This window comes from Lelliottia jeotgali, assembly GCF_977070485.1.
This window is the reverse complement of sequence record NZ_CDRVFO010000021.1, coordinates 56,035-103,575: the sequence shown is the minus strand read 5'-3', so window position 1 is coordinate 103,575 and position 47,541 is coordinate 56,035. Positions and strand designations below refer to the sequence as shown.

The following is a 47,541-nucleotide window of genomic DNA, read 5'->3' as shown; positions in this document are numbered from 1 at the left end:
GCGAATCATACAGCGTTTAGAAGCGCTGTCAACCACCATTTTAACCGCTATCGATCAGTCGATCGAAGCACCTCCAGCACTACCTGGATTAAGCAACTCGTTGAATTTCAAAGAGTTTCTCGTTCCGACTACGCTGGAAGTGGGGCGCATTATAAGGGGATTCGAACGCCCGTCAAGGCTTTAATTCAAGAAATTGAAATATAGGTGGAAATAGCCCTAAGCGTACCTGGTGTGGGCCGCTATCCTTCAAGCGCCTACGAAGCCACCCTTCCCCGCCGCCCCATAATGCGAGGCACTCGCCGCGCCACCGCCGGCACTCGCAGCACCATCAAGAAACCACCAATGACCGCGTAGATCGCCCACTCGCGCAGATCGGAGCGCACAATCCAAAGAAAATGCAGCAGGCCCAAACCGAGAATCACATATACAAGCTTGTGCAGTTTCTTCCAGCGCCCGCCCAAGCGGCGCTGACTGTAACGATTGGAAGTCACCGCCAACGCCAGCAAACCAATGAAGCCGAGCGCACCCACAATAATGTACGGCCGCTTGCGCAGCTCGACGGCAAACTGCCCCCAATCCAGCCCCAGGATAAAGAACAGGTAGCAGAGCAGGTGCAACACGATATAGGCAAAACACCACAACCCCAGTTGCCGGCGCACAACGATCCACCCCGACCACCCTGTCAGCTTTTGCAGCGGCGTCATACTCAGCGTGATCAAAAGGAAGATCAACGCCCCCAGCCCAAGCCGATCCATAAGAATCTTCCCCGGGTCCGGTCCAAGCAGGTTCATGGCCGCCTCATACAACCACCACAGCGGAAACAGACAACCGACTATAAAGATAGCCAGGCGCAGCCAGGGATAACGCATCAATAGTTCTTCCGCAGGTCGAGGCCAGCGTACAGCGACGCCACTTCATCGGCGTAGCCATTGAACATCTGTGTCTGTCGCACGTTGGGACTGAACAGGCCACTGGGTAGCCGCCGCTCGCGCGCCTGGCTCCAGCGCGGGTGATCGACCTCGGGGTTCACGTTGGCATAGAAACCATATTCATCAGGCGCAAGACTCTCCCAGGTCGTGCGCGGCCGTTCGGCCACCAGGCTGATCCGCACGATCGACTTGATGCTCTTGAACCCGTACTTCCACGGCACCACCAGGCGCAGAGGCGCACCGTTCTGGTTGGGCAACTCACGCCCATACATGCCGACCGCCAGGATGGCCAGCGGGTTCATCGCCTCATCCAGGCGCAAGCCCTCCTCGTACGGCCAATCGATCAACGCGAACCCCGAACGCTGCCCGGGCATATGTTGCGGATCCTGCAGGGTCTCGAACCGTACATAGCGCGCCTTCGAGGTCGGCTCAACCTGCTTGAGAACTTGGGCCAGGGGAAAGCCCAGCCAGGGGATGACCATTGACCAAGCCTCCACGCAGCGTAACCGATAGATACGCTCCTCAAGCGCGTAGGGTTTGACAAAGTCTTCCAACGCATAGCGCCCGGGCTTGCCAACCTCGCCATCGACCACCACCGACCAGGGTTCGGTCTTCAGGCTCCCGCCATTGGCGGCCGGGTCGCCTTTATCAGGCCCGAACTCATAGAAGTTGTTGTAATGGGTGGCATCCTTGAAGGGCGTGATCGCCTCGTCCTTTACAGTCACCGCTTGCCAGCGCGTGTCAGGCAGCTTGCTGGTGAACCATGCCGGTGCGTTGCCTGCCTCGACATCTGCGTAACGCGATGCTTGGGCCGCGCGCGCAGCGAAAGGCATCGCACCCAGCGCAACGCCGGCCATGGAGCCACCCAACAGGGTACGACGGGAAAGGTAGATGCTTTCGGGAGTGATCTCCGACGCGTTGCAATCGGAAGACCTGGGAAGCTTTATAAGCATGACGGCTCCACAGCACTGGTTAACGGATGTACCAGTAAGACTGTGAAGCCGCAGGGTTATTCCATCATTAAATCATTCAGGATTTACGATGACGCCCTTTGAGCAGGAACTGGATCGGGCCGGAAGCGGCGTAGGCAAGGAAAATCAGCAGCAAGATGCGCGGCGGGTCGCTGAATACCACGGCAAACACCAGCACCACCGCGAGGATCGCCACGAACGGCACGCGGCCCTTGAGGTCGAGCTCCTTGAAGCTGTTGTACTTGATGTTGCTGACCATCAACATACCGGCTGCGGCAACCAGCAGTGCCACCAGGAACGACAACTTGGACCCCTGGATACCATAGTCGCTGAAGGCCCATACGGTACCGGCGACCACACCAGCGGCAGCCGGGCTGGCCAGGCCGATGAAGTAGCGCTTGTCGGCAGTACCGACCTGGGTATTGAAACGCGCCAGGCGCAGCGCGGCACCGGCCACATAGATGAAGGCGACCATCCAGCCGACCTTGCCCATGTCGCCCAGCGCCCAGCCAAAGGCCAGAAGGGCCGGAGCCACGCCGAAGGCGACCATGTCCGACAACGAGTCGTACTCGGCTCCAAAGGCGCTCTGGGTGTTGGTCATACGGGCGACACGGCCATCGAGGCCGTCGAGCACCATGGCCACGAAAATGGCAATGGCGGCAAAGGCAAAGTACTTGCTCGCCTCGCGCGGGTCACCAGCACTGAGGGCGCTCTGCGCGCTCATCGAGTTGATGATGGAATAGAAACCGGCAAACAGGTTGGCGGTGGTGAACAGATTGGGCAACAGATAGATACCGCGATGGCGCACTTTGCGCCCTTCGGCATCATGCCCTTCTTCAACGTGCTCATCGACAGGTAGCAGGCTTTCGGCGTCGGAGGGCTTGTTCGGCTCTTCGGGACGTTCGCTCATGGAGGGTACCTTGCAACAGGATGGAAAATGTTCGACACGGGCCCGCGAAACAGGTTCTGACGGCAGGCCACTGGTCTGCTTTATACCAGAAGCTGAATGCCAGAACGAAAAAACGCGGCCGAAGCCGCGTTTTTCATCATTCGATAAGACTCAGTTCTTGGTCTTGTCGACGATTTTGTTAGCCGAGATCCACGGCATCATCGAACGCAGTTGCTCGCCGATGACTTCGATACCGTGAGCGGCGTTGTTGCGACGCTTGGCGGTCATCGATGGGTAGTTGGTGGCGCCTTCGGAGATGAACATCTTCGCGTACTCGCCGTCCTGGATGCGCTTCAGAGCGTTGCGCATGGCCTTGCGGGATTCTTCGTTGATGACTTCCGGACCGGTGACGTACTCACCGTATTCGGCGTTGTTGGAGATCGAGTAGTTCATGTTGGCGATACCGCCTTCGTACATGAGGTCGACGATCAACTTCAGCTCGTGCAAGCACTCGAAGTAGGCCATTTCCGGCGCGTAGCCAGCTTCAACCAGGGTTTCGAAACCGGCTTTGACCAGCTCGACGGTACCGCCGCACAGAACAGCCTGCTCACCGAACAGGTCGGTTTCAGTCTCGTCCTTGAAGGTGGTTTCGATGATGCCGGTACGGCCGCCACCAACGCCCGAAGCGTAGGACAGGGCGACGTTCTTGGCGTTGCCGGAAGCGTCCTGGTAGATAGCGATCAGGTCAGGGATACCGCCGCCTTTGACGAACTCGGAACGCACGGTGTGGCCCGGGGCCTTCGGCGCGATCATGATTACGTCGAGGTCGGCACGTGGAACGACCTGGTTGTAATGGATCGAGAAACCGTGGGAGAAGGCCAGGGTGGCGCCCTTCTTGATGTTCGGCTCGATTTCGTTCTTGTACAGAGCGCCCTGGAACTCGTCCGGGGTCAGGATCATGACCAGGTCGGCAGCAGCGACGGCGGTGGCAACGTCGGCCACTTTCAGGCCGTGGGCTTCAGCCTTGGCAACGGTAGCCGAACCTTTACGCAGACCGACGGTAACGTCTACACCGGAGTCCTTCAGGTTGCACGCTTGGGCGTGGCCCTGGGAACCGTAACCGATGATGGCGACTTTCTTGCCCTGGATGATGGAAAGGTCGCAGTCTTTATCGTAGAAAACTTTCATGAAATACCCCTGGTTATATCTCGGCCCCTGCGGAGCCATCGCTAATTTTTGAATTTAGATGCTGAGCACTTTGTCGCCACGGGCAATGCCGGTGACGCCGCTGCGCACGGTTTCGAGAATCGATGCAGTGCCGATGGCCTGGATGAAGCTGTCCAGTTTGTCGCTGGTACCACTGAGCTGCACGGTGTACACGCTGGCGGTTACGTCGACGATCTGGCCACGGAAGATATCCGTGGTGCGCTTGATCTCGGCACGCTGGGCACCGGTGGCCTTGACCTTGACCAGCATCAGTTCACGCTCGATGTGAGCGCTTTCCGACAGGTCGACAAGCTTGACCACTTCGACCAGCTTGTTGAGGTTTTTGGTGATCTGCTCGATCACTTCGTCATGGCCAACGGTGGTCAGCGTCAGACGCGACAGGGTCGGGTCTTCGGTGGGCGCCACGGTCAGGCTTTCAATGTTGTAGTTGCGCTGGGAGAACAGGCCGACCACGCGGGACAAAGCACCGGGTTCGTTTTCCAGCAGCAGGGAAATGATGTGCCGCATATCAGGTACGCTCCGTCTTGCTCAGCCACATGTCACGCATCGAGCCATCCTTGATCTGCATCGGATAGACGTGCTCGGTACGGTCGACCGCGATGTCGATGAACACCAGGCGGTCCTTCATCGCGAAGGCTTCTTCGAGCTTCGGCTTGAGGTCCTTCAGGCTGGTGATGCGGATACCCACATGGCCATAGGCCTCGGCCAGCTTGATGAAGTCAGGCAGCGACTCGACATAGGAGTGCGAGTGACGGCCGTTGTAGGCCATGTCCTGCCACTGACGGACCATGCCCAGCACGCCGTTGTTCAGGTTGACGATCTTCACCGGCAGGCCGTACTGCATGCAGGTGGACAGTTCCTGGATGTTCATCTGGATGCTGCCTTCGCCAGTCACGCAGGCCACGTCCTGATCCGGGAAGTTGAGCTTGATGCCCATAGCCGCAGGGAAACCGAAGCCCATGGTGCCCAAGCCACCGGAGTTGATCCAGCGGTTCGGCTTGTTGAAGCGGTAGTACTGCGCCGCGAACATCTGGTGCTGACCGACGTCGGAGGTGACGAAAGCATCGCCGTTGGTCACTTCGCACAGGGTCTCGATGACGGTCTGTGGCTTGATGACGCTGCCGTCGCCCTTGTTGTAGGGGAACAGTTCGCCATTACCGCGCCACTCGTCGATCTGCTTCCACCAGGCTTCGGCCGCGGTCTTGTCTGGCTGCTCGCCGATTTCCTTGAGGATGCCGAGCATCTCGCTCAGCACGCTGTCGACCGGGCCCACGATCGGCACGTCGGCCTTGATCATCTTGGAGATCGACGCCGGGTCGATGTCGATGTGAATGATCTTGGCATTCGGGCAGAACTTGGCCGGACCATTGACCACGCGGTCATCGAAGCGCGCGCCGACCGCGAAAATCACATCGGCATTGTGCATGGCCATGTTGGCGGTGTAGCTGCCGTGCATACCGAGCATGCCGAGGAACTGGCGGTCGGTACCCGGGAAGCCGCCAAGGCCCATCAGGGTATTGGTGACTGGCAGGTTCAGCGACTTGGCAATTTCGGTCAGCGCTTCGGAGCCACCACCTAGAATCACACCCCCACCGGCATAGACGATCGGACGTTTGGCAGCCAGCAGCATCTCGGCAGCCTTGCGGATCTGGCCGGAGTGGCCACGCACTGCCGGGCTGTAGGAGCGCAGCTTGACCTTCTTCGGATAGACGTATTCGAACTTCTCGGCCGGGTTGGTCATATCTTTTGGGATGTCGACCACGACCGGGCCAGGACGGCCGGATTGCGCCAGATAGAAGGCTTTTTTCAGAACTTCAGGGATCTCGGTAGCGTGTTTGATCATGAAGCTGTGCTTCACGATCGGCCGCGAGATACCGATCATGTCGGTTTCCTGGAAGGCATCGGTACCCACCATGGTGCTAGGCACCTGGCCGGACAGGATGACCATCGGAATCGAGTCCATGTAAGCGGTGGCAATACCGGTGATGGCATTGGTCGCGCCCGGGCCGGAGGTTACCAGCACCACACCGGCCTTGCCGGTGGCGCGGGCGTAGCCGTCCGCCATATGGGTAGCAGCCTGCTCGTGACGAACCAGGATGTGCTCGACTTCCGGTTCTTTGAACAGGGCGTCGTAAACATGCAGGAGAGCACCACCAGGGTACCCGTAGATGTGCTTAACGCCTTCGTCACGCAAGAAGCGGACGACCATCTCAGCGCCAGATAAAAGCTCCACGTTGTTCACCTCTAAAACGCCAGAATACCGTCCCTAGTGGACGGGTCTTAATAGGTTTACTGCCAAGCAGAGCATGAGCGAACGTCAGCACTGACTGAGCAAGTATTGGGAGCGCCCCAGAGTGTTGCGGGGTTATCCCACCCAGCGCGAGGTAACGCGTTGCGGGGTGTAACAGGTCGGCGCGGGTGTGCGCCTCATGATCTGCTTAGCGGGTCTGCTTCTGGCAGTCCCTCTAAAGCGGAATCTGGATTCTTGTGATTTGGCGGCTACAAGTCAAGAAAAATTATTGCCAATTTTTCCTCAAGATGAATTCTTGCCACCACTAAAAACCAACACAGCAGCAGCAAAAATAACTTTTCTAAAAAAAAGAGCCACAATCTGCGGCCCTTGAAGGAAAAATAGAAGAAATCAGGCTCAAGCAGCGATCAATTGATCGAACTCTGCCAGCAGGCGCCGCAACTCACGACTCTGCTCCGGCCGATCGACGAACACCGTCTCGGCCATCACCAGAATGCTTGAGGCGTTGGGCAGCGGTTGACCAAGCTCGATGATGATCTTCATGCGCGGCAGAAATATCCACTGCAGCCACTGCTCGAAGCTCATGCTATCGACCGCAAAAGGCACCGTGCTGGCCAGAGCCTCATCGCTTGGCGGCTCGTCAGCCCACCAACCCTGCACGATCAACTCGCGCTCAATGAGCAGCAGGTGGTCGGCGATATCCAGAATACGCTGCTCGATCATCAGGAGTTGACCCGCGCTTTTTGCCGGGCCAGCGCTGCGCCGGCGCTGTCACCCTGTTTCTCACGGGCCTGGGCGATGGTATTCCACAGCTCGGCCTGAAGGTCAGGGCGACCATTGGCATAGGTCAGGGCACGGCGCGCCAACTGCTCGGCCTGCGCCGCATCGCCTTGGGACAGGCGCACCTGCGCCAGACGGAACAGTACCTGCGGCTCACGCGGGGCGATGCGCTGGGCACGCTCCAGGCTCGAGGCTGCACCGTTGAAGTCGCCACTGCCCTGTTGCGACTGGGCAGTGGTCAACAGTGCCAGCACCGGGCCATCGAGCTGCTCGTCAGCCGAGAGCCCCCCGGATGCAGCACTGCTGCGCGGAATGCCGGTCGGCGCGCTGGCAGCGGCCGGGGCACTGTTCATCGACGCGATGTCGAACGGTTCGTCGGCGATCGGGTTAGGGTTGGTCGCCATCGGTGCAGATGTGCCAGGGCCAGTGGTAATCGGCGTGGTGCTGATCGGGGCCACGCCATTGCCTGCGGGGAACGTCTGAATGCCCGTGGCACCGGCGCCTTGCGGAATCATCACGGTTACGCCGGAGTCCTCGGGCAGGGTCTGCGCTTGCGATGTGCCGTTACTGATGCCGGCCGCCGAGCGGTTGGCCGTCACGCGTTCGCTGTTGGACACCCGTGTGCTCGAGTCCACAACCGGGATGTTGCCACGCTGAACGCTTGAACAGCCCTGCAGCACCACCAGTGCCGTCACGGCAGGAAACCACCACTTTTTCACTTCACACCTCATCAATGCTGCCAGGGCTTAATTCATCCAGCCTTTGACCCAGTCCATGACCGATTCTGCCGGATTCTGCTCGCCGCCACAGATCGCGCCGGCGGGCGGTTCGCTCCCGCGAATATACGGCATCTGCACCGCTCCCGGACAGCTTGCGTCGGAACCCTGCCCACTGTAGGGGTCGATCCAGGCCTGTACAACGTTGTCCGGTTGCGGCATGTCCAGCGGCAGCGGGTCAGCCTTCTTCATGAAGCTGGTCCACACCTGCAGTGCGCCAGTGGCACCGGTGAACGGTGTCTTGCCGTTATCGTCTCGGCCCATCCACACCACCGCCAGCAGGTCCTGGCTGAAGCCTGAGAACCAGCTGTCACGCGAGTCGTTACTGGTACCGGTCTTGCCCGCCAGGGTCAGCGACCTGGGCAGCACGTTGTACACGGAGCGGCCGGTACCTTCGCGCATCACCCGCTGCATCGCGTTCTGTACCAGGTAGATGGAGCCCGGATCGAAGGTCTGCTGGATCTGGAACGGGTAACGCTTGAGCGGCTCACCTTCGGCGGTGAGCACACTGCGGATACCGCGCATCGGCGTATTGAAACCGCCATTGGCGATGGTCTGGTACATGGTCGCCACTTGCATCGGCGACATGCCACCAGCCCCCAGCAGCATTGCCGGGAACGCTGGCCAGTCGACATTGACCCCGAGCCGGCCGATGGTCTTGATGACGTTGGGCACACCCACTTCCAGGCCGATCTTGGCGGTCGACAGGTTGTAGGAGTTGGCCAGCCCCTGGTACAGGTAAATGGTGCCATGCGGGCGGCGGTCATAGTTTTGCGGGCGCCACACTTGGCCATTGGCGCCCTTGACCGAAAACGCCTCGTCCTGCACCCAACTGGTAAGGGTGTACTTGCTCGGCTGCTCCAGCGCGGTCAGATACACCGCCGGTTTGACCAGCGAGCCAATCGGCCGCACGGCATCGATGGCACGGTTGAAGCCGGCGAATCCGGCCTGACGACTGCCGATAAGCGCCTGCACCTCACCTGTTTCCGGGTTGGTCACGACCATCGCCGACTCGACCTCGTCAGCGCCTTTGCGCCCTGACAGACGCTTGAAGGTCTCATTCATCGAGGTTTCGGCCTTCATCTGCAGGATCGGGTCGAAACTGGTGAAGATGCGCAGGCCCTCTTCAGTCAAGTCTTCATCGCGATAGTCCTGGCGCAGCTGACGCTTGACCAGGTCGAGGAAGGCCGGGAACGAACTGTCGGCCAGGCTGCCTCGCTTGGTCACGCCCAGCGGCATCTTCTTCGCCGCATCGACCGCTTCCTGGCTCGCAACGCCCTGCTCGGCCACAAGGTCCAGGACCAGGTTACGCCGCGCCAGAGCCCGTTCGGGGTGGCGACGCGGGTTGTAGTAGGAAGGCCCTTTGACCATACCCACCAACAGGGCGATCTGGTGCAATTTGAGTTCCGACAGCGGTTGGCTGAAGAAGAACTGGCTGGCCAGGCCAAACCCATGCACGGCGCGCTGCCCATCTTGGCCGACGAATACCTCGTTGAGGTAGGCCTCGAGAATTTCACGCTTGTCGTAGTGCATCTCCAGCAGTACGGCCATCATCGCTTCGGTCAGCTTGCGGCTGAGTGTGCGCTCGCTGGTCAGGTAGAAGTTCTTCACCAACTGCTGGGTCAGGGTACTGCCACCCTGGCGCATGGTACCGGCGGAAGTATTGACCCAGATTGCGCGAGCGATGGACTTGGGCGACACGCCGAAGTGGCTATAGAAGTCTCGGTCTTCCGTTGCCACCAGGGTTTCGAGCAAGTACGGCGGCACCTGATCGATCTTGATCAGGATGCGGTCCTCAAGGTTCTTCGGGTAGATGCCCCCGATCATCAACGGCTCGAGGCGCACCACATCCAGCTTGCCATTGTTGGCGCCGGACAGCCCGGCAACGTAGTCGCCGGAGAAGCGCACACGCACGAACTGCGCGGGTTCCATACCCTCGTAAAACTGGAAGCCGCGGGTGTTGAGGTCGACGGTGTTACCGTTGACAGCCGCAGCGCCCGGGCCATTGGCCGCGCTTTCACGCCGGTAGCCGAGGGCATCGAGTTCGGTGAGGAAGTCGTTCTTGCTCAGCTTCTGGCCGACGAACAGCTCCAGCGGCCGGGCGTACACCTTGGCAGGGATGGTCCAACGCTTGCCGGAGAACTTCTCCTGGACGACAGCATCGAGGTAAACCGCGAAGCCGGCAATGATCACCAGGCCGACCAGGCTGAGCTTCAACGCCCAGCCCAGCCAGGCGCGCGAGCGGCCGGTCGGGCGTTTCTTAGGAGTACGGGAATTTCGGGTTCGAGTCATGGCGGCGGATTATACGCACTTTGTAAAGGCTGGGCAGGCGCCCTCTGGCGGTATGCAGGGACGGCACCATTGACCATAATGGCGCCTTCGAATTCCCTGCCCCCGGAAGGATTTCCCGTGAGCCAAGCCTTGATCAAAGCGTTGCAGAACCCTGCCCTCTACCCTCACCCCGTGGACGGGTTCCAACTCATCGAGACGCACATCTCCTGGGTCCTGCTCACTGGCGAATACGCCTACAAGATCAAGAAGCCGATGAATTTCGGCTTCCTCGACTTCACCGGGCTTGATCAGCGCCAGCATTTCTGTAACGAAGAGTTGCGCCTGAACCAGCGCCTGACGGACGGTCTGTACCTGGAAGTGCTGCCGATCACTGGCAGCGCCGAAGCACCTCAGCTTGGCGGTGAAGGTGCGGCGATCGAGTACGCGCTGAAAATGCGTCAGTTCCCGCAGGGGCAGATGCTCAACACCCTGCAGGCTAACGGTGAACTGAATGCCGGCCACATTGACCAGATGGCCCGGCAGATCGCCGAATTCCACCTGCAGACTCCGAAAGTGCCCGCCGAGCAGCCATATGGCTCTCCTGAAAGTGTCATGGCCCCGGTCGAGCAGAACTTCGAGCAGATCCGCCCGTTCCTCAGTGACAAGGCCGACCTGCAGCAGCTAGACAATCTTCAGGCCTGGGCGCGCAGCAGTTTCGAGCGTCTTGAAGGCCTGTTCGCGGCGCGCAAGGCCAATGGTTTCACACGCGAATGCCATGGCGACATTCATTTGGGTAACGCTACGGTGATCGATGGCAAGGTCGTGATCTTCGACTGCATCGAGTTCAACGAACCGTTCCGCATGACCGACGTCTGGGCCGACACCGGTTTCCTCGCCATGGACCTGGAAGACCGTGGTCTCAAATGCCTGGCTCGGCGCTTTGTCAGCCAGTACCTGGAACTGACCGGCGACTATGAAGGCCTGGAAGTGCTGAACTTCTACAAAGCCTACCGCGCTCTGGTCCGGGCAAAGATCGCCCTGTTCAGCATGCCGGCCGATGCCGATGGCGTACAGCGCGCCACCAGCCTGCGCACCTACCGCAACTACGCCAACCTGGCAGAAAGCTACAGTGCCATCCCTTCGCGCCTGCTAGCCATCACCCATGGCGTCTCGGCCGTGGGCAAGAGCCACGTCGCCATGCGCCTGGTCGAAGCCTTGGGCGCCGTGCGCGTGCGTTCGGATGTGGAGCGCAAGCGCCTGTTCGGTGAACAGCAAAAAGCCGAAGCAGGCCAACTGCAAGCCGGCATCTACGACAACGATGCCAGCACCGCCACTTACCAGCGCCTGCACCAGCTTGCCGCGACAATCCTGCGCGCAGGCTTCCCGGTAGTGCTCGATGCCACTTACCTCAAGCACGAACACCGCAAGGCCGCAGCCGAGGTTGCGAGCGGTACCGGCGTGCCATTGCTGATCCTCGATTGCCAGGCACCGGAGGCGGTCATCGCCAGTTGGCTGGAGCAGCGCCAGGCCCAGGCTAGCGACCCGTCGGACGCCACCCTGGAAGTGGTCAAGGCACAACAGGCCAGCCGTGAGCCGTTGGATGATGTGGAACTGCAGCAGAGCACGCGCGTTGATACTCAGGATGCCAGCAGCATGGACCAGGTGATCGATCAGATCCGTCAGCGTTTGCCAGGTCTTTAAACTCAACGCAATTCGGGCCGGCGATTGGCCGGCCCGAACACCTCCCTCCGGCGCAGACAGGGCATCTCGTCGCCCCCGATGGCAAAAGGCCGCGCATTTTCCAACCCCCGCTACACTCCTCTCTGACCTGCTCGCGATTTATCCCTAAGACCCGTTCAGCCATCGCAAGGAGGCTCGATGAACGATGAATTGCAGCATCTGAAGAATCTTGGAAAGACCTCCGCGCAGTGGTTGCATGCGGCCGGTATCCACAGTGCATCGGATTTGCGTCGACTCGGCGCGGTAGGTGCGTACCAGGCCGTGAAAACCCGAGGATTCCGGGCGTCGAAGGTGTTGCTGTACGCCATTGAAGGCGCGCTGCTGGACATGCACTGGAACGATTTGCCAGCCGAGCGCAAGCAAGCGCTCAATCAACAACTCGATGCGAAATGCCCTGCGCAAAAAAATGCGAAATAAACATCAGATGGGGATTGACGCAGTAATGAGAATCGTTATGATTATCACAACTGGTCGCGAGACTGGTTGGGTAACCTGAAAGCCCCTGGTTCGGACTCTCAGATTATCTCCTCATCAGGCTAATCACGGTTATTGACCCGGCATTTTTTGCCGGGTCTTTTTTTGCCTGTCACTGCCTCTTCAGCGCCCGCGCTTCCCCGCCTAATTACGCAACGCTGCGCAATAATCCTGCTCCGGCGTCGCGGCTGTATACCAAACAAAATCTGCCATCCCCGCACTGACCTGCTGACCAACCTCGGCCAACAGCAGCACCTTGCTCTGCCCCTCTGCACCCAGGTCGGCAAGGTGTAATGGCACGCCCAAGTCCTTGCGTGCGTGGAATGCACCGGCAAACACCAAGGCCGGCTGCGGCGCCGAGAGCAGCCGCTCGGCAATGCGCCGGTCACGTTGTTGCTGAACGGCCAGCATGGCCGGCAACTGGCTCTCGGGGAGCAAATTACAGTGCCCGGCCCTCACCTGCTCGAGCAATGCCGCCTTTACTGACGGGGCATTGGACTGCGCCCCCGGCACCGCCGCCGCCTGCCGATAGGCTTGGCGAATTTCGCCAGGCGACAGGTTGGCGGCCAGAAGGGGAATATGGTTACCCAGTGCTTCCCGTACGATCGGCCCGTACAGCTGCCAGTCCCAGCCCTCCTGCCACGCCAGGGCCTTGGGCAGGTCCTGCGGCAACCGGGCCTGGCCTTCAACCGCATCGACCCGTGACTGTTGCTCCGGTTGCAGCATTTCCAGAAGCAGGCTGCCCTGCGCTCGCCGGGCCTGCATCGCGCGCATCAACCAAAGTTGCAAGGCGTGATGGTCGGCATTGTCATGCTTTTCGCCTACCAGCACTCGCGGTACGCCAACCAGTTGCTCGACCAGCTGTTCCGGGCTGATGACCTTGCCGCTGGCCAGATCGTGGATTTGCCCCAGCTCTGCGCTGTCACGCCCCTCGCTACTCTGCCAGGCGGGTAACGGCGGAAAGCTGGCCTGGCAGCCCCCCAACGCCAGCAACAAGCCCAGCAACGCGCCGGACAGTACTGAATGATGCATGGGCAACGCCTCCTAGCGGGTAATGATCAGCGGATGCCCACGTTCCGGATGGGCCTGTACCAATACGTCAATGCCGAACACGGCCTTGAGCGCCATAGGCGTCAATACCTCCTGCGGCGACGCCAGAGCATGGGCACGGCCGCCTTCGAGCAACAGGACACGATCACAGTAGCGCGCCGCCAGGTTCAGGTCATGCAGGATCACCAATACCGCTGCGCCGCGATCGGCAAAACTGCGCACGGCTTGCAAGGTGGTGTGCTGGTGCAAGGGGTCGAGCATCGAGGTCGGCTCGTCAAGCAACAGCGTACTCCCCTCCTCACCCGGCCACAGCTGAGCCAGTACGCGGGCCAGATGCACCCGTTGCCGCTCCCCGCCCGACAACGCCAGGTAACTGCGCCCCAGCAGGTGCCAGGCATCCGCTGCGCGCAAAGCCGCCTCAACGATCTCGGCGTCACGTAGCTGGCCGCTGTCATGCGGCATTCGCCCCATGCCCACCACTTCCTCGACCCTGAACGCAAAGCCCAGGCTGGACACCTGCGGCAACACCGCCAGGCGCCTGGCCCGAGCCTGCCCGGGCCAATCGGCCAACGGCCGGCCCTGCAGCGTCACGCTTCCTTGGCCGGGCGACAGCTCGCCACACAGCACGCCCAGCAGGCTGCTCTTGCCGGCACCATTCGGGCCGAGCACGCCCATGACCTGGCCCGGGTGCAATTGCAAGTGGATGTCATGCAGTACTTCATTCCCACCACGACGCAGGTACAGGCCCTCGACTTGCAACATCAACTGCGCCCTCTGATCAGCAGAACCAGGAAAAACGGCGCACCGATAAATGCCGTGACGATACCGATCGGCAACTCGGCCGGCGCCAGCGCCAACCGTGCCACCAAGTCGGCGAGCAGCATCAGCACGCCGCCGGCCAAAAGCGAGGCGGGCAACACCACGCGGTGATCAGGCCCGGCCAGCAAGCGCACCAGGTGCGGTACCACCAGGCCGATGAAGCCGATAAGCCCAGCCGCCGCCACGGCCGCTCCCACACCCAAGGCCGTGCAGAACACCAACTCGCGCTTGAGCCGCTCCACCTCGATCCCCAGGTGCCGCGCCTCGGACTCGCCCAGCAGCAAGGCATTGAGCGCCCGCGCCCGGCGCGGCAACCACAGCGCGACGCTTGCGGCAACGATCAGTAACGGCCAAAGCCGGTCGTAGCTGGCACCATTGAGACTGCCCAGGTTCCAGAAGGTCAGCGTGCGCAGGGTGGCGTCGTCGGCCAGATAGGAAAACAGGCCAACCGCCGCGCCCCCCAGCGCGGTCATGGCTACACCGGCCAGCAACATTGTGGCCACATTGGTCTGCCCGTCGCGCCGCCCAAGGCGATACACCAGCGCGGTGACCCCGAGGCCTCCGACGAAGGCGCACAGTGACAATAAGTAAGGTGCGAAAGCCTCAGGCATGCCGCCAAACCAACTACCGCCAACGATAGCCACTGCGGCGCCCATTGCTGCACCGGCGGATACGCCCACAAGCCCAGGGTCGGCCAGCGGATTGCGGAACAACCCCTGCATGGCCACACCGCACAGCGCCAGCACCGCCCCCACTGCCAAACCCAGCAGTGTGCGTGGCAGGCGAATCTGGCCCAGGATCATTTCGGCCTGCTGCAGGCCTTCGCCATCAATGCGCAGCCCCGATAACCGCAGGCCCGCGCGCAAGGTATCGAACAGCGGCAAGCTCACAGGGCCCAACGCGAGGGAAAGCCATACCGCCAACAGACACAGCAGGCTCAGGCAGATAATCAGTGTACGTGGCTGCACGCGCTGCTTCATTGCGTGAAGCTGACCTTTACCGCCGGGTAGAACGCAGCCGCCAGGTCTTGCAGGGCCACCGGCAAGCGCGGGCCAAGGCCGCCGACCAGCAAGGTCGGGTCAAGTGGCACCAGGCGCTTGTCGCGTACCGCGCGGGAGGTGGCCAGCGCCGGGTTTTCCTTGAGCAGTGCCTGCAGGGCCTGTTCGCCGACCAAGGCGCGGTCGGAGAACACCACGACATCCGGGTCCAGCGCCGCCAACGCCTCATTGGAGAAATTCTTGTATCCCTGATGCTCCGCCAGGTTTCGCCCACCTGCCTGACGCAGCACCCAGTCACCTGCGGTGCCCTGCCCGGCAATCAGCGGTTTGGCACCGGCATGGCCGACCAGCAACAGCACACCCGGCACCTTGTGGTTGGCCTGAGCCTCCTTGACCTGCACCTGCAATACCTCGAGCTGCTGATGATAATCGGCAGCGAGTTGCGCGGCCTTCTGCTCGGCGCCGAGCAACATACCCAACTGCTTGAGGTTTGCGTCCACGGCGGCGAGGTCAGCCTTGCTGGAGAGCAGCTCCACTCGAACACCGGCTTTGCGGATTTGCGCAAGCACAGGTGGCGGCCCCATCTCTTCTGTGCCCACCAGCACATCCGGGCGCAAGCTGAGAATGCCCTCGGCCGACAACTGGCGCTGGTAACCGACACTTGGCAGGCCCTTGAGTGACTCAGGATGCTGGCTGGTGGTATCCACACCGACCAGGCGCGGCTCGCCGCCCAGTGCGCTGACCCACTCGCTCAATGCACCGCCGGCACTGACCCAGCGCTGTGGCAGTTCGGCGGCCAGGGCCTGGGTGGAAGCAACCAAGGCTGCGCACAAGGCAAGCAAGGCAGCGGGACGACGCATCATCGGATTCCTTCTGAAGGCGAGCCAAACGCCTTGTGGCGAACGGCGGAACTGCGCACCATAGACAACCGGGCGCAGCGAATGCGGGCAATTTGATAATTATTCGCATTGGCGCGTCAAGCCATCACTTGTTTCACGAGTCGTTCCTGCAAATGCACTTCCTTTGTACTTCCGCAGCGCTGGCCGAGGGCCACAGCCGCGCCTTCAGCGTAGACGGCAGCGAACTGTTCGGCGTGCGCCGCCAGGGCCGGGTGCACCTGTATCGCAACCGCTGCCCGCACCGGGGTATCCCCTTGAACTGGCAGGCGGACGCATTTCTCGATGACAGTGCCAGCCTGATCCACTGCGCCCATCACGGCGCTCTGTTCCTGATAGAAAATGGCGAATGCGTGTCAGGCCCCTGCGAAGGTGAAGCGCTGCAGGCCCTGGACTGCCTGGAAGACAGCCAGGGCATCTGGCTCAGGGGTTAAGCAGCACCGGTAGCGGACGGTCGATGACGATGAGTTCGGCATCCAGGCGCGCACCATAGGCCAGCACCTCTACCCCATCCGCCACAGCAGCGCGCAGTGCCCGGGCATAGGCCGCATCGATCTCGTCGGCCGGACGCACAGCTTCGATGCCTGTCAGGTTCACACAGTACAACTGCACCGCACGTATACCTTGCCGGGCCAGCGTCGCCAGTTCGCGCAGGTGCTTGGCACCGCGCTGGGTGACAGCATCCGGGAACGCGGCCACTGCCGTATCCGGGTACCCCAGTGTCACGCTCTTGACCTCGACGTAGGCCGGGCCGTGGTCGAACTCCAGGCGAAAGTCCACGCGGCTGCCTTCTTCACCGTAGGCCACCTCACGCTTGAGTGCAGTGAAGCCCGCCAGCTCTCGGATCACGCCGGCGCGAAGCGCTTCCTCGACCAGCGCGTTGGCCCGCCCCGTGTTGACGCAGGCCAGCCGCCCCTGGGGCGTCTCACTGATTTCCCAGGTGCCCGGCAGCTTGCGCTTGGGGTCGTTGGAGCGACTGAACCAGACCTGCCCGCCCTCGCGCATGCAATTGAGCATGGAGCCGGTGTTGGGGCAGTGGATGGTCAGTTGCTCCCCATTGGCCAGTTCGATGTCCGCCAGGAACCGCTTGTAGCGGCGCAACAGCCGCCCCTGTTCGAGTGGAGGAAAGAACACCATCAGCCTTGCCAGCTCCGCAAGCCACGGGCGATGCGCTGGACCGCCTCCTCCAGCCGCGGCAGGCTCTGGGTGTAGGCGAAGCGCACATGATGGCCGGCCAGGTGGCGACCAAAGTCCAGGCCCGGGGTGAACGCCAGGTGCTCGGTTTCCAGAAAGTGCCGGCAGAAGGCAAAGGCATCGCCACCAAAGGCACTGATGTCTGCATATAAATAGAACGCGCCCTGCGGCTCCACGGCAATGCGGAAGCCCAGTTCGCGCAGGGCGGGCAACAAGTAGTCGCGACGACGGGCAAACTCGGCGCGGCGCGCTTCGAAAATTGCCAGGGTTTCAGGCTGGAAGCAGGCCAGTGCGGCGTGCTGGGCCATGCTTGGCGCGCTGATGTACAGATTTTGCGCCAGCTTTTCCAGATCGGCCACGGCGTCAGGCGGGGCAACCAGCCAGCCAAGCCGCCACCCGGTCATGCCGAAATACTTGGAAAAACTATTCAGGACGAATGCCGAATCATCCACTTCCAGGACGCTCGGAGCGTCCATGCCGTACGTCAGCCCGTGGTAGATCTCGTCCACCACCAGGTGGCCATTTCGTTCGCGGGTGGCCTTGGACAGGCTGGCCAGCTCATCACGCTCCAGCACTGTACCGGTAGGGTTGGCTGGCGAGGCGACCAGGGCACCGACAGTGTCCTGGTTCCAGTGACGGGCCACCAGGTCGGCGGTCAGCTGATAGTTCACCTCAGGGCCGACAGGTACCAGTTGCGCACCACCTTCGACCAGTCGTAGGAAGTGGCGGTTGCATGGGTAGCCGGGGTCTGCCAACAGCCAGTGCTTGCCCGGGTCGACCAGCAGGCTGCTGGCCAACAGCAGCGCACCGGAGCCCCCCGGGGTGATCAGGATGCGTTCAGGGTCTACCGCAACGCCATAACGCTGGTCGTAAAAATCCGCAATCGCCTCGCGCAGTGCCGGCAGGCCACGCGCGGCGGTGTAGCGGGTATGCCCGGCAGCCAGCGCTGCCTGGCCTGCCTCGACGATAGGCGCGGCAGTGGTGAAGTCCGGCTCGCCGATTTCCAGGTGGATCACATCATGACCGGCCGCTTGCAGCTCGTTGGCCCGCGCCAGCAACGCCATGACGTGGAAGGGTTCGATGGCGCGGCTGCGCGCACTGTAGGGGTGAGCCATGACCTTCTCTCAATTGGGTCTAAACTGGTGATTCTACCTCTGCGCGGCACCGAACGTGCGCTTCACGGCGCTGTCAACAGCTAGGACCGGGCGGGCTAGCGCACCCCCGATCTATCTGGTAAGTTCGGCGGCTCGCAGTCGCAGGGCCGGCGGGTGCCGGAGATGGAGCATCCTGCGCATTGGATCAGATGAGTGAGAGGCGGTCTATTCATGTCCACCGTAGAAAAGCAAAAAGTCCAGACCATGTACGGTGTCGAGCCCTACGTCGAAAGCAAGGGTGAGGCGTACATGGGCGAGCCCATGAAAAAGCACTTCACCAAGCTTCTCGGTGCCTGGAAACAGGAACTGATGACCAGTGTGGATCGCACCGTGGATCACATGAAGGACGAAGCTGCCAACTTCCCCGACCCGGCTGACCGCGCCAGCCAGGAAGAGGAATTCGCCCTGGAGCTGCGCAACCGCGATCGCGAGCGCAAGCTGATCAAGAAGATCGACAAGACCCTGCAGAAAATTCAGGACGACGAGTACGGCTGGTGCGATTCCTGCGGTATCGAGATCGGCCTGCGCCGCCTGGAAGCCCGTCCGACTGCCGACCTGTGCTTCGACTGCAAGGAAATCGCGGAGAAAAAGGAAAAAACAGTCGGCAAAGGCTGATCCTTCTCCTACCCGAACGGGGCGCATAATGCGCCCCGTTTCATTTCATACGCACGACCACCCATGAACGACTCCCGCTATATCGGACGCTTCGCCCCCACGCCCAGCGGTTTTCTGCACTTCGGCTCGCTGGTCGCCGCCCTCGCCTCCTGGCTTGACGCCCGCGCGGTCAATGGCCGCTGGCTGCTACGCGTGGAAGACACCGACCCGCCACGAGAAATGCCGGGCGCCCGTGATGCAATCCTGCAGACCTTGGAGCGCTATGGGCTGGAATGGGACGGCGAGGTTGTCTTTCAGAGCCAGCGCCACCCGGCTTATGCACAAGTGGTCGACCGCATGTTCAATATGGGCCTGGCCTATGCCTGCACCTGTTCGCGCAAGCAGCTCGAAGGCTACAACGGCATCTATCCAGGGTTTTGCCGCAACGCCGGGCATGCCCGTGAAGGCGCGGCCATCCGCCTGCGGGTACCAGAACTGATCTACCGCTTTACCGATCGGGTGCAAGGGACGTTCCAACAACATCTTGGGCGCGAGGTGGGCGATTTCGTGATTCAACGCCGCGACGGGCTGTATGCGTACCAGCTGGCAGTTGTGCTGGATGATGCCTGGCAAGGTGTTACCGACATCGTGCGCGGGGCCGACCTGCTCGACAACACTCCGCGCCAGCTGTACCTGCAGGAATTGCTGGGCTTCTCCCAGCCGCGTTACCTGCACATTCCGCTGATCGTGCAACCTGATGGGCACAAGCTGGGCAAGTCGTACCGTTCGCCGCCGCTTGAGGCTAGCCAAGCAACGCCGTTGCTGTTGCGGGCATTGCGGGCGTTGGGCCAGGAAGCCGACCCTCAGTTGTTGACGGCGACGCCGGCTGAAGTTTTGGCCGTGGCGCGCCAGCGCTGGCAGCCAGAGGCCATTGCACAGCGAACTACGGTGCCGGAGGCTGATTTGTACTGAAGCATTGCCGGCCCTGTCGCCGGCCTGCCGGTGATAGGGCCACTACAGGCAACTAACGTCTCAAAACAAAAGCCCAATAATTTCAAACCCTTGGCGAACACCACCGATTCCCGCTAGCATCGCTCCAGCCATTTGCGCCAATAATAAGTCCAAGCCCGCAGCGCCCAACCATCGAGGCCAGCATGTACATCTATCGTTTGGTCCTGCTTCTGGTCGTGGGGATCTACCTGTTCTCCCCGGCCATCATGGACTGGTGGATCGAACCGACCGGTGCCTGGTACCGCCCTTACCTGCTCTGGCTGATCCTGATCGTCGTCACCTTCATCCTGCAGAGCCAACGAGATGCCGATGAGCTTTAGCCTGACCCAGATGATCCTGATCAGCGCCGCGTACCTGATGGTGCTGTTCGGCGTGGCCTGGATCAGCGAGCGTGGGTTGATACCCCGCTCGATCATTCGCCACCCGCTGACCTACACCCTGTCGCTGGGCGTCTACGCCAGTGCATGGGCGTTCTACGGCTCGGTGGGCCTGGCCTATCAATATGGCTACGGCTTCCTCGCCTGTTACCTTGGGGTGTCCGGCGCCTTCCTGCTGGCGCCGGTGCTGCTTTACCCGATCCTCAAGATCACACGCACCTACCAGTTGTCGTCACTGGCCGACCTACTGGCCTTTCGCTTTCGCAGCACCTGGGCCGGTGCGCTGACGACCATTTTCATGCTGATCGGGGTGCTTCCACTGCTGGCGCTGCAAATTCAGGCAGTGGCCGACTCGATCAGCATTCTCACCGGTGAACCGGTCAAGGCCAGGGTGGCCTTTGCCTTCTGCGCACTGATCATCCTGTTCACCATCTTCTTCGGCTCACGCCACATCGCCACGCGCGAAAAGCATGAGGGGCTGGTGTTCGCCATCGCCTTCGAGTCGGTGATCAAGCTGCTGGCCTTGGGCGGGATTGGCCTGTACGCCCTGTACGGTGTGTTCGGGGGCCCGCACGGACTGGAAGTGTGGCTGCTGCAGAACCAGACCGCTCTGGCAGCGCTGCACACCCCCCTGCAGGAGGGCCCATGGCGCACCCTGCTGCTGGTGTTCTTCGCCTCGGCCATCGTCATGCCGCACATGTACCACATGGCCTTCACCGAAAACCTCAACCCGCGTTCACTGGTCAGCGCCAGCTGGGGCCTGCCGCTGTTCCTGCTGTTGATGAGCCTGGCCGTGCCGCTGGTGCTGTGGGCAGGCCTGCGCCTGGGCGCCAGTACCAACCCCGAGTACTTCACACTGGGCCTTGGCATCGCCGCCAACAACAAGGCGCTGGCACTGCTCGCCTATGTCGGTGGCTTGTCTGCCGCCAGCGGCCTGATCATCGTCACCACCCTGGCGCTGTCGGGCATGGCGCTCAACCACCTGGTGCTGCCGTTGTACCAGCCACCGGCCGAAGGCAACATCTACCGCTGGCTGAAATGGACCCGCCGCGCACTGATCGTCGCCATCATCACCGCCGGTTTCATGTTCTACCTGAACCAGAACACCCACCAAAGCCTCGCCAACCTGGGCATCGTCGCCTTCGTCGCCACCTTGCAGTTCCTGCCTGGGGTGCTGTCGGTGCTGTACTGGCCGACCGCCAACCGCCGTGGCTTCATCGCCGGCCTGCTGGCCGGCACCCTGGTATGGATGGTGACCATGCTGCTGCCCCTGCTGGGTAATCTGCAGGGCTTCTACATCCCGCTGCTGGACATGATCTATGTGCTCGACGACACCAGCTGGCACATGGCAGCGATTGCCTCGCTGGCAGCCAACGTGTTGTTGTTCACGCTGATTTCACTGTTCACCAACGCCAGCAGCGAGGAAGTCAGCGCCGCCGAAGCATGCGCGGTGGACAACGTGCGACGGCCCCAGCGCCGCGAGCTGCATGCTGCCTCACCGCAGGAATTCGCCACCCAACTGGCCAAGCCACTGGGTGCCAAGGCTGCACAGAAGGAAGTCGAACAAGCGCTGCGTGACCTCTACCTGCCGTTCGACGAGCGCCGCCCCTATGCCCTGCGCCGCCTGCGCGACCGCATCGAAGCCAACCTGTCGGGCCTGATGGGGCCGAGCGTGGCCCAGGACATGGTCGAAACCTTCCTGCCTTACAAGTCAGGCAACGAGAATTACGTCACCGAAGACATCCACTTCATCGAAAGCCGCCTGGAAGATTACCACTCGCGCCTGACGGGCCTGGCTGCTGAACTCGATGCCTTGCGCCGCTACCACCGCCAGACCCTGCAGGAGCTGCCCATGGGCGTCTGCTCGCTGGCCAAGGACCAGGAAATCCTGATGTGGAACAAGGCCATGGAGGAGCTGACCGGCATCGCCGCCAAACACGTGGTCGGGTCGCGTCTGGTAACCATCGATGAACCCTGGCGCGGCCTCCTGCAAGGTTTCATCAACGTGCCTGATGAGCACTTGCACAAGCAGCGCCTGGCACTGGACGGTCAGCCGCGCTGGCTGAACCTGCACAAAGCAGCCATCGATGAGCCACTGGCACCCGGCAACAGCGGCCTGGTACTGCTGGTCGAAGACCTCACCGAGACCCAGGCCCTGGAAGACAAGCTGGTGCACTCTGAACGCCTGGCCAGCATCGGCCGCCTGGCTGCGGGCGTGGCCCACGAGATCGGCAATCCGATCACGGGCATCGCGTGCCTGGCGCAAAACCTGCGTGAGGAGCGCGAAGGCGACGGCGAGATCATCGAATTGTCGAGCCAGATCCTCGAACAGACCAAACGGGTATCGCGCATCGTGCAGTCGCTGATGAGCTTTGCCCATGCCGGCGGTAGCCACCAGAACAGCGAAGAGCCTGTGTGCCTGGCCGAAGTCGCCCAGGATGCCATCGGTCTGCTGGCGTTGAACCGGCGCAATTTCGAAGTACAGTTCTTCAACCTCTGCGACCCCGACCACTGGGCCGAGGGGGACCCTCAGCGCCTGGCCCAGGTACTGATCAACCTGCTCTCCAACGCGCGCGACGCTTCGCCGCCCGGCAGCGCCGTGCGGGTACGCACTGAGGTCAGCGAGCACACCGTCGACCTGATCGTCGAGGACGAAGGCAGTGGGATTCCGAAGAACATCATGGACCGCCTGTTCGAACCTTTCTTCACCACCAAGGACCCGGGCGAGGGAACCGGACTAGGGCTCGCTCTGGTCTATTCCATCGTGGAAGAGCATTATGGGCAAATCACCATCGACAGCCCGGCCGACATCGAACGGCAACGTGGCACACGGATCCGCGTGACCCTGCCCCGGCATGTCGTAGCGACGTCCCCTGAAATTCGAGACCGTCGAGAGAATTGAATCAATGCCGCATATTCTGATCGTCGAAGACGAAACCATCATCCGCTCGGCCTTGCGTCGCCTGCTTGAGCGGAACCAGTACCAGGTCAGCGAAGCCGGCTCGGTGCAGGAAGCCCAGGAACGCTTCAGCATTGCCACCTTCGACCTGATCGTCAGCGACCTGCGCCTGCCCGGCGCGCCGGGAACCGAGTTGATCAAGCTCGGCCAAGGCACACCGGTGCTGATCATGACCAGTTACGCCAGCCTGCGCTCGGCGGTGGACTCGATGAAGATGGGCGCGGTGGACTACATCGCCAAGCCTTTCGACCACGACGAAATGCTCCAGGCCGTGGCGCGCATTCTGCGCGACCGGCAGAGCGCGCCGGCACCCGCCCCAGCCGCCGAGCCACGCAGCAACGGCAAGGCCGCGCCTGCCGACAAAGGCGCCCCGGCATCTGCCAATGGCGAGATCGGCATCATTGGCTCGTGCCCCCCCATGCAGGATATGTACAGCAAGATCCGCAAGGTGGCGCCCACCGATTCCAACGTACTAATCCAAGGTGAGTCCGGTACCGGCAAGGAACTGGTAGCCCGTGCCCTGCACAACCTGTCACGGCGCGCCAAAGCGCCGATGATCTCGGTGAACTGCGCGGCCATTCCCGAAACCTTGATCGAGTCGGAACTGTTCGGCCACGAAAAAGGTGCGTTCACCGGTGCCAGCGCCGGGCGTGCCGGCCTGGTAGAAGCGGCAGACGGCGGCACCCTGTTCCTCGATGAGATCGGTGAACTGCCACTGGAAGCCCAGGCCCGGCTGCTGCGCGTATTGCAGGAGGGCGAAATCCGCCGCGTAGGTTCGGTACAGTCGCAAAAAGTCGATGTGCGCCTGATTGCCGCGACCCACCGCGACCTGAAAAACCTGGCCAAGGCTGGGCAATTCCGTGAAGACCTTTACTATCGTCTGCATGTGATTGCCCTGAAATTGCCAGCCCTGCGCGAGCGCGGCAGTGACGTCAACGAGATCGCCAGCGCCTTCCTCGCCAGGCAGAGCGCCCGCATCGGTCGTGACGACCTGCACTTCTCGTCTGAAGCCGAGCAAGCCATTCGTCATTACAGCTGGCCGGGCAACGTGCGCGAACTGGAGAACGCCGTAGAGCGTGCGGTGATTCTGAGCGAGAGCGCGGAAATATCGGCCGAACTGCTGGGTATCGATATCGAGCTGAGCGATATGGACGATGACGACATTCTCGACAGCGCGATGGCCGCGGGCGCTGCCAGCAACGCTAGCCATGAGCCGACCGAGGATCTGTCGCTGGAAGACTACTTCCAGCATTTCGTGCTTGAGCACCAGGACCATATGACCGAAACCGAGCTGGCCCGCAAGCTCGGGGTCAGCCGCAAGTGCCTGTGGGAACGCCGCCAACGCCTGGGCATACCGCGCCGCAAGAGCAACGCTACCAGCGAATGAGCGACTCCGATGGTGCACGCCGCAGCCAAGGTGGCACCAGTCAGATCGAGCGCCGCCCGCGCGGCGCTCGATCGCATGGACGCTGAACAGGTCGTAGCAATCCGTGGTAACACATCAGTCCCCGCAAAAATCTGTTACCCAATCTTTGCGCCGTAACAGTTCCCGAGGCGTACGGTAACGAAATTCCGACATTTACCACCCGCCAGCCTTCTCAAAAACCTGCCAAACCATTGATTTCATTGGATTTGTAAAAGTTGGCACGCCACCTGCTATATGTTCAGTACAAGAACAATAACAAGCACTGCAACTCAGAATAAGAACAAGACGAAACGGCTCACGCACAATAAAAACAAGACGGCGGAGGCGCAGCTAACTGATTCTTTTGGAGAGGATGCGTGTTTGGGGCTTGCCCCACGACCAGGCAGAGAACAACAAAAACTGCACTAAAAAGCAGCGCCTGAACTGGTTGGATCGAATGATCAGCGTGACATCAGCGGCCAAAGCAATCCGTTTGCTCTTAACCCCCGGATTGGGGGTCGTCCACAAGCTTTGAGATTTGTGGGCAGGGCACTCAACAAAAACAAGAAGCCCGGCATAAAAACAATAAGAGCACGCAACGACTTCTTGGGGAGCTTAGGCTCCCCTTGTCGTTTCTCCCTTCTGGCAGTCCATCCTGCTACCGCCTACACCATTCCCCGAGTAAATGCTAGAATCCCCGCCCATCATGCGGCCATTCTCCTATTCTTGGCCGAACATTCCTTCACACAGTGCATCCCATGCTGAAGAAGCTGTTCCAGTCTTTCCGCCCTCCCGTACCGGGCCAGCACCACAAGCGCACCACGCCTGAGGTGATCAACAAGAGCCAACACTCGCTGCAGCGCCACCAGTTCAGCCGCCATGCGGTGAATATCGTCGAGCGCCTGCAAGGCGCGGGCTACCAGGCCTACCTGGTCGGTGGTTGCGTGCGCGACCTGATGCTGGGCATCACGCCCAAGGACTTCGACGTCGCCACCAGTGCAACACCTGAGCAGGTACGTGCCGAGTTCCGCAATGCGCGCATCATCGGCCGTCGCTTCAAGCTGGTTCACGTGCATTTCGGCCGTGAAATCATCGAAGTCGCGACCTTCCGTGCCCATCATTCAGAAGACGACCAAGGTGACAGTCACCGTTCGTCGCACAATGCCAGTGGTCGCATTCTGCGTGACAACGTATATGGCAGCCTGGAAGAAGACGCGCAACGCCGCGACTTCACCATCAACGCCCTGTACTACGACCCGGTCAGCGAGCGCGTCCTCGATTACGCCAACGGCGTGCACGACGTACGCAACCGCTTGTTGCGCCTGATCGGTGACCCGACGCATCGCTACCAGGAAGACCCGGTGCGCATGCTGCGTGCGGTGCGTTTCGCCGCCAAACTCGACTTCGGCATCGAAAAGCACACTTTCCAGCCGATCCGTGGCCTGGCACCCCTGCTGCGCGAGATCCCGCCTGCGCGGCTGTTCGAGGAATGCCTAAAGCTGTTCCTGTCCGGCCAAGGCGCGATCGTCTTCGAGATGCTGGTCGACCTGGCGTTGTTCGAGCCGCTGTTCCCGGCCAGTGCGCATGCACTGGAAGAGCGCCCGACCTACACCCATACCCTGATCAGCCAGGCGCTGAGCAACACTGATCTGCGTATCAAGCAAGGCAAACCGGTGACCCCGGCCTTCCTGTTCGCCGCCCTGCTCTGGCCAGCCCTGCCAAGCCGCGTACTGCACCTGCAAAACCAGGGCGTACCGCCGATCCCGGCCATGAATGGCGCAGCCCACGACCTGATTGCCGAGCAGTGTGCGCGCATTGCCATTCCGAAGCGTTTCACCCTGCCCATCCGCGAGATCTGGGACATGCAGGAACGCCTGCCACGACGCAGCGGCAAACGCGCCGACGTGCTGCTCGACAACCCCCGCTTCCGCGCCGGCTACGATTTCCTGCTGCTGCGCGAAAGCGCAGGCGAAGAAACCGACGACCTTGGCCAGTGGTGGACCGATTACCAGGATGCAAACGACTCAGAGCGTCGCGAGATGATCCGCGAGCTGGGCAGCCGTGATGAAGGCACCGGGGCCGGCCCACGCAAGCGCAAGCGCAGCACCAGCAAGCGCAAACGTGGTGGCGATGAGGCGTTCGAGTGACCACTCGCGCCTACATCGGCCTTGGCAGCAACCTGGATGCGCCTGCCGAGCAACTGGGCAACGCCTTGCAGGCGCTGGATCGGGTCGCGAGCACCCGCCTGGTGGCGGCCTCTGCCCTGTACACCAGCGACTCCCTGCTGCCTGGCCAGCCGCGTTACACCAACGCCGTCGCCGCCCTGGATACCTCACTCGCCCCCCTGGACCTGCTGGACGCCCTGCAAGCCATCGAGAATGAACAGGGCCGTGTACGCAAGGAACGCTGGGGCCCACGCACGCTCGACCTGGACATCTTGCTGTTCGGCGATCACGTCATCGATGTGCCACGACTGCAGGTGCCGCACTACCACATGCATGCCCGCCCCTTCGTGCTTTACCCACTGGCCGAACTGGTGGCAGACGACTTTCACCTGGCCGACGGCCGCCCGCTTGCCCAGTTGCTCCAAGCCTGCCCGTTTGTCGGCCTGGAGCGCCTGTAGCCCAGGCGCTTGAGGCCTTTCCTCAAGGGCGGTAACGCCAGTAACACCCTGTTAGTAACAATGCGGTAACAGGGTGATTGACTTCCCCCACCTCGCTCACGACTATAGGCGTCCCGTGTGGCACCAAAGTGCCGCATACCCGTATTTAGGCCCGGACGGACCTGTGCCCCGAACATCACACGCGATGATGTGCCGCTCCGGAAGATGACTACACGCGTTGTTGGCGGTCGTTTTTCACAGCGCCTGAACGAGGATTTTCCTACATGCCTGAAGTAACCCTGACCACCCTGCACGGCCTCAAGGCCAAGGGTGAAAAGATCACCATGCTGACCTGCTACGACGCTACCTTTGCCAAGGCTGCCAGCCAGGCCGGCGTCGAAGTGTTGCTGGTGGGCGACTCCTTGGGGATGGTCCTGCAGGGCCATGACAGCACGCTGCCCGTCACCACAGCGGAAATGGCCTACCACACCGCCTGCGTCAAACGCGGCAACGAGGGAGCGCTGATTCTTGCCGACCTGCCGTTCATGGCCCACGCCACCCCCGAGCAGGCCTTCGCCAACTGCGCCATGCTGATGCAGGCTGGCGCCCACATGATCAAGCTTGAAGGCGCTGCCTGGCTGGCCGAGACCATTCGCCTGCTGGCCGAGCGCGGCGTGCCGGTGTGCGCCCACATGGGCCTGACCCCGCAAACCGTCAACGTTCTGGGCGGTTATAAAGTGCAGGGACGCCAGGAAGCCCAGGCACGGCAGATGCGCGCCGATGCCATCGCGCTGGAACAGGCCGGCGCCGCCATGCTGCTGCTCGAATGCGTACCTAGCGAATTGGCCGCAGAGATTACCCAGGCCGTCAGTATCCCAGTGATCGGCATCGGTGCAGGCAATGCGACCGACGGCCAGGTGCTGGTCCTGCACGACATGCTGGGCTTGTCCCTGAGCGGCCGGGTGCCGAAGTTCGTGAAGAACTTCATGGTCGGCCAACCGGACATCGGGAGCGCACTTGCCGCCTACGTCAAGGCCGTCAAAGACGTCAGTTTCCCAGCGAGTGAGCACGGGTTCAGCGCATGAACACAGTCAAGACCGTCCGTGAACTGCGCGCCGCCATCGCGCGCGCCCGTGGCGAGGGCAAGCGTATCGGCTTCGTGCCAACCATGGGCAACCTGCACAGCGGCCATGCTGCGCTGGTGACCAAAGCGGCCCAACGTGCCGACTTCGTCGTTGCCAGCATCTTCGTCAACCCGCTGCAGTTCGGCGCCAACGAAGACCTCGACAAATACCCGCGCACCCTCGCCGCCGACCAGGAGCGCCTGCTCCAGGCTGGTTGCAATCTGCTGTTCGCTCCCACTGTCGAAGAGATGTACCCCGACGGTATGGCCGTGCAGACCCGCGTCAGCGTGCCGAACCTTTCCGAAGGCCTGTGTGGCGCAAGCCGCCCGGGGCATTTCGAGGGTGTAGCCACCGTGGTCAGCAAGCTGTTCAACATGGTGCAGCCGGATCTCGCAGTGTTCGGCGAAAAGGACTACCAGCAACTGGCGGTGATTCGCGCCATGGTGCGCGACCTGAACATGCCGATCCAGATCATCGGCGAGCCGACCGTGCGCGCCGAGGATGGCCTGGCGCTGTCGTCGCGTAATGGTTACCTGACGGCAGAACAGCGTGCTACCGCCCCGGTTGTGTACCGCACGCTGCAGCAGATCGGCGACGCCATCAGCCGTGGCCAGCGCGACTTTGCAGCGCTGGTTGCCGATGGGCAGGCTCAGCTGGCAGCGGCCGGCCTGCGCCCGGACTATCTACAGGTACGCCATGCGCTGACCCTTCGCCCGGCGATGGTCGATGACCGGGACCTGGTGATTCTGGTTGCGGCCTACCTGGGTAACACGCGGCTTATCGACAACCTTTATGTGCATCTGGACGAAAAAACTGCGTGATGCCGGGGAGCTGCCCTGCAGCCCCAAATTCCCCTCCCCGCCCCATTCCCTGCGCGCAACCAATGCCTATAATGATGGCCTGCCTGAACCTGGCCATGACGCCCCTGTCCAAGGCCACACTACGCAACAAGGAATTCTGCGCAATGGCGTATTACCGGACACCCCATGATGTTACGGCCCTGCCAGCCTGGCAGGCCCTCCAGCAGCACCGCGACGCCATGCAGGATTTCAGCATGCGCGAAGCCTTCGCCGCCGACTCCAAGCGCTTCGACGAATTTTCCCTGAGCTGCTGCGGCCTGTTCCTCGACTACTCGAAAAACCTGATCAACGAACAAAGCCGTGACCTGCTGGTGCAACTGGCTGAACAAGTCGGCCTGCAGGATGCGATCAAGTCGATGTTCAGCGGCGAAATCATCAACGCCTCCGAAGGCCGCCCGGTGCTGCACACTGCCCTGCGCCGCCCGGTGGGTGACAAGCTCAGCGTCAACGGCGTCAACGTGATGCCCGAGGTACACAAGGTACTCAACCAGATCACGGAATTGGTGGGGCGCATCCACGACGGGCTGTGGCGTGGCTACAGTGAAAAGCCGATCACCGATGTGGTCAATATCGGCATCGGCGGTTCTTTCCTGGGCCCTGAACTGGTTTCCGAGGCGCTGCTGCCCTACGCCCAGCGCGGCGTGCGCTGCCACTACCTGGCCAACATCGATGGCAGTGAGTTCCATGAGCTGTCGGCCAACCTGCGCGCCGAAACCACCTTGTTCATCGTCTCGTCCAAGTCGTTCAACACCCTCGAGACCCTGAAAAACGCCATGGCCGCACGTACCTGGTACCTGGCCCAGGGCGGTTCGGAAGCCGAGCTGTATCGCCACTTCATCGCCGTATCCAGCAACAAGGCTGCCGCCGTAGCCTTCGGCATCCGCGAAGAGAACATCTTCCCCATGTGGGACTGGGTCGGCGGCCGCTATTCGCTGTGGTCGGCCATCGGGCTGCCGATCGCCCTGGCCATCGGTACCGCCAACTTCAAGGAACTGCTGTCAGGTGCCTACACCATGGACCAGCACTTCCAGACCGCGCCGTTCGAGAAAAACATGCCGGTGCTGCTGGCCCTGCTGGGCGTCTGGTACGGTAATTTCTGGGGTGCCCGCAGCCACGCGATCCTCCCTTACGATCATTATCTGCGCAACATCACCAAACACCTGCAGCAGCTGGACATGGAGTCCAACGGTAAGAGCGTGCTGACCGACGGTACGCCGGTGAAGACCGATACCGGCCCGGTGATCTGGGGCGGCGTCGGCTGCAACGGCCAGCACGCCTACCACCAGTTGCTGCACCAAGGCACCCAGCTGATCCCGGCCGACTTCATTGTCCCGGTGGTGAGCTTCAACCCGGTTGCCGACCACCATCAGTGGCTGTACGCCAACTGCCTGTCGCAAAGCCAGGCGCTGATGCTGGGCAAAACGCGTGAGGAGGCCGAGGCCGAACTGCGCCAAAAGGGCCTGAATGAAGCCGACATCGAAAAGCTCGCACCACACAAGGTGATCCCGGGCAATCGCCCGAGCAACACCCTTGTGGTCGAACGCATCAGCCCGCGTCGCCTTGGCGCGCTGGTGGCGATGTATGAGCACAAGGTGTTCGTGCAGAGCGTGATCTGGGGCATCAACGCCTTCGACCAGTGGGGTGTGGAACTGGGCAAGGAGCTGGGCAAGGGTGTCTACCAGCGTATCGTCGGCAGCCTGGAAGACAGCGCCGAAGATGGTTCCACCCAGGGCCTGATCAACTACTTCCGCGGCCGTCACCGCGGCTGACCGATGCCGGCGTCTTCGTGGCCAGCCCGCGAAGACGCCGGCACAGGTTGAACACCTCTTCCAGCTACACTGTCCAATCGAATAGCCGTTGCAGTCCACCGCCCCGACAAGAGCAAAGGACCACCTGCCATGTTCGATATCCGCGACTACCCCCAGGCCCTGGCCGTCAGCCAGTCCGCCAGCCTTTCTACCGACGACTACAGCCGCCTCTACCGCCAGTCGGTCGAAGACCCCGACACCTTCTGGGCCGAACAGGCCAAACGCCTGGACTGGATCAAACCGTGGTCCAGCGTACAGCAATGCGACCTTAAGACCGGCGAAGCCCGCTGGTTCGCAGGTGCCCAGCTGAACGTCAGCTACAACTGCATCGATCGCCATCTGGCCCAGCGCGGCGAGCAGACCGCACTGCTGTGGGAAGGCGACGACCCTGCGGACTCCAAGGCCATCACCTACCAAGAGTTGCACCGCCAGGTCTGTCGCTTGGCCAATGCACTCAAGGCACGTGGCGTGAAGAAAGGCGACCGGGTATGCATCTATATGCCGATGATTCCCGAAGCTGCCTACGCCATGCTTGCCTGCACGCGGATCGGCGCGATCCACTCGGTGGTGTTCGGCGGTTTTTCCCCGGATGCGTTGCGCGACCGCATTCTCGATGCTGACTGCCGCACCGTGATCACCGCCGATGAGGGTGTACGGGGCGGCAAACGCATCCCGCTCAAGCAGAATGTCGACAAGGCAATGGCCAGTTGCCCGGACGTCAGCAGCGTATTGGTGGTGCGCCGTACCGGTACCGATGTGGCCTGGAGGGAGGGCCGCGACCTCTGGTATGACCAGGCAACGGAAAACGCCGGCGACGACTGCCCACCTGAACCCATGGAGGCCGAAGACCCGCTGTTCATCCTCTATACCTCCGGCAGCACCGGCAAGCCCAAGGGCGTGCTGCACACCACTGCCGGTTACCTGCTGCAGGCCACCATGACCTTCAAGGTAGTGTTCGACTACCGTGACGGCGAGGTGTTTTGGTGCACCGCCGACGTGGGCTGGGTCACCGGCCACAGTTACATCGTCTATGGTCCGCTGGCCAACGGCGCGGTTTCACTGATGTTCGAGGGCGTTCCCAACTACCCGGACACCTCGCGGTTCTGGCAGGTGGTAGACAAGCACAAGGTCAATATCTTCTACACCGCGCCCACCGCACTGCGGGCACTGATGCGTGAAGGCTCCGGCCCGTTGCAGGGGACGTCACGCAAGAGCCTGCGCCTGCTGGGCAGCGTCGGCGAGCCAATCAACCCAGAGGCGTGGGAATGGTACTTCGAGGAAGTCGGCCAAAAACGCTGCCCCATCGTTGACACCTGGTGGCAGACCGAAACCGGCGGCATCATGCTCACCCCGCTGCCCGGCACGCAGAGGCTCAAGCCAGGTTGTGCGACACAACCCATGTTCGGCGTGCAACCGGTGCTGCTGGATGACAAAGGCAAGCTGATCGAAGGGCCCGGCGCCGGCTTGCTGGCGATAAAGGCCAGTTGGCCGGGGCAGATCCGCAGCGTCTACGGCGACCACCAACGCATGATCGACACCTACTTCAAACCTATGCCCGGCTATTATTTCACCGGCGACGGTGCCCGCCGCGATGCCGATGGCGACTACTGGATCACCGGCCGCATCGATGATGTGATCAACGTTTCCGGCCACCGCATCGGCACCGCTGAAGTGGAAAGCGCACTGGTATTGCACGAAAGCGTCGCCGAGGCCGCAGTGGTCGGTTACCCCCATGACCTCAAGGGCCAGGGTGTGTATGCATTCGTGACGACCATGAATGGCGTAACAGCGGACGATGCCCTGAAAGCCGAACTGTTGGCACTGGTCAGCAAGGAAATCGGCAGCTTCGCCAAACCCGAGCTGATCCAGTGGGCGCCGGCCTTGCCCAAGACCCGCTCGGGCAAGATCATGCGGCGTATACTGCGCAAGATCGCCTGCAACGAACTCGACACCCTGGGCGATACCTCGACCCTGGCTGACCCAAGCGTGGTGCAGGGGTTGATCGACAAACGCCTCAACCAATAGCCGGCGGCAACTGTTCATGGCCGCCCTGAACGACAGGTCACCATGGAAGCCCTACGCCGCCGTATCGAAACCCAGGTCATGAGCCTCACCGGGCTGGCCCTCGGCCAGCTCGACCTGGAATCCCCAAAAGGTGACCCCGGCCTGTTCGGCCCGCACAGCATGAGCTGGCGGGTGCATGGTGATTTCCCCAGCATGCTGGTTGGCGGTATCAGCGCCCTGATGCTGCAACTGCTGCACCCGCTGGCACTGGCGGGCGTTTGGGATCACTCCAACTTTCGCCAGGACCTGCTCGGCCGCTTGCGTCGCACCAGCCAATTCATTTCGGGTACGACATTCGGCTCGACCCGTGACGCCGAGTGGCTGATCGACAAGGTGCGCACCATTCACCTGCAAGTGACCGGGACTGCGCCCGATGGCCGTCCATACGCCGCCAGCGACCCCGATCTGCTGACCTGGGTACATGTGGCCGAAGTCAGCAGCTTCCTCGCAGCCCACCTGCGCTATCGCGACCCGCAGCTGTCACGCGCCGAGCAGGATGCCTATTACGATGAGATCGCCCTGATCGCCGAACGCCTTGGTGCCCGCAACGTACCCCGCTCATGCCAGCAGGTCGACGAGTACCTGCAGCGTATGCGTCCTCAATTGCACTGCGACGCGCGCAGCCTGGAAGTGATCGAGATCTTGCTTCAGGCCCCTGCACCGAGCCGTCTTGCCGAGCCGGTTGGCAGGTTGATGCTGCAAGCGGGTATCGACCTGTTGCCGGCCTGGGCCCAGGCCACGCTTGGCCTGCATCAGGGCCCGCTGCAGCAGCGCATGATCCGTTTGGGGCTAAGCCGCACCGCCCCCGTGCTGCGTTGGGCCATGCGGGACGGTTCGGCGCATCGCGCCAAAAGGCGCATGGGGATCGAGTGAGCGCAAATGCCGCGCCCCCTGCGGAACCGTTTTAACCTGCCATACTCCAAGCTCTCCTGCCTGGACAGACGAAGCGACACATGTACAAAGGATTGACTCGCGCCCTCGGCGCCCTGTTGGCTCTCGTGGCCCTCTACAGCCTGCTTGGCTTCCTCATCGTTCCTGGCGTTGCCCTGCGCATCGCCAACCAGCAGTTGGCGCAACACGCCACACTGCCGGCGAACCTTCAGCGTATCGAGCTCAACCCGTTCAGCCTCGAGCTGACGCTGTGGGGCCTGCAGATCGGCGAACCGGGCAAGGAACAGGTAGGTTTTGAGCGGCTCTATGCGAACCTTGCGCTCGACAGCCTGTGGAGCGGCGCCCTGCACCTGCAGGCGATCGAACTCGACAAACCCCGAAACGAAGTGCTGTTCGCCAAGGACGGCACGCTCAACCTCACCCAACTGTTCAAGCTGCCAGCCAGCGAACCCAAGCCTGAAGAGCCTGCATCCGACCCGTTCCCCTTGCGCATCGGCAGCATCAAGCTCAGCGCAGGCTACCTGCACTTTGCCGACCAGCGCCCAAGCGAGCCGATCGAGTTCATCTACGACGACATGAACCTCGAGCTTAAGAACCTCAGCACATTACCGGACGACAACGCTGACATGACGTTGGTGGCATTGGGCCCTAACGGTGGGCGCATCGACTGGAACGGCACCTTGAGTCTTGCGCCAATCGCTTCAAAGGGCACTCTGAAAATCACCGACGGCAAGATGAAGCTGTTCTGGCCCTACGTTCGCGATGCCGTGCCGCTGGTGCTGGAGGACGGCGTGGTCAACCTCGACACGCACTACACGCTCAACCTGTCCAAGGAAACCGAGCTGCTGCTGGACAACACCTCGGTACGTGTCGCGCCATTCGCCATAAAGGCGCCAGATGGCCGCCCACTGGTGCGCCTGGCAAGCCTCGATGTCAGCGAAACCAGCATCGACCTGGCCAAACAGCTGGTTACCGTGGGCAAGATCCGCAGTGAAAAACTGGAAACCTGGGCCGCCCTGGAGCAGGACGGCCAACTCGACTGGCAGAAACTCTTCGCCAGCGAACCGGCCAAGCCCACGCCGACGGAAAAGGCAGAGCCGGCCGCCGCCGAACCGGCTCCCGACGACAAGGCAGCCAAGGAACCGGGCAAGCCATGGCAAGTGCTACTCAAGGACGTTCAGCTGCGCAATTATCAGGTGCACCTGGCCGACCGTAGCCAGAAAGAACCGGTTGCGCTGGACGTTGGGCCTTTGAACGTCGACCTCCAGGGCTTCGACAGCCTCAACCAGTCGCCCTTCACCCTCAAGCTCGACACCGGCATTGGCAAGCAGGGCAAGCTGCAGGCCAGTGGCGAGGTCAACCTGGCGCCGGTCAGCGCCAGGCTCGATGTCAGCACACGCGACATCGATTTGCGTATTGCACAGGCCTATATCAGCCCGTTCATCCGCCTGGAGCTGCGTAGCGGCATGCTTGCCAGCGACCTCAAGGTCGACCTCAAAGGCACCGAGCCACTGGCCTTCACCGTGGCCGGCAAGGCGCAGGTCAACCAGTTGCATACCCTGGACACCATCAAAAACCGCGACTTCGTCAAATGGCAACAGGTGAATGTGGACGGCCTGGCCTATGTGCACGGTGACGCCCTGTCGATCGACAAGGTAACCCTGCTGCAGCCTTATGCGCGCTTCATCATCAACGAAGACCGCACCACCAATGTCGATGACCTGCTGATCCCGCAGCCTGCCGATGCCCCCGTGCAACGCCAAGCCAAGCCGGCCAGCACCCCGGGCAGCAAGACGCTGGGCATCCGCATCGGGCAGATCAGCATCAACGATGGTTCAGCCAACTTTGCCGACCTCACCCTGACACCTAACTTCGCCACGGCGGTGCAACAGCTCAACGGCCAGATCGGCACCATCGACAACCGCAAGCCGGCGCCGGCCAAGGTCGACATCAAGGGCAAGGTCGACCGTTATGCACCGGTCACCATCAAAGGCGCGCTCAACCCGTTCAACCCGATGGCAAGCCTGGATATCGCCACCAGCTTCAAACGGGTCGAGCTGACCACGCTTACGCCCTATTCTGGCAAGTTCGCCGGCTTCCGTATCCGCAAGGGCCGTCTGAACCTCGACCTGCACTACCTGATCACCAATGGCCAATTGAAGGCCGAGAACAAGCTGGTGGTCGAGCAATTGCAGCTGGGTGAAAAGGTCGATAGCCCGGATGCAGTCGACCTGCCCATTCGCCTGGCGGTCGCACTGCTCAAAGACACCGAGGGCAAGATCTCGATCGAGCTGCCCGTGACCGGCGACCTCAACAACCCGCAGTTCAGCGTCATGCCTATCGTCTGGCAGACATTGCGCAACCTGGTACTGCGTGCAGCGCAGGCACCGTTCAAGTTCATCGGCGGGTTGATTGCCGGCGGCGGCTCGCAAGACCTCGGCAACGTATCGTTCGCCCCAGGTTCCAGCGAGCTCAGTGGCGATGCGCAATCGGCCCTGAACAAACTCGCCTCGGCCCTCAAAGAGCGCCCCGAACTGCGCCTGGAAATCGAGGGCACCAGTGCCCAGAGCAGTGATGGCCCACTGCTCGCTCAGCAGCGCCTGGAGCGGGAGTATCAGGCCACCTGGTACAAGATCCTGCAACGCCGTGGCGATAAGGTTCCGGCCAACGCCTCCATGCTGGTGGTCGACGACAGTGACAAACCGGCCATGCTCGAAGGCATCTACCGTACCCGTCTGAAACAGCAACCGCCGGCCGACTGGGAACAGCTGAGCCGCGAGGAGCGCACCGCCAGGCTGCGCGAGGCGGTAATCAAATCATGGGCCGAAAGTGCCGCATTGCTGCGCACGCTGGGCCAGGAGCGGGCCAGCAGTATCAAGGACTACCTGGTCGACAAGGGCAAGCTTGAGGATGACCGGGTGTATTTCATTGATACAAGCCTTGGACAGGCTGAAAAAGATGGCCGGGTGATTACGCCGATGCATCTGGATGCTGAGTAAACAATTTCTGCCCTGACGCGCCCTGTAGGAGCGGCCTTGCGTCGCGTAAGGGCCGCAAAGCGGCCCCAGGATATCGGCGCCGCCACAGATATCCCGGGACTGCTGTGCAGCCCTTTCGCGACGCAAGGCCGCTCCTACGAAAGCCGCTGCCCGGATACCGCCGGGTGGTACAGCGGCTGCACCTTGTTGCCTGCCGGGTCCAGCAAGTGGAAGCTGCGCGCGCCATCCCCATGATTGAAGGGCCGGTCCAGCAAGGTCACCCCACAAGCCTTGAAGTACTGATACCAGGCCTCCAATTCCTCCACGCTGTCGACGATGAAACCGTAGTGATCCAGAGTCTGCAGGCCATTGGCAGCCCCTGCCCCCCGCCCCAGCGAGAGGTTGTCGTTACCACACGTCAAGTAGACCAGATCCTCGTTGGCCCGATTCAACACCTTCATGCCCAGCACATCGACATAGAAACGCTCGCACTCTTCAAGGTTGGGCACCAGCAGGGCGATATGGCGCAGGCCATTGAGACGACCGGGGCGTGCAGGTAATTCAGACATTAGCGCAACTCCATTTTTGTATACAATTCATTAATGAATTTAAAACAAAAGGAGCTTCATGTGTATAGCATGTTCATCAAGACGCGCGTCAAGCCCGGTTGCGCCGATCAATTTCTCACCGCCATCCAAGTAAACGCTGCCGCGTCCGTGGCCACGGAACCCGGGTGCCTGGTGTTCGATGTGTCACAAGACCGGGTCGATCCGGAGGTGATCTACCTGTACGAAATCTACCGTGACGACGAGGCGTATGAAGCGCATACCCGCACTGCGCACTTTCGTGACAGCCGCCCCCTGGTAGAGCCACTCATTGCCGAGCAGGAGTGTTTTGAAAGCGACGTTATCGCGCGTAACCCAGTGAATTGAGCGGTAATAAAAAGCCCCGGCCTAGGCCGGGGCTCTTGTGAATGGTGGCCAAGTCCTTTTGGCCGACGGGACATTCCTTATTCGGACTTCAGACCATCAGACATGACGCTCTTGACGCCCTTGATGTTCTTGGCAATGCGTACCGCTGTTTCTTTCTGAGAGTCAGTGACCTTCACGTCAGAAGACAGCGAAACGACGCCTTGGCTGGTTTCGACTTTGATGTCAGTGCCTGGAACGCCTTTTTCAGTCATCAGGTCAGCTTTGACCTTGGTGGTGATCCAAGTGTCGGAGCCTTCCTGTTGCATGTTGTCCACAGTGTCGTTGGCAGCCAGCATGACTGGAGCCTGAACAGGCTCGGCGGCGAACGCGCCATTAGCCATGGTCAGGGTCAGGGCGGTAGCAGTAGCGGCAGCAATGGCGAACTTCTTCATGTGAGTCACTCCTGTTTTTCGAAAGGTCTGCGCCGTATGTCCTGGCGGCAGATATGAAGGTAGTTGCACGGGCTGTGCCAGGTTTTGATTATCTATTTTTTTCTTATAAATCAACGATTTATGCAATACCCGGCAAATGGTTGATCGTGCAATTTGCAACCTGCGAGGTAAATCTGCGTGCAAGATGCAAGTGTGCAAAAGGTTCCGTACAGCCAATAAAAAAGGGCCCACTAAGGGGCCCTTCTCGTACAACGTTGCAGGTCGCTTAGACGCCCGAGGCCTTGGCCGCGGCAACGTCTTTGATCGACAGCTTGATACGGCCGCGGTTGTCCACGTCCAGTACCAGCACTTCGACTTCCTGACCTTCTTTCAGGATATCGGTCACTTTCTCTACGCGCGCATCGCTGAGCATGGAGATGTGTACCAGGCCGTCCTTGCCAGGCAGGATGTTGACGAAGGCGCCGAAGTCGACGATACGCTCGACCTTGCCCACGTAGATCTTGCCGATCTCGGCTTCAGCGGTGATGCCCAGAACGCGCTGACGCGCTGCCTCTGCAGCTTCTTTGGTTTCGCCGAAGATCTTGATCGAGCCATCGTCTTCGATATCGATCGAAGCCTTGGTCTCTTCGCAGATGGCGCGAATGGTGGCGCCGCCTTTACCGATGACGTCACGAATCTTGTCGGTGTCGATCTTCATCGCGATCATGGTCGGGGCGTTGGCCGACAGCTCGGTACGCGACTGGCCAATGATCTGGTTCATCTGGCCGAGGATGTTCAGGCGCGCTTCCAGGGCCTGGCCCAGGGCGATCTCCATGATCTCTTCGGTGATGCCGTTGATCTTGATGTCCATCTGCAGTGCGGTAACGCCTTTGGCAGTACCGGCAACCTTGAAGTCCATGTCGCCCAGGTGGTCTTCGTCACCCAGGATGTCGGTCAGGACTGCGAACTTCTCGCCTTCCTTGACCAGGCCCATGGCGATACCGGCTACCGGTGCCTTCATCGGTACACCGGCATCCATCAGTGCCAGGGAAGCACCGCAGACCGACGCCATGGAGCTGGAACCGTTGGACTCGGTGATTTCCGACACCACACGGATGGTGTACGGGAACACGTCAGCGGCAGGCAGCATGGCCTGGACCGAGCGGCGGGCCAGGCGGCCGTGACCGATTTCACGACGGCCAGCACCGCCCATGCGACCACACTCGCCCACCGAGAACGGCGGGAAGTTGTAGTGCAGCATGAAGGGGTCTTTCTTCTCGCCTTCGAGGGTGTCCAGCAGCTGGGCGTCACGGGCAGTACCCAGGGTCGCGACGACCAGGGCCTGGGTTTCACCACGGGTGAACAGTGCCGAACCGTGCGTCTTCGGCAGAACGCCGACTTCGATGTTCAGCGGGCGAACGGTCTTGGTGTCACGACCATCGATACGCGGCTTGCCGTTGACGATGTTTTCGCGAACGGTGCGGTATTCGATCTCACCGAAGATTTCTTTTACTTCGCTGGCCGATGGCTGGCCTTCTTCACCGGAGAACTTGGCGATCGCCTGGTCACGCAGCTCGCCCAGGCGCGCGTAGCGGTCGGCCTTGACGGTGATGGTGTAGCCCTGCGAAACGGCTTCGCCGAATTCAGCGCGAATGGCGTTGAACAGCTCGGTGTTGGCAACGGCAGGTTTCCAGTCCCAGGTCGGCTTGCCAGCTTCGGCAGCCAGCTCTTTGACAGCCTGGATAACGGCCTGGAATTCGTCGTGGGCGAACAGTACAGCGCCCAGCATCTGGTCTTCGGTCAGCTCTTGGGCTTCCGATTCAACCATCAGCACGGCGTCGGAAGTACCGGCAACGACCATGTCCAGGCTCGAGGCGGCCAGCTGCTCGTAAGTCGGGTTCAGCAGGTAGCCGGTGCTTTCGTGGAAGGCAACACGGGCAGCGCCGATCGGGCCTTCGAATGGGATGCCGGAGATGGCAAGCGCAGCCGAGGTACCGATCATCGCAGCGATGTCCGGATCGGTCTTCTTGCTGGTCGATACCACGGTGCAGACGACCTGGACTTCGTTCATGAAGCCTTCAGGGAACAGCGGGCGGATCGGACGGTCGATCAGGCGCGAGGTCAGCGTCTCTTTCTCGGAAGGACGGCCTTCGCGCTTGAAGAAGCCACCCGGGATCTTGCCGGCGGCGTAGGTCTTTTCCTGGTAGTGGACCGACAGAGGGAAGAAGCCCTTGCCTGGATCGGCCTGCTTGGCACCGACCACGGTCACCAGCACGGTGACATCGTTGTCGACGGTAACCAGCACGGCGCCGGTTGCCTGACGGGCAATGCGGCCCGTTTCGAGAGTAACGGTCGATTGACCGAACTGGAATTTCTTGATTACCGGGTTCACGGTTTCCTACCTTTTTTCAGTGGCTCTGGGGGAACTGGTTTCTTGCGAATTCTTGGGCAGAAAGGGGAATCGGCCCCATTGACCGTCCAGATACAACACGAGGCTGGGAGCCTGGCGCCGAGCGGAAAAAACCGCTCGGCGTTGCCAGGCTGCCAACCTCGAAGATACGCGTGGCGTGTCCGACGCAAACGCTGCCAAGCAGCGCTGGCGAAGCATGCGACACGCCATGCACACCACTGACCAGGCCGCTATTAGCGACGCAGGCCCAGGCGACCGATCAGGGCGCTGTAACGAGTGGTGTCTTTGCCCTTCAGGTAGTCCAGCAGCTTACGACGCTGGTTAACCATACGGATCAGGCCACGACGCGAGTGGTGGTCTTTACCGTTGGCCTTGAAGTGGCCTTGCAGCTTGTTGATGTTCGCGGTCAGCAGAGCGACCTGAACTTCCGGGCTACCAGTGTCACCAGCAGCTTGCTGGAAGTCGGTAACGATTTGAGCTTTTTCTTCAACGCTGAGGGCCATGTGGCTTCTCCTGATAACGGAACCCGCAAGCGGGTCCAATAGGCCAGGGACAAATCCCTGTATTAATAAAAAAGGTGTGACCGTGCCTACTGACAGCCACCCTTGTACCCGCAGGCCACAGCATAAGCCGAAGCCCCCGGTTTCGATCATTCCGACCGAATCAGTCGACGCGGCGCAATACGCCCGTCTTCGCTCACTTCACCGATACCGATGAAACGACCATTGTGATCCTGTACCCGGACCATGCCAAATTGCGGCGCGTCCGGAGCACGTACCGCCTGGCCATGCAGCCAGTAGAACGCACTGTGTTCGGACAAGCCGATCAGCGGCCAGTCCTGCAGGCCACTGTCCGAAGGCATGAGGAAGCGATCGAGCGCTTCGTTGCCACCTTCGGCGTGGGCCTGTTCGAGTTCCTCGAGGGTCACGGTCTGGGCCAGCTCGAAGGGCCCGGCGTGGGTCCTGCGCAGCTCGGCAACATAGGCGCCGCAGCCGAGGGCCTCGCCGATATCCTCCACCAGGGTGCGGATATAGGTGCCTTTGCTGCATCCTACGCTCAGCCGTGCACGGGTGCCTTCGCACTCGAGCAACTCCAAGCGGTTAATAGTAACAGAACGCGCCTCGCGCTCCACTACCTCTCCTGCACGTGCCAGCTTGTAAAGCGGCTGACCATCACGCTTGAGCGCCGAGTACATCGGCGGTATCTGGCTGATCGGGCCGCGAAAACGTGGCAGTAGCGCCTCGATGTCGGCACGACCAACGGTCACTTCACGGGTTTGCAGGACCTCGCCTTCTGCATCGGCAGTATTTGTAGTCTGCCCCAGCTGCATGACGGTCTCGTAGCCCTTGTCGGAATCGAGCAGGTACTGCGAAAACTTGGTCGCTTCGCCGAAACACAGCGGCAGCACGCCGGTGGCCAACGGGTCGAGGCTGCCGGTGTGGCCGGCCTTTTCTGCGTTGAGCAACCAGCGCACTTTCTGCAGTGCGGCGTTGGAGGTGAACCCCAGAGGCTTGTCGAGCAGGATGATGCCGCTGACGTTGCGGCGGATACGTTTGACCTGGGCCACCGGTTACTCCTTGGTGTCCTGCTCGTCGGTATCCTTGTGCAGGCGGTCTTCGGCCACTGCACGCTCGATCAGCGCCGACAGGTGGACACCACGGCTGACGCTCTCATCGAAATGGAAGTGCAACTGCGGCACGCTGCGCAGCTGCATCGAGCGGCCCAGGTGCAGGCGCAAGAAGCTGGCAGCGCTGTTCAGCGCCTTGAGCGACTGCTGCACTGCGTCCGGCGTTTCTTCACCCATGACGGTGATGAAGACCTTGGCATGGCCCAGGTCGCGGCTGACGTCCACGGCGGTGATGGTCACCAGGCCGACGCGTGGGTCCTTGACTTCACGGCGGATCAGTTCTGCCAGCTCGCGCTGCATCTGATCACCGATACGTTGGGTACGGCTGTATTCTTTGGCCATTCTTGCTACCTGTAACTTAAAGCGGCAAACGCCCGGTCAGGCTGAAGCCTGACCGGGCGCTACCTACTGAGGGCTGCCCACCGCCCTGGGGCGGGGGCTGACACCCTGCTCGCCCTTAAAGGGTACGAGCAACCTGGACTTTCTCGAAGACTTCGATCTTGTCGCCGACCTTGACGTCGTTGTAGCTCTTGACGCCAATACCGCACTCCATGCCCGAACGCACTTCTGCAGCGTCGTCCTTGAAGCGACGCAGCGATTCCAGCTCGCCTTCGAAGATGACCACGTCGTCGCGCAGTACGCGGATCGGACGGTTGCGGTACACGGTACCCTCGATGACCATACAGCCAGCGATGGCGCCGAACTTCGGCGAACGGAACACGTCACGCACTTCGGCGACACCCAGGATGTTCTCGCGAACATCGCTGCCGAGCATGCCGGTCAGGGCCTTCTTGACGTCTTCGATGATGTCGTAGATCACGTTGTAGTAACGCATATCCAGACCTTCCTGCTCGACGATCTTGCGCGCACCGGCATCGGCACGCACGTTGAAGCCGAACAGCACCGCATTGGACGCCAGCGCCAGGTTGGCATCGCTCTCGGTGATACCACCGACGCCGCCACCGATCACGCGAACCTGAACCTCGTCGTTGCCCAGGCCGCCGAGCGAACCCTGCAGTGCTTCCAGGGAACCGCGCACGTCGGTCTTGAGGACGATGTTGAGGGTCTTCTTCTCTTCCTGACCCATGGTCTCGAAGATGTTTTCCAGCTTGCCGGCGTGAGCACGGGCCAGCTTGACCTCGCGGTACTTGCCCTGACGGAACAGTGCAACTTCGCGGGCCTTCTTCTCGTCGGCAACCACGGAGAGCTCATCACCGGCTTCCGGAGTGCCATCCAGGCCAAGGATTTCAACCGGGATAGACGGGCCGGCTTCCCTAACAGGCTTGCCGTTCTCGTCCAGCATGGCACGCACGCGGCCATAGTTGGAGCCGCACAGGACCATGTCGCCCTGACGCAGGGTACCGTCCTGAACCAGGATGGTCGCCACCGGGCCGCGGCCCTTGTCCAGGCGCGATTCGACAACCACACCACGACCAGGCGCGGTCGGAGTAGCCGTCAACTCGAGGACCTCGGCCTGCAGCAATACGGCTTCAAGCAGTTCGTCGACGCCGGTACCCATCTTCGCCGAAACCTTGACGAACGGCGTGTCACCACCCCATTCCTCGGAGGTCACGCCCTCGACGGACAGCTCGTTACGGATGCGATCGAGGTCAGCACCAGGCTTGTCGATCTTGTTCACCGCAACCACCAGAGGGACGCCAGCTGCCTTGGCATGCTGAACGGCCTCACGGGTCTGTGGCATCACGCCATCGTCCGCCGCCACCACCAGGATGACGATGTCGGTCGCCTTGGCACCACGGGCACGCATCTGAGTGAACGCAGCGTGGCCTGGGGTATCGAGGAAGGTGACCATGCCGCGGTCGGTTTCCACGTGGTAGGCACCGATGTGCTGGGTGATACCACCGGCTTCGCCAGCGGCAACCTTGGCACGACGGATATAGTCGAGCAGCGAGGTCTTGCCATGGTCAACGTGACCCATGACGGTAACGACCGGTGCACGCGACTCGGCCTGACCTTCGAATTTCAGCGATTCGGCCAGGGAATCTTCCAGGGCGGTATCGCTGACCAGGGTAACCTTGTGGCCCAGCTCTTCTGCGATCAGCTGAGCGGTTTCCTGGTCGAGCACCTGGTTGATGGTGACCGGAGTGCCCATCTTGAACATGAACTTGACGACTTCAGCGGCCTTGACCGACATCTGCTGCGCAAGCTCCGAGACGGTGATGGTCTCGCCGATGGTCACGTCACGGATGACCGGACCGGTCGGGTTCTGGAAGCCATGCTGGTTGCGCTTCTTCAGCTTGCCCTTGCCACCACGACCACGGCGAGCGCCATCGCTCTCTTCATCGGTGGTGCGCGGAGCGGCACGAGGGGTCGGAGCCTTTTCTTTCTCCTTCACCTTGACCTTGATCGACACACGTGGCGCCTCGCCACGGCGACGGTCGTCATCGCGAGTACGGCTTTCGTTGCGACGGGTCTCGTCCTTCTTGCGCTCGGCAGCACGGGCTGCAGCGTCTTCGGAAGCCGGGGCGTCAGCGACGACCGGTGCTGGTGCCGGAGCAGCAGCAGCCGGTGCCGGCTCGGCCTTGGCAGCCGGCGCAGCGGCAGCAGTAGCGGTCGCGTGGCGACGAGCCTGCTCTTCGTTACGCTGGCGAACGTCGGCATCGACCTTGTCACGCGCGGCATTTTCAGCCGCACGACGCTCGTCCTGCTCACGTTTCTGCTCAGCCTGAATCTCTTCAGGGCTGCGCTGAACGAATACTTTCTTCTTGCGTACTTCTACGCTGATGCTTTTGCTACCGGCGACACGCAGGGTGCTGGTGGTCTTGCGCTGCAAGGTAATCTTGCGCGGCTCTTCCGCCTTGCTCTTGTGGCTGCTCTTCAAATGGGTCAGCAGAGTCTGCTTCTCATTGTCGGTCACTACCTGACCGGCGTCGGTGTGCGGCAGACCTGCCTCACGCATCTGCTGCAGCAGGCGCTCTACCGGTGCCTCGACCTCTTGGGCCAGTTCTTTCACCGTGACTTGCGTCATGCACTTCTCTCCTCAGGCCGCGCCTAATTACTCGAACCAGTGGGCTCGGGCGGCCATGATCAACTTGCCGGCACGCTCTTCGTCGATGCCGTCGATGTCGAGCAGGTCGTCAATCGACTGCTCGGCCAGGTCTTCGCGGTTAACCACGCCGCGCACCGCCAGTTCCGCCGCCAGGTCCTTGTCCATGCCCTCAAGGGAGAGCAGGTCTTCGGCCGGATGGGCGTCTGCCAGTTTTTCTTCGGTAGCGATGGCCTTGGTCAACAAACGGTCCTTGGCTCGAGCGCGGAGCTCATTGACGATATCCTCGTCAAAGCCATCGATGTTGAGCATTTCTTCCAACGGTACGTAGGCAATTTCTTCGAGGCTGGTAAAGCCTTCGTCGACCAGCACTTGGGCCAGCTCCTCGTCGACTTCCAGTTCCTCGATGAAGTTGCGCAGGATGTCACCGGTTTCCGCCTGCTGCTTGGCCTGGATATCCTTCTCGGTCATCACGTTCAGGGTCCAGCCGGTCAACTGACTGGCCAGGCGAACGTTCTGACCACCACGGCCAATGGCCTGGGCCAGGTTGTCCTCGGCAACGGCGATGTCCATGGCATGGGCATCTTCGTCAACGATGATCGCCGCGACTTCAGCCGGCGACATGGCGTTGATGACAAATTGCGCCGGGTTCTCGTCCCACAGGACGATATCCACACGCTCGCCACCCAGCTCGCCGGATACGGCCTGGACGCGCGAACCGCGCATGCCGATACAGGCACCCTGCGGGTCGATGCGCTTGTCCTTGGAGCGGACGGCGATCTTGGCACGCGATCCCGGATCACGGGAAGCGGCCATGACTTCGATGAGGCCTTCTGCGATTTCCGGCACCTCGATGCGGAACAGTTCGATCAGCATCTGTGGCGCGGTGCGCGACAGGATCAGCTGCGGACCGCGGTTCTCGGTGCGGATTTCCTTGAGCAGCGCACGCAAGCGCACGCCAACCCGGAAGGTCTCACGTGGAATGATGTCTTCGCGAGCCAGCAGCGCCTCGGCGTTGTTGCCCAGGTCGACGATGACGTTGTCGCGGGTAACCTTCTTGACAGTACCGGAGATGATCTCGCCAACGCGTTCGCGGTAGGCATCGACCACCTGGGCGCGCTCGGCCTCACGGACCTTCTGCACGATGACCTGCTTGGCGGTCTGGGCGGCGATACGACCGAATTCGATGGACTCGATCTTCTCCTCGATCACGTCACCCACCTTGGCTTCAGGGTGAGTTTCGTGAATCTTGGCCAGCCAGGTCTCGATTGCCGGATCGTCCAGATCGGCTTCGTCGACCACGGTCCAGCGACGGAAGGTCTCGTAGCTACCGGTGTGGCGGTTGATTTCCACACGCAGGTCGACTTCGTCTTCAAAACGTTTTTTGGTTGCAGTAGCCAAAGCCACTTCCAGCGCTTCGAAAATGACGCCGGGCGGTACACCTTTTTCGTTGGATACCGATTCAACAACCAGCAGTACTTCTTTGCTCATCGTACGCCTCGCCTTGCGCAAGCCATTGGGCCCGGATAGTCCGCCGGGCCCGGCACGTCTCAGTCAAAACTGGGAATAATATTGGCCTTGTCGATCGAGTCGATCGGCAACAGAAACTCGTGACTGTCCACCTGGACCACCACATCCTGCTCCTCCACACCGCGGAGAAGGCCCTGGAAGTTACGACGACCCTCGAAGGGCGTACGCAGCTTGATCTTCACTTGTTCGCCGGCATGCGAGGCAAACTGTTCCAGCGTGAACAGCGGGCGATCCATGCCTGGAGAGGACACCTCAAGGGTATATTCACTGCTGATCGGATCTTCCACATCAAGAATGGCGCTGGCCTGACGGCTGACCGCTTCACAGTCCTCCACCAGAATGCCGCCTTCCTTGTCGATATAGATGCGCAATACCGAATGCTTACCCTGGGAAACGTACTCGATCCCCCAGCATTGATAGCCCAGACCCTCGACCACCGGGGCCAACAAGGCCTGCAACTGTTCTAGCTTGCTCGACACCTGAACCCCCTCGTGCATGCTGTGCAAATAAAAAATGGGCGAAGCGCCCATCCC

Annotated in this window: 42 protein-coding genes; 18 read left to right on the top strand and 24 right to left on the bottom strand. The window is 61.3% G+C overall.

Features of this window, described 5'->3' with window-relative positions; all coding sequences use genetic code 11:
• Positions 1-184, top strand: a 184-nt coding sequence (locus ACW4TB_RS24225) for a hypothetical protein (RefSeq protein WP_455828578.1), incomplete at its 5' end; no start/stop codon positions are given.
• Positions 185-254: 70 nt separating this feature from the next.
• Here ACW4TB_RS24225 and msrQ read toward each other — a convergent pair.
• The 9 genes from msrQ to mrcB form a co-directional block, all read right to left on the bottom strand.
• On the bottom strand, positions 255-869 hold the full coding sequence (gene msrQ / locus ACW4TB_RS24220; RefSeq protein ID WP_012312689.1) for a protein-methionine-sulfoxide reductase heme-binding subunit MsrQ: 615 nt from the start codon (positions 867-869) through the stop codon (positions 255-257).
• Positions 869-1,882 carry a protein-methionine-sulfoxide reductase catalytic subunit MsrP gene (gene msrP / locus ACW4TB_RS24215; protein WP_012312688.1) on the bottom strand — a complete coding sequence of 338 codons (1,014 nt, stop codon included), beginning with the start codon at positions 1,880-1,882 and terminating at the stop codon, positions 869-871. The genes msrQ and msrP overlap by 1 nt, the downstream gene beginning before the upstream one ends.
• 76 nt (positions 1,883-1,958) lie before the next feature.
• On the bottom strand, positions 1,959-2,810 hold the full coding sequence (gene pssA, locus ACW4TB_RS24210; protein ID WP_012312687.1) for a CDP-diacylglycerol--serine O-phosphatidyltransferase: 852 nt from the start codon (positions 2,808-2,810) through the stop codon (positions 1,959-1,961).
• Between the two features lie 150 nt (positions 2,811-2,960).
• Positions 2,961-3,977 carry a ketol-acid reductoisomerase gene (gene ilvC, locus ACW4TB_RS24205; protein WP_012312686.1) on the bottom strand — a complete coding sequence of 339 codons (1,017 nt, stop codon included), beginning with the start codon at positions 3,975-3,977 and terminating at the stop codon, positions 2,961-2,963.
• A gap of 54 nt (positions 3,978-4,031) precedes the next feature.
• The gene (gene ilvN / locus ACW4TB_RS24200) at positions 4,032-4,523 is read right to left on the bottom strand and encodes an acetolactate synthase small subunit (protein ID WP_003250040.1); all 492 of its coding nucleotides are present in this window, start codon (positions 4,521-4,523) and stop codon (positions 4,032-4,034) included.
• A 1-nt stretch (position 4,524) separates the two neighbouring features.
• Positions 4,525-6,249 (bottom strand): acetolactate synthase 3 large subunit, encoded by a 1,725-nt coding sequence (locus tag ACW4TB_RS24195; protein WP_012312685.1) that lies wholly within the window; start codon positions 6,247-6,249, stop codon positions 4,525-4,527.
• A gap of 414 nt (positions 6,250-6,663) precedes the next feature.
• Positions 6,664-6,990, bottom strand: a complete 327-nt coding sequence (locus ACW4TB_RS24190; RefSeq protein WP_012312684.1) for a YqcC family protein — start codon at positions 6,988-6,990, stop codon at positions 6,664-6,666.
• Positions 6,990-7,766: a tetratricopeptide repeat protein gene (locus ACW4TB_RS24185; protein WP_012312683.1), complete on the bottom strand. Its 777-nt coding sequence runs from the start codon at positions 7,764-7,766 to the stop codon at positions 6,990-6,992. The genes ACW4TB_RS24190 and ACW4TB_RS24185 overlap by 1 nt, the downstream gene beginning before the upstream one ends.
• Before the next feature lie 27 nt (positions 7,767-7,793).
• Positions 7,794-10,115, bottom strand: coding sequence for a penicillin-binding protein 1B (mrcB, locus tag ACW4TB_RS24180; protein WP_012312682.1), 2,322 nt, complete (start codon positions 10,113-10,115; stop codon positions 7,794-7,796).
• A 117-nt stretch (positions 10,116-10,232) separates the two neighbouring features.
• On the opposite strand from mrcB, the gene ACW4TB_RS24175 reads away from it, so the two are divergent.
• Both ACW4TB_RS24175 and ACW4TB_RS24170 read left to right on the top strand, forming a co-directional pair.
• The gene (locus ACW4TB_RS24175) at positions 10,233-11,795 is read left to right on the top strand and encodes a bifunctional aminoglycoside phosphotransferase/ATP-binding protein (protein ID WP_279933649.1); all 1,563 of its coding nucleotides are present in this window, start codon (positions 10,233-10,235) and stop codon (positions 11,793-11,795) included.
• Positions 11,796-11,972: 177 nt separating this feature from the next.
• Positions 11,973-12,251: a TfoX/Sxy family protein gene (locus ACW4TB_RS24170; protein ID WP_012312680.1), complete on the top strand. Its 279-nt coding sequence runs from the start codon at positions 11,973-11,975 to the stop codon at positions 12,249-12,251.
• Positions 12,252-12,452: 201 nt separating this feature from the next.
• On the opposite strand, the gene ACW4TB_RS24165 is transcribed toward ACW4TB_RS24170, so the two are convergent.
• The 4 genes from ACW4TB_RS24165 to ACW4TB_RS24150 are packed head-to-tail and all read right to left on the bottom strand — an operon-like array spanning position 12,453 to position 16,035.
• Positions 12,453-13,340, bottom strand: coding sequence for a ChaN family lipoprotein (locus tag ACW4TB_RS24165; protein WP_254467131.1), 888 nt, complete (start codon positions 13,338-13,340; stop codon positions 12,453-12,455).
• 12 nt (positions 13,341-13,352) lie between these two features.
• Positions 13,353-14,120, bottom strand: coding sequence for a heme ABC transporter ATP-binding protein (locus ACW4TB_RS24160; protein WP_012312678.1), 768 nt, complete (start codon positions 14,118-14,120; stop codon positions 13,353-13,355).
• Positions 14,120-15,145: a FecCD family ABC transporter permease gene (locus ACW4TB_RS24155; RefSeq protein ID WP_455843096.1), complete on the bottom strand. Its 1,026-nt coding sequence runs from the start codon at positions 15,143-15,145 to the stop codon at positions 14,120-14,122. The genes ACW4TB_RS24160 and ACW4TB_RS24155 overlap by 1 nt, the downstream gene beginning before the upstream one ends.
• 8 nt (positions 15,146-15,153) lie before the next feature.
• Positions 15,154-16,035 (bottom strand): heme/hemin ABC transporter substrate-binding protein, encoded by an 882-nt coding sequence (locus ACW4TB_RS24150; RefSeq protein WP_455843095.1) that lies wholly within the window; start codon positions 16,033-16,035, stop codon positions 15,154-15,156.
• Positions 16,036-16,187: 152 nt separating this feature from the next.
• Here ACW4TB_RS24150 and ACW4TB_RS24145 point away from each other — a divergent pair, with 152 nt between their 5' ends.
• Positions 16,188-16,505: a Rieske (2Fe-2S) protein gene (locus tag ACW4TB_RS24145; RefSeq protein WP_012312675.1), complete on the top strand. Its 318-nt coding sequence runs from the start codon at positions 16,188-16,190 to the stop codon at positions 16,503-16,505.
• Here ACW4TB_RS24145 and sfsA read toward each other — a convergent pair.
• Together sfsA and ACW4TB_RS24135 are read right to left on the bottom strand one after the other, a co-directional pair.
• A complete protein-coding gene (sfsA, locus tag ACW4TB_RS24140) occupies positions 16,495-17,208 on the bottom strand; it encodes a DNA/RNA nuclease SfsA (RefSeq protein ID WP_012312674.1) in 714 nt (237 codons plus the stop codon). The genes ACW4TB_RS24145 and sfsA overlap by 11 nt on opposite strands.
• On the bottom strand, positions 17,208-18,380 hold the full coding sequence (locus tag ACW4TB_RS24135; protein WP_279933648.1) for a pyridoxal phosphate-dependent aminotransferase: 1,173 nt from the start codon (positions 18,378-18,380) through the stop codon (positions 17,208-17,210). Before ACW4TB_RS24135 ends, sfsA begins: the two co-directional genes overlap by 1 nt.
• Positions 18,381-18,590: 210 nt before the next feature.
• On the opposite strand from ACW4TB_RS24135, the gene dksA reads away from it, so the two are divergent.
• The 13 genes from dksA to ACW4TB_RS24070 all read left to right on the top strand — a co-directional run bounded on the left by dksA (position 18,591) and on the right by ACW4TB_RS24070 (position 37,113).
• Complete coding sequence (dksA, locus tag ACW4TB_RS24130) at positions 18,591-19,034, top strand: RNA polymerase-binding protein DksA (protein WP_012312672.1); 444 nt, start codon at positions 18,591-18,593, stop codon at positions 19,032-19,034.
• A 63-nt stretch (positions 19,035-19,097) separates the two neighbouring features.
• Positions 19,098-19,985, top strand: coding sequence for a tRNA glutamyl-Q(34) synthetase GluQRS (gluQRS, locus tag ACW4TB_RS24125; RefSeq protein WP_012312671.1), 888 nt, complete (start codon positions 19,098-19,100; stop codon positions 19,983-19,985).
• A 182-nt stretch (positions 19,986-20,167) separates the two neighbouring features.
• A complete protein-coding gene (locus ACW4TB_RS24120; protein WP_003250005.1) occupies positions 20,168-20,344 on the top strand; it encodes a hypothetical protein in 177 nt (58 codons plus the stop codon).
• Positions 20,334-23,303, top strand: a complete 2,970-nt coding sequence (locus ACW4TB_RS24115; RefSeq protein ID WP_042111137.1) for a sensor histidine kinase — start codon at positions 20,334-20,336, stop codon at positions 23,301-23,303. Before ACW4TB_RS24120 ends, ACW4TB_RS24115 begins: the two co-directional genes overlap by 11 nt.
• 4 nt (positions 23,304-23,307) lie before the next feature.
• Positions 23,308-24,747, top strand: coding sequence for a sigma-54-dependent transcriptional regulator (locus ACW4TB_RS24110; RefSeq protein ID WP_012312669.1), 1,440 nt, complete (start codon positions 23,308-23,310; stop codon positions 24,745-24,747).
• A 776-nt stretch (positions 24,748-25,523) separates the two neighbouring features.
• Complete coding sequence (locus ACW4TB_RS24105) at positions 25,524-26,912, top strand: polynucleotide adenylyltransferase PcnB (protein WP_254467128.1); 1,389 nt, start codon at positions 25,524-25,526, stop codon at positions 26,910-26,912.
• Positions 26,909-27,388 carry a 2-amino-4-hydroxy-6-hydroxymethyldihydropteridine diphosphokinase gene (folK, locus tag ACW4TB_RS24100; protein ID WP_012312667.1) on the top strand — a complete coding sequence of 160 codons (480 nt, stop codon included), beginning with the start codon at positions 26,909-26,911 and terminating at the stop codon, positions 27,386-27,388. The genes ACW4TB_RS24105 and folK overlap by 4 nt, the downstream gene beginning before the upstream one ends.
• A gap of 263 nt (positions 27,389-27,651) precedes the next feature.
• Complete coding sequence (panB, locus tag ACW4TB_RS24095) at positions 27,652-28,452, top strand: 3-methyl-2-oxobutanoate hydroxymethyltransferase (protein WP_012312666.1); 801 nt, start codon at positions 27,652-27,654, stop codon at positions 28,450-28,452.
• Positions 28,449-29,312 carry a pantoate--beta-alanine ligase gene (panC, locus tag ACW4TB_RS24090; RefSeq protein WP_012312665.1) on the top strand — a complete coding sequence of 288 codons (864 nt, stop codon included), beginning with the start codon at positions 28,449-28,451 and terminating at the stop codon, positions 29,310-29,312. Before panB ends, panC begins: the two co-directional genes overlap by 4 nt.
• A gap of 143 nt (positions 29,313-29,455) precedes the next feature.
• A complete protein-coding gene (gene pgi / locus ACW4TB_RS24085; protein WP_012312664.1) occupies positions 29,456-31,120 on the top strand; it encodes a glucose-6-phosphate isomerase in 1,665 nt (554 codons plus the stop codon).
• Between the two features lie 129 nt (positions 31,121-31,249).
• Positions 31,250-33,184: an acetate--CoA ligase gene (gene acs, locus ACW4TB_RS24080; RefSeq protein WP_279933647.1), complete on the top strand. Its 1,935-nt coding sequence runs from the start codon at positions 31,250-31,252 to the stop codon at positions 33,182-33,184.
• A gap of 42 nt (positions 33,185-33,226) precedes the next feature.
• Positions 33,227-34,096, top strand: coding sequence for an oxygenase MpaB family protein (locus tag ACW4TB_RS24075; RefSeq protein WP_279933646.1), 870 nt, complete (start codon positions 33,227-33,229; stop codon positions 34,094-34,096).
• 80 nt (positions 34,097-34,176) lie between these two features.
• Complete coding sequence (locus ACW4TB_RS24070) at positions 34,177-37,113, top strand: DUF748 domain-containing protein (protein WP_279933645.1); 2,937 nt, start codon at positions 34,177-34,179, stop codon at positions 37,111-37,113.
• A gap of 134 nt (positions 37,114-37,247) precedes the next feature.
• On the opposite strand, the gene ACW4TB_RS24065 is transcribed toward ACW4TB_RS24070, so the two are convergent.
• Positions 37,248-37,661 carry a VOC family protein gene (locus ACW4TB_RS24065; RefSeq protein ID WP_279933644.1) on the bottom strand — a complete coding sequence of 138 codons (414 nt, stop codon included), beginning with the start codon at positions 37,659-37,661 and terminating at the stop codon, positions 37,248-37,250.
• Positions 37,662-37,730: 69 nt separating this feature from the next.
• On the opposite strand from ACW4TB_RS24065, the gene ACW4TB_RS24060 reads away from it, so the two are divergent.
• Positions 37,731-38,024, top strand: coding sequence for a putative quinol monooxygenase (locus tag ACW4TB_RS24060; RefSeq protein ID WP_455843094.1), 294 nt, complete (start codon positions 37,731-37,733; stop codon positions 38,022-38,024).
• Between the two features lie 77 nt (positions 38,025-38,101).
• On the opposite strand, the gene ACW4TB_RS24055 is transcribed toward ACW4TB_RS24060, so the two are convergent.
• The 8 genes from ACW4TB_RS24055 to rimP form a co-directional block, all read right to left on the bottom strand.
• Positions 38,102-38,455 (bottom strand): BON domain-containing protein, encoded by a 354-nt coding sequence (locus tag ACW4TB_RS24055; RefSeq protein ID WP_012312658.1) that lies wholly within the window; start codon positions 38,453-38,455, stop codon positions 38,102-38,104.
• A gap of 265 nt (positions 38,456-38,720) precedes the next feature.
• The gene (gene pnp, locus ACW4TB_RS24050) at positions 38,721-40,826 is read right to left on the bottom strand and encodes a polyribonucleotide nucleotidyltransferase (RefSeq protein ID WP_012312657.1); all 2,106 of its coding nucleotides are present in this window, start codon (positions 40,824-40,826) and stop codon (positions 38,721-38,723) included.
• A 251-nt stretch (positions 40,827-41,077) separates the two neighbouring features.
• Complete coding sequence (gene rpsO / locus ACW4TB_RS24045) at positions 41,078-41,347, bottom strand: 30S ribosomal protein S15 (protein WP_012274241.1); 270 nt, start codon at positions 41,345-41,347, stop codon at positions 41,078-41,080.
• Positions 41,348-41,493: 146 nt separating this feature from the next.
• On the bottom strand, positions 41,494-42,411 hold the full coding sequence (truB, locus tag ACW4TB_RS24040) for a tRNA pseudouridine(55) synthase TruB (RefSeq protein ID WP_046788155.1): 918 nt from the start codon (positions 42,409-42,411) through the stop codon (positions 41,494-41,496).
• A 3-nt stretch (positions 42,412-42,414) separates the two neighbouring features.
• Positions 42,415-42,813, bottom strand: a complete 399-nt coding sequence (rbfA, locus tag ACW4TB_RS24035; RefSeq protein ID WP_012312655.1) for a 30S ribosome-binding factor RbfA — start codon at positions 42,811-42,813, stop codon at positions 42,415-42,417.
• Between the two features lie 115 nt (positions 42,814-42,928).
• Entirely contained in the window at positions 42,929-45,460 is a 2,532-nt protein-coding gene (gene infB / locus ACW4TB_RS24030) for a translation initiation factor IF-2 (protein ID WP_279933642.1), read from the bottom strand.
• A 27-nt stretch (positions 45,461-45,487) separates the two neighbouring features.
• A complete protein-coding gene (gene nusA, locus ACW4TB_RS24025; protein WP_012312653.1) occupies positions 45,488-46,969 on the bottom strand; it encodes a transcription termination factor NusA in 1,482 nt (493 codons plus the stop codon).
• A 59-nt stretch (positions 46,970-47,028) separates the two neighbouring features.
• The gene (rimP, locus tag ACW4TB_RS24020) at positions 47,029-47,487 is read right to left on the bottom strand and encodes a ribosome maturation factor RimP (protein ID WP_042111874.1); all 459 of its coding nucleotides are present in this window, start codon (positions 47,485-47,487) and stop codon (positions 47,029-47,031) included.
• Between the last annotated feature and the right edge of the window lie 54 nt (positions 47,488-47,541).

Excerpts from the sequence above, each read along its gene's own strand:
- ilvC (WP_012312686.1), bottom strand. The coding sequence starts at position 3,977 with ATGAAAGTTTTCTACGATAAAGACTGCGACCTTTCCATCATCCAGGGC.
- nusA (WP_012312653.1), bottom strand. The coding sequence starts at position 46,969 with ATGAGCAAAGAAGTACTGCTGGTTGTTGAATCGGTATCCAACGAAAAA.
- rbfA (WP_012312655.1), bottom strand. The coding sequence starts at position 42,813 with ATGGCCAAAGAATACAGCCGTACCCAACGTATCGGTGATCAGATGCAG.
- pssA (WP_012312687.1), bottom strand. The coding sequence starts at position 2,810 with ATGAGCGAACGTCCCGAAGAGCCGAACAAGCCCTCCGACGCCGAAAGC.
- ACW4TB_RS24055 (WP_012312658.1), bottom strand. The coding sequence starts at position 38,455 with ATGAAGAAGTTCGCCATTGCTGCCGCTACTGCTACCGCCCTGACCCTG.
- ACW4TB_RS24065 (WP_279933644.1), bottom strand. The coding sequence starts at position 37,661 with ATGTCTGAATTACCTGCACGCCCCGGTCGTCTCAATGGCCTGCGCCAT.
- pgi (WP_012312664.1), top strand. The coding sequence starts at position 29,456 with ATGGCGTATTACCGGACACCCCATGATGTTACGGCCCTGCCAGCCTGG.
- msrQ (WP_012312689.1), bottom strand. The coding sequence starts at position 869 with ATGCGTTATCCCTGGCTGCGCCTGGCTATCTTTATAGTCGGTTGTCTG.
- ACW4TB_RS24145 (WP_012312675.1), top strand. The coding sequence starts at position 16,188 with ATGCACTTCCTTTGTACTTCCGCAGCGCTGGCCGAGGGCCACAGCCGC.
- ACW4TB_RS24160 (WP_012312678.1), bottom strand. The coding sequence starts at position 14,120 with ATGTTGCAAGTCGAGGGCCTGTACCTGCGTCGTGGTGGGAATGAAGTA.
- rpsO (WP_012274241.1), bottom strand. The coding sequence starts at position 41,347 with ATGGCCCTCAGCGTTGAAGAAAAAGCTCAAATCGTTACCGACTTCCAG.
- ACW4TB_RS24135 (WP_279933648.1), bottom strand. The coding sequence starts at position 18,380 with ATGGCTCACCCCTACAGTGCGCGCAGCCGCGCCATCGAACCCTTCCAC.
- ACW4TB_RS24075 (WP_279933646.1), top strand. The coding sequence starts at position 33,227 with ATGGAAGCCCTACGCCGCCGTATCGAAACCCAGGTCATGAGCCTCACC.
- ACW4TB_RS24060 (WP_455843094.1), top strand. The coding sequence starts at position 37,731 with ATGTTCATCAAGACGCGCGTCAAGCCCGGTTGCGCCGATCAATTTCTC.
- ACW4TB_RS24115 (WP_042111137.1), top strand. The coding sequence starts at position 20,334 with ATGAGCTTTAGCCTGACCCAGATGATCCTGATCAGCGCCGCGTACCTG.
- infB (WP_279933642.1), bottom strand. The coding sequence starts at position 45,460 with ATGACGCAAGTCACGGTGAAAGAACTGGCCCAAGAGGTCGAGGCACCG.
- ACW4TB_RS24110 (WP_012312669.1), top strand. The coding sequence starts at position 23,308 with ATGCCGCATATTCTGATCGTCGAAGACGAAACCATCATCCGCTCGGCC.
- acs (WP_279933647.1), top strand. The coding sequence starts at position 31,250 with ATGTTCGATATCCGCGACTACCCCCAGGCCCTGGCCGTCAGCCAGTCC.
- ACW4TB_RS24120 (WP_003250005.1), top strand. The coding sequence starts at position 20,168 with ATGTACATCTATCGTTTGGTCCTGCTTCTGGTCGTGGGGATCTACCTG.
- ACW4TB_RS24170 (WP_012312680.1), top strand. The coding sequence starts at position 11,973 with ATGAACGATGAATTGCAGCATCTGAAGAATCTTGGAAAGACCTCCGCG.
- dksA (WP_012312672.1), top strand. The coding sequence starts at position 18,591 with ATGTCCACCGTAGAAAAGCAAAAAGTCCAGACCATGTACGGTGTCGAG.
- ACW4TB_RS24070 (WP_279933645.1), top strand. The coding sequence starts at position 34,177 with ATGTACAAAGGATTGACTCGCGCCCTCGGCGCCCTGTTGGCTCTCGTG.
- ACW4TB_RS24165 (WP_254467131.1), bottom strand. The coding sequence starts at position 13,340 with ATGCATCATTCAGTACTGTCCGGCGCGTTGCTGGGCTTGTTGCTGGCG.
- panB (WP_012312666.1), top strand. The coding sequence starts at position 27,652 with ATGCCTGAAGTAACCCTGACCACCCTGCACGGCCTCAAGGCCAAGGGT.
- ACW4TB_RS24105 (WP_254467128.1), top strand. The coding sequence starts at position 25,524 with ATGCTGAAGAAGCTGTTCCAGTCTTTCCGCCCTCCCGTACCGGGCCAG.
- ACW4TB_RS24190 (WP_012312684.1), bottom strand. The coding sequence starts at position 6,990 with ATGATCGAGCAGCGTATTCTGGATATCGCCGACCACCTGCTGCTCATT.
- ACW4TB_RS24150 (WP_455843095.1), bottom strand. The coding sequence starts at position 16,035 with ATGCGTCGTCCCGCTGCCTTGCTTGCCTTGTGCGCAGCCTTGGTTGCT.
- mrcB (WP_012312682.1), bottom strand. The coding sequence starts at position 10,115 with ATGACTCGAACCCGAAATTCCCGTACTCCTAAGAAACGCCCGACCGGC.
- ilvN (WP_003250040.1), bottom strand. The coding sequence starts at position 4,523 with ATGCGGCACATCATTTCCCTGCTGCTGGAAAACGAACCCGGTGCTTTG.
- gluQRS (WP_012312671.1), top strand. The coding sequence starts at position 19,098 with ATGAACGACTCCCGCTATATCGGACGCTTCGCCCCCACGCCCAGCGGT.
- sfsA (WP_012312674.1), bottom strand. The coding sequence starts at position 17,208 with ATGGTGTTCTTTCCTCCACTCGAACAGGGGCGGCTGTTGCGCCGCTAC.
- msrP (WP_012312688.1), bottom strand. The coding sequence starts at position 1,882 with ATGCTTATAAAGCTTCCCAGGTCTTCCGATTGCAACGCGTCGGAGATC.
- panC (WP_012312665.1), top strand. The coding sequence starts at position 28,449 with ATGAACACAGTCAAGACCGTCCGTGAACTGCGCGCCGCCATCGCGCGC.